Origin of the sequence: Actinomadura sp. NPDC023710 (assembly GCF_040639875.1) — a bacterium.
Classification (GTDB): Bacteria; Actinomycetota; Actinomycetes; order Streptosporangiales; family Streptosporangiaceae; genus Spirillospora; species Spirillospora citrea.
Map to the genome: position 1 here is coordinate 1 of NZ_JBFAGB010000039.1, position 57,296 is coordinate 57,296.

Genomic DNA, 57,296 nt, shown 5'->3' on the forward strand with positions numbered 1-57,296 from the left:
TGCCGTCCCAGGGGTGCCGGTAGACCCGGTAGGTGGTCCAGCCGTTGCCCGTGCGCCGCGCGGCGTGCCGACAGCACTGTCGCAAGTGGAGCCCGGGAGGTCTGAAGATGGCGGCGAGATCAGAGGCCTATCAATGGACGGGTGCAGCACTGCTGCGCGCGAGCACCGCGCCCGGCGGGCTGGACCTGCCCGTTGACCTGGACCCGGACGATCCAGGCTTTGTCGACCGTGCGGTCCGCTGGCTGTCAGAAGTGGCTCATCGACCCGAGATCCACGCCGCCGTGGCCGCCGCGAGCCCAGCGCTGCTGAAGGCCATCCATGCGCTCACCTCCAGCGAGCACCCCGAACCGCGGCAGGCGCGCCGCGTGCTGATCGCCACGGCGTCGTACCTGCTGAGGTGGGACCGCCGCCCCATTCCGTTCGGCCTGTTCGCAGGCGTGGCCGTGGCGCGGTTCGGACGCTCAGCTCGTGTTACCTGGAGGCAGAACCACCAAGCGATGATCCGTGCCGATTCGAGCTGGCTCGGCGACGTCCTCGCGACCCTGCACAAGGATCCGGAACTGCTGGACCGGTTACCGATCATTGCCAACAGCGCCGGGTATGTGCGTGGCGGACGGTTGGTCGTCCCTGGGCTAGCACCTGACGGCGCGGCCCAGGACCTGGCGCCCGTCGAGGTGTCGGTGCGATACAGCCGACCCGTACGCGTCGCTGTAGAAGCAGCCCGGCGCCCCGTGCCGATCGGCGAACTCACAGTCGAGCTCGCCGAAAAGTTCCCTTCCGCCAGGGGCGAACAGATCAAGGACTTGCTGATCGGTCTGCTGGAGCAGAACGTATTGATCAGCGGCCTTCGAGCTCCCATGACCTGTACTGACGCCCTCGGCCACGCCTGTGACGAACTCCGGGCCGCAGGGGCTCACAACGTCCCAGCGATCAGCGGCCTTGTGGACACCTTGTCCAGGGTGCATCGGGCGATCTCGGTGAACAGCCCGGCGGCCGGTCCTCCGTGGAGGAGCTTGACGGAGGAGATGAGAACCGTCAGCCAGGTGGCCTCCACGCCGCTGGCTGTCGACATGGCCTTGGACTGCGACGTGCAGCTTCCCGAACAGATGGCCCGCGAAGCCCGTGACGCCGTCGAAGTTCTCTACCGGCTGTCGCCATACCCGTTCGGCTATCCAGCCTGGCGCGACTACCACACCCGGTTCCTAACCCGGTACGGAACGGGCGCTGTGGTGCGGGTCCTGGACCTGGTCGCCGACAGCGGACTTGGGCTGCCAGCGGAGTATCTCGGCTCGCCGTGGGGGCGCGCAGTTCGGGCCGTGACCGAGCGCGAAGAGCACATGCTGACTTTGATCCAGGAAGCCACGATGGGCGGCGGCGACGAGATCGTCTTGACCGACGAGGCGATCGAGCGCCTCTCGGCCGGCGACGGCACGGGGGTGAGCCTGCCATCACGTGTCGAGATTGCGGTGGAGGTCTGCGCTGCTTCGTTGGAGGCGTTGAATCGTGGGCGGTTCGTGCTATGGGTGACCGGCACTCCTCGGCCAGGCAGCAGCATGATCGGCCGACATGCGCACCTGCTGCCGCCCGACAGCCGAGACCTCCTCGTGCGGAGCTTCGCTGTATCCGCACCGGACACAGTCGCTGCGCAGTTGACCTTCCCGCCGCGAAAGCGCCGCAACGAGAACATAGCCCGCACCCAGCAGCTCCTCCCCACCGTGATCGCCCTGGGAGACCATCGTCCCCACAGGGAGGATCAGATTCCCTTGGCCGATCTCGCGGTAACGGCAGACAAGGATCGGTTTCACCTCGTTCGGATATCCACCGGTCAGATTGTCGAGCCGCGTGTGGCGCACGCGCTGGAAGCCGGCATCCATACCCCTCCGCTCGCACGGTTCCTCGCCGAGATCTCCACCTCGCGATGCGCGGTATACAAGGCATTCCACTTCGGCGTCGCCGCCCAGATGCCCTTCCTGCCCCGCGTCCGCTTCAGACGCACCATCCTCGCCCCAGCCCGGTGGCTGCTCTCCGCAGATGAGCTACCAGGCCATGCTGCTCCGGCAGCAGAGTGGGAAAAGTCCCTCGACGCCTGGCGCAAGCGGTGGCGAGTGCCCGAACACGTCGCGATGGTCGAACATGATCGGCGGCAACCCGTGGACCTGGGCCATCGGCTTCACCGGCTGCTCTTGCGCACCCGCCTGAACAACGCCGGCCGTCTCGAGCTCCGCGAGACCTCCGCGCCCGACGAGCTGGCATGGATCGGCCGCGCTCATGAGATCGTCATCCCCTTCACCAGAGCCCTGGATCCCGTACGACCACCCGGCAACCGGCGCCCCCTTCTGCCCGAGATCGAAGCCTTACCCGGACGATCGGCCGTCCTGTACGTACAGATCCACGGCCACCCAGCGCGCTGCGATGAACTGCTGACCGAACACACGGCCAAGCTCATCAGCGCCTTCGGCCAGGACCCGCCGCACTGGTGGTTCCGGCGTCACCGTGAGATCCGGCGTCCCGAGGTCGATCCCTACCTGGCCCTCTACCTTCGCCTCTCATCGCCCGCGGCATATGGCGCCGCTGCCGAGAAAGTCAGTGACTGGGCAGCCGACCTGCGCCGCGAACGCCTCGTTTCTCACATCACCCTCGCCACCTACCAACCCCAGACCGGCCGTTACGGCCACGGTGCAGCAATGGACGCGGCCCTAAACGTCTTCGCCGCCGATTCCAGCGCGGCCACTACCCAGATCATCACCGCCACCAGGGCGGGACTACATCCACAGGCGCTCGCTGCGGCGAGCATGGTCGACCTGACGATCAGCTTCATCGGCGCCCCGAGCGAAGGCTTGCACTGGCTCCTCCAGGAGCTACCCCAACAGCACGGCCTCCTCGGCCCCGAAGTCCGTGACCAAGCCCTCGCCCTGGCCGACCCCGACCGCGAATGGTCGAACCTGCACGCCCTGCCCAGCGGGCCCGAGTTGACCGCGGCCTGGGAACGGCGCGCCGCGGCTCTCGCCGCCTACCGCAAGCAACTTGACGACGAACGCGACGCCCACCGTGTTCTGCACTCCCTGCTGCACCTCCACCACAACCGTGCGGTTGGTGTCGACACCGACCAAGAGCGGGTCGCCCACAGGCTCGTACGCACCTGCGCCCTCCGCCAAACGGCCTCCCAACGAGGGCCGATGACGTGAGCGCTCCAACCAAGATCCGCTCCGACCTGGCCGACGCCGCCGACCAGTACGCCGCGCTCCTGGCCCGTCCCGAACCTCCATCAGCCGACCGGCCCTGGCTCGCCCAAGCCCTCCACAAAGGAGCCGTTGGAACCGCCCTCCTCCACATCGAACGCGCCCGGTGCGGTCGGGGAAGCTGGCAGCAGGCGCATACCTGGATCACTCACGCCGTCGCTGGGGAGGTCAGCGCGGCCCACACTTCGGGCCTCTACCTCGGCGCCCCCGCTATCGCCTTCGTTCTCGACACCGCCGCTGGGTCAGAAAGCCGCTACCAGAACGGCCTCGCCGACGTCGACCGGTACGTGGCGGCACTCGCCCATCATCGCGTCGACTTGGCCGCCGCCCGAGTGAAGCGTGAAGACCTCCCCGAATTCCACGAGTACGACGTCTTCTTCGGCCTGACGGGTATCGGGGCCCTACTGCTACGGCGTGATCCCCGCGGAAGCGCGATGGAACGGGTGCTGACCTACTTGGTCGACCTCACCCGCCCCGTTCCCGGCCCGGACGGCCGCAGCGTCCCCGGATGGTGGGTTGGCCACGATCCGCACCGCCGAGAGTCCGCACAGTTCCGCGCCGGTCACGGCAATTTCGGGTTTGCCCACGGGATCACCGGTCCGTTGGCTCTACTCAGCCATGCCGCGCGAGGCGGCGTGATGGTCGATGGCCACGCCGACGCCATCCACCGCATCACCGCATGGCTGGACGCATGGCGGCAAGACTCCGACAAGGGCCCATGGTGGCCAGAGTGGATCACACTTGCGGAGCTGCGCGCCCAGCGCCCCAACCAGCTCGGACCCCACCGGCCGAGCTGGTGCTACGGAACTCCGGGGATCGCACGCGGCGGACAACTCGCTGGCCTGGCAAGCGGAAATCCCCATCTCCGACGCACCTATGAAGAAGCGCTCCTGCGCTGCCTCCAAGACCCGGCTCAGCAAGCCAAGATCACCGATGCCGGCATCTGCCACGGCCTCGCCGGGCTCTATCAGACGGCCTGGCGAGCCGCTCAGGACGCCGCATGCCCGGCGCTCGCGGCCTGCCTCCCGGATCTCGCCGACCGCCTTGGCCAATACGCGCACCCCAACGCGGCGAGGGGAAGCGGGTTCCTCGAAGGCAACGCCGGGACCGCCCTCGCTCTCACCTCCGCCGCCAGCGGCTCTGCACCGACCTCGGGATGGGACAGATGCTTGTTGATCAGCTAGTCGGGTCACCGACCGAACAAGCCGTGATCGCAGTACTGGTCGGCGCGCCCCTCGCCGAGACGGCCGTCGCGGCCGGCCTGGAGCCAACCGACCTGGCCGAAGCTGTCACGACCTACCGGCTGGGCGGGCGCCAGGCCCTGACCGAGCAGGAGGTGGCCAAATGGCGGCAGATCTACGTCCGCTTCCCCCACTGGGAGTTCAGCGAACAGACGGCCGTCACCCATCTGGCTCCGTTTCTGCGCCAAGCCGAGACCGACGGACTGATCAGCACATGGTGGTTCATGCGAAAGCACCCTTGCTGGAGGCTGCGCCTTATCCCCGGCCCCGCGGCCGATTCCCTCCAGGACCCGATCGGGACGGCGTTGGCCGACCTGGCTGAGAGCGAGGCGATCGACGGCTGGTGGCCCGGTGTGTATGAGGCCGAAACCGCCGCCTTCGGCGGCCAAGACGGCATGACCGCTGCGCACCAACTCTTCCACGACGACAGCCGCGCGATCCTGCGGCGCCTTGCCGGAACCAACATCGGCCTCGGACGCCGCGAACTGTCCCTCCTGCTGTGCGGCACACTGATGAACTCGGCAGGGCTGGAGTGGTACGAACAAGGCGACGTCTGGCACCGAGTCGCGCGCGAGCGACCGCTTCCTCCCGAAGTCCCCGCCCGCAAACTCGATGCGATGGCCGACAGTCTCCGGACCTTGATGCTCGCCGACACCTCCAGGGCAGGAGCGCTCTTCGACACCAGTGGGCCTCTCACCCACGCTGCCGACTGGGCAGAATCCTTCCGCCGTGCCGGTCAGATTCTCGGCGCCTGTGCCCGATCCGGAAGGCTTCAGCGAGGGCTCCGGGACGTCCTGAGCTACCACATCATCTTCCACTGGAACCGTCTCGGGCTCCCCGCCCGCCAGCAGAGCGTCCTGGCTTGGGCCGCCCGGGCGGCGATCTTTGGGCCGTCCTCGGAGACCGTGTCTGCTGCAAACCCTCGCCGTGCCGGATCTCGGACAAGTGCTCCTGCCGACCTCACCCACATTGCAGGTCGATTCCCGCTGATCATCCAGCCCAGGCCGCGCGGCACCAGCCTCAATGACCGCGTGCGCCAGGTGCGCGACTGTGCCTCCACCTGCGTTGAAACAACTCAGGCAGAAGAAAGGATCGACCTCACCTGCACAGCCTGGAATTTGGCCGCGCTCATTGCCGCAGACTGCGCGCTCACCGACCTGGCGATCGACCTGTGCGAACGGCAGTTCCAAATCTTCCAGTCAGCCTGGCCACTGTCCGGCCGTACGGCCATTGCCGCACTCCAGCCCATCGTGAATCTCGCCCGCCTCGACCTTCGTGCCCGCAACCCGGAACGGGCCTACCAGACACTCCTCCAACTCCATCGCGCGATCCATCACGGCGGTGATGTCGAGGTTCGCGGCACGCCAATCTGCTTCGATGGCTTCACCTCCTCCGCCGCTGCTCGCACCAACGTGGAACCATGGCTCAGAACCGTCCTCCGCGAGGACGGCACCCGAGCCCTTGCAGCTGCCGGGCAGTGGCAGCGAGCGGCCTGCAACGCTGCTGAACACGCGGTGCCTGGTGGGGGGATCGATGAAGCCGTCCAGATGACGATCGTCAGCCAGACGATGAACGGTCACTTCGATGCCGCTTACTCCACCTTCCCCACGGTCAACCTCAGCGCTCCATGGGATCAAGCGACCGTGCACTGCCTGCGCACTTTCGTCGACATCGCCTGCGGGCAGCCGGACCTCAGCGTTCTTCCCTCGTTGCTGGTCACCGCTCGCCACACCGTCCATCGGCCGGACCGCAGGAGAGTGACGACCCAGATCCGACTGGGCTTGGCCGCGGTCGACCTCTCCTTAGAGCTCGACCCGAATCAGGCGAAGCTTCTGTACGCCGAGGTAGCCGAAGCCGCTTCCAGATCCGGCGATGCCTTCGCCGCGCGGGAAGTACTGAAACACCCCCAGAAAGAAGGGCTCAGCTCGGCTCAGAATGCCGCGCTCACAGAGCTCGTCGAGCGGGCTGCCCTCGGACGGGGGAGTATTCAGCCGGACCTTCTGGCTGAACTAACAGATTCGGTCGAAACGGCCGGCCAGGTCCTTCGGGACGCTCTCTCCGGGTGACGGCTGCTTCTGGAGAAGCAGGCACCGCGCAGAAAGCACCGCGGCCGGGGCCCGTCGTCGTCCTGGCGATGTCCATGGAAGCTCGGTCGCGTTCGGAGCGCCGCGCGATCTCGGCGGGGGAGTGGGGCCCAGCACAGGGGGCAGATCTCCGTGGTATATGGCGCGGGCGGTTGTTGCAGGCGGACATCGGCGGCGTTCTGGTCGCCCGGGTGGAACGCGGAATGTCCGACCGCGGCGCACAGTAAGCCAGCCCACCGGTGGAGACGCACCCCTCGGCCAGACGACGCCTGGCCGAGGGGTGCGTAGCGGGAGCCTCTCCCGTTACTGGGCCTATGCGATCTGATCGAGCATCCGGGACACGCTCGGCTCGGACCGCCGACGCTGGGTCGCGACAGGGCTGGTCGCCCGGATCCAGGACACTCCGACCTTGCTCGTGAGGGCCTCGGCTCTGAGGGAACGACCGCGCGCGACTGGACTGATGACGACACCGTCCAGCGGGTCCCTGAGGCCGGCGATCAGGAAGCTGGCTTTGTTGCGGGTGGAGCTGGCCGTGTCCGCGCGGCCCGGTTCGCGAAGCCCGAACAGACTGCCGAGAGGACTGGGAGAGATCTCTGTTTCCCCGCTTGGGGCGGTGAGCGAGCCTCTGTGGAATCGCTGGCTACTCGTCCCGTAGAGGACGTGTGAGGTGCGTGCCAGAGCCTTCATGGAATCCTCCGATCGTTTTGCTGACGAGCCACAATGAAACCCTGAGAATTCAGGTTGTTAAATGAGGAGAACGTTCGCTGGGCACAACTGACCAGCAGCGCGATGCGGCTGCTGAGCGCTGAAGGCGCCGCAGAGAACCCTGGTCCAGGAGGTGTAGGCCTAAGTTGTCGCTACTGGCTACTTGTGCTGATTGGTAAGGAACACTCGCCGGCCGGTGGGTCCTGGTGAGGAGAAGCGTGGCCTTTGAACGCCCATCCAAAGACGGGCGGCAGGTGAACGCGGCGCCGCACGATGATCCCGGCTGGCCTCCCCGTCTCCGGAACGGATAAAGCCAGGTGGGGTAACCATGCTGGTCGCCGTCCTCAACTAGGAGGACGTTCGCCTGGTGTCTCTTGATCACCGAATCCACTGTTTGCCCAGCTGAGGGTTCGGAGTCTGGCGACTGCCTGATCTCGGGTGAGGAGATCCAGGTTGTGGCAGGGCGGGTGCTGGGGGCCGTCGGTGGTGACGAAGTGAGTGGGGCCGTACGGCCAGGGGCCGTTGAACAGCGCGATGAGGTCTGTCGAAGGTCGACCTTCGAGTGTTTGGTGGACAACGTCAGCGTCGTCTCCTGGTGTCGCCAGCCAGAGCACTGGCGGTTGCTCCACCATGCCCGCGGCAGTGGTCCCGGCAGCCCTTCTCTCGAGGTGTTCGATCGCGTCCTCCAGGGTGTCGGTGATGTGCACGACGGGCGCCAGGTGCAACGGGATTTGTAGGGAGGCGGCGCCGAGTAGGCGCTCCAGGTCGGGACGCGCGATGACGACATCGCATCCCTCTGCGCCACGGGCCAGGGCGTCGACCAGCACGGTCCGAAGCAGGCGCTGGGCGCCAGGGCCGATGACGCCGGCTCCCTGAGGGTGGCTGAAGGCTCGGGCCAGGAACGGGTCAGGGGCCGAACCATCGCACGCGCACTGGTTGAGTCCCGGTGTGGTGAGGCGGATGAGCCACTGGATCATGGGTGAGTGGGTGGCCTTGCGTAGACGGTTCATTCTCGCTCCGGTCGATCGGCGGCGGGGCACCCTGATCAAACCGGGTTCTGCCAGCTCACAGGCCTGATCGAAACGCCTCATGGTGGTAAGTGACCAGGGTTCGGCGGCCCGATTCAGGGGTGCTGGTCTCTAGGAGACCGCCTTTGGCGGCAGCTCTGGGGAGTCCCAGCTGTGGTGGCGGGGCTGTCGGTGGTCACTTTGCTCGTTGACGCCAAACGCTCATCGGCCAGCTTGTAACGCTATTCACTCGTGTCGATACTCTCTGTCATGGGAGGTGTGAGTGAGTACCGAGCTGGAACAGACGGCCACCAGGCTGTTGAAGGGCATCGTCGCCGATGATCTGCTCGTCCCTTACGCCCAGCTGCTCGGCTCAGACGGGTGTCTGCCCTCCGAAGCCGCCGAGGTGCTCGGCGGCCCGGAAGTCGTCGAGGCGTTGAAGGAGACCGGGCTGGCTTATGTCATGCCACTGGGGATGGCGGTTCCTGCACGGCTCGTCGCCACCGCGCCGGACCTGGCCCTCCAAGGGACGCTCGCCGCGCTTTCTCGCAAGCTGGTCGATGACCAGCAACGGCTGCTGGACGGTCAGCGGCGCATGGTCGACATGCACCCCTTCCCCGGCGTGATGGAAGGCCAAGCCGATCAATTGGTGCGGATCCTCACAGACCGCACCGAGATCACAGACACCTCACGCTCACTGCTGGGAACCGCAAGACGGCACTGGTTGACCTTGGAGAACTTCGCCATGGAACGGCCGCTGGAAGAACTGGCTGGGATGCCTCCCCTTCCCGCGTTCGAAGGCAACGTTTTGAGCCGGACCATCTATCAGGCGTCCTGTGCCGAACACCCTGTCGGCGCCAAGATCATCCGAATGCACGGTGAGGCCGGTGAAGAGGCCAGGATCCTGCCTGAGATCGGCATGAAGATGAAGCTGGCCGACGAGGCGGTGGCGCTGCTGCCGCTGACTCCGACCGGATTGCCCGGTGCCCTGCTGATCAAGTCGCCGGTGATCGTCGCCGCCTTGCGTGAGTACTTCGAACTGTTGTGGCAGCGCGCGGTTCCGCTGGGGGAGGCCGAGCCCCAGTTGCCGCTCAAGCCGATCCAGAGGTCGATCCTGCGGATGCTGGCGCAGGGGATGACCGACGACGGGATCTCGCGGCGGATCGGGCTGAAGACCAGCAGCGTGCGGCGCCACGTCAGTGCGATCAGCAAAGAGCTCGGCACCACCAGCCGTGTCGCTATGGGCGCCGCAGCCGCCCGCCGCGGCTGGATCAAATAACACGATGCGTCTGGAGCACATCAGCGATGCCCGACTACCTGGACTTCGTCCCCACCGAGCGCTTCCGCGGGCAAGTGGCCCTGTCCCCGGATGCCGAGACCGTGGCCTACTGCAGCAACGCCGGAGGGTCCTTCGACGTATGGACGATTCCGACCGTCGGCGGGGCGCCGCGCCGACTGACCCGGCTCGAAGGCCGGGCGGCGTGCCAGCTCGCATGGTGGCCGGATGACAAAGGCCTGGTGTTCACTGCCGACCGCAACGGCGATGAGCAGTACCGCATCTACCGCATCGGTACAGACGGTGAGGAGCTCACTGAGATCAGCACCGGTCCGGACTGTCAGCGAGTTTTGGCGGATGCCCCATTCGGTGCGGAAGGCCGGTATCTGCTCTACGCGGCCAACGACCGTGACCGCACTGTGCAGGACATCCTCGTGCGGGACCTGTCGGACGACACTGAACGCCGGATCATTCCTCCAGACGGAGTCAACTTCACCCCGGCCAGCATGTCGCCCGACGGCCGGTGGCTGCTGGCGGCCGGCCTTCGGTCCAACACTGACATCGCCATCTACCTCATCGACCTCACCGATCCCGACCTCGGAGCCGTATGCGTTACCGCTGAACATGGGAGCGGCTACTTCGGCCCGGGACCGTGGACACCGGACTCGACCGCCTTCTACCTGTCCACCGACGTGTGGGGCGAGTTCACCGCCATCGGCCGGTACACCCTGACCGACGCCTCGATGGAACGCATCAGCAACGACGACTGGGACGTCGAGCACATCGAAGCCGCCGGCGAGATGCTCGTCTGGTCCCTCAACCAAGGAGGACGTTCCGTGCTGCGTGCCACGCGGAACGGAAACGAACTCGCGCTCGCGGACCTCCCGCAGGGAGTCATCGACGTGATCGCACTCAGCCCGGACGGGCAACGGATCGTCCTGGAGATCGACACCGCGACGCGACCCAGCGAGCTCGGGGTCCTCGACCCGGCGGGTGGGTTCCGGTACCTCACCGACACGCGGCCACCCGCAGTTCAGGTGATCGATCCAGTCGAGCCCGACCTGAACACCTACTCGTCCTCCGGCGGACGCCACATACATGCTCTGCTCTACCGGCCCAGGACCCCAGGCCCGCATCCGGTCCTGCTCTCGGTCCACGGCGGTCCAGAAGCCCAGGAACGTCCCGAGTACGCCTATGCCGGCCTCTACCAGTACCTCCTTCATGAGGGCGTCGCGGTGCTGGCACCTAACATCGCCGGCTCCACGGGCTACGGCCTCACCCACCAAAAGCTCATCTACCGCGACTGGGGTGGGATCGATCTGGTCGACCTCGATCACGCGGTTCGCCACCTGACCACGCTTCCCGGCATTGACGCCGACCGCATCGCCGTCATGGGGGGCTCCTACGGAGGCTTCGCCGCCTTGTCCTGCCTGTCTCGGTTGCCATATCGATGGGCGGCCGGGGTGTCGTTCTGCGGCCCCTCCAACCTGGTCACTCTCGCTCGGGCCTGCCCACCCACCTGGCGGCCCACGGTCGACGCTGTTCTGGGCAACCCCGACACCGACGCCGAACACCTCACCCGCCGGTCGCCGATCACCTACGCCGACGCCATCACCGCACCACTGCTGGTCCTCCAGGGCGCTCATGATCCGCGCGTTCCGCAGGACGAGTCCGACCAGATCGTCACCAGGCTTCGAGCACGCGGCATCGACGTGCGCTACGACATCTATCCCGATGAGGGCCATGGATTCAGCAACCGCACCAACGAGATCAAGGCCTACGGAGACATCGCCCAGTTCCTCCTCACACACCTGATGAGAAAGTAGAAGGCTCAGTGTCGGGATTCCTATCGCCCCTCACCTTGTTCCGAGACCCGTCCGTGGCGCCCCTGTTCATCTCCCGCATCGTCTCCAGCGCGAGCGTCGGGTTCGGACAACTCGCCCTGGCCTGGGGCGTCATGGATCTGGGTTATGGCGCCCGAGGCCTGTCTCTGGTCATGGCCTGTAACGCGTTCCCGGCCCTGCTCATCATCTGCGGCGGAGTCGCGGGGGACCGCTTCCGCCGGCACTACGTCCTCATGGGAGCCGAGACGTTGGCCTGCCTTTCCTGGCTGGCGATCGGTGCCGCGCTTTTCACCGGTAGAGCGCCCCTGGCGCTGCTGTGTGCGCTGGCCGCCGTCGGCGGCGTCGCGACCGCACTGTTCCTGCCCACGCTCCGCGGCATCATCGCCGACCTCCTCGACTCACCGAACCGGCCGGCCGGCAATGCGCTGATCAACCAGACACAGTCGATAGGCCTGCTCATCGGGCTCGTCTCGTCCGGGGCCATGGTCACTGCGGTCGGCCCAGCATGGTCTGCCTCGATGCGCGGTGTCCTGTGCGGGCTCAGCGTCGTACTGCTCAGCCGCCTTGCGACTTCTCGTCCCAGCGAACCCGGCACCGGACCGCTCCGAGACCTGCGGAACGGATGGCGCGAGTTCGGAGCACGCCCATGGGTGTGGATTATGACCTTGCAGTACACGGCGATCACCACTGCGGTGGTCTGTTACACCAAGATCGCTGGTCCGCTCTACGCCATCGACGGGCATGGCGGCGCCTGGTCTTGGGGCATCATCAGTGCCTGCGAACCTCTCGGGGCCGTGATGGGTGCATTGGTCGGCGCCCGCTGGCGTCCCGGCTGGCCTATGTCGGCGGCCGCGCTGCTGCCCGTGTCGGTCGCGTTTCCCATGCTCCTAATGGGAAGCAGAGCCCCCTGGCCGTCGATCGCCGCAGCAGCCGTCGTGCCCGGAGTACTCCAAGCCGTCTACTACGTTCTGTGGGCTACTGCCCTGCAGGAGCGGATCGCGCTGGACGTACTAGTTCGTGTTAACAGCTGGAACATGGTCGCCAGCTATCTCCTCATGCCACTGATCATGCTGGTGTCCGGACGACTGGCGACCATCCTGGGGGCCGAGGCGCTCGCGTTCTGGTCGGGAACCACGGCGATCATCGCAACGCTTTCCGCGCTGATCGGACTCCGACTGGTCGCCGGGAGAGAGAATTCTTCGAAAATCGAAACAAAAGAGGCTATGGCGTAAGTCGATCAGGTCTGCTTTCAGCGAAGGAGCGGGCTCAGATCTCGACTCAAACACTCGACCTTAGGCTGCTGCATGCGCTCTCTCGAAGAGAAGACCGTTCGACTGCTTGGCGGAGTCGTTGAAGCGCAAACTCTTCGTCTATATCTCCGCCTCTTCGTCGCAGATGGCTGTCCGGCGGATGAGGCTGCAGACCTCCTCGGGGGCGTGGATGAGGTAGAGACCCTGATCCACACCGGAATGGCCCAGGTCCGTGAACCGGCAGCTGGCTTGCCGGCTCGCCTAATGCCCGTCCCGATGGACGTAGTCCTGCAGCACACGCTCGTCGGTCTCGCTCGGAAGGCGCTGGCCGATTATGAAAGACTTCTGGGCGGTTACCAGCGTATGTGTGCCCTCGCTTCCTCCACACGCGAAGAGCCAGACGCGTCGGTGGGGCAGTTGGCGCGGCTCATCACCGACGCCGACGAAGTCAGCAGACTGACCAGCACGCTCCTAGGCTCAGTTCAGCGCGAGTGGTTGACCCTGAGCAACCATGCGCCGACAGAACCAATGGATGGAGCCGGTATCACTGCGACTCCCTCTCCAGTTGGTCGCGGTGCTCGATGTAGAGCCATCTACGATGGCGATCTCTTGGCGGAGACAGTCGCGCGCGACAAGATGGAATCAATAGCTGAGACCGGCATCGAAGTTCGGATCCTTCCTCGTATTCGCATGAGTCTGGGGCTCGCCGACGAGGGAGTTGCACTCCTTCCCCTCACCTCCTCCGAAACGGCCGGCGTGCTGCTCGTTCAGTCCTCGGTGATCGTGGGTGCGCTCTGGGAGTACTTCGAACTACTTTGGGAGAGGGCCATTCCATATGGGGGAAGTGGGGGCAATAGGAAAGGTTTACCGGAGATCCAGGTGAAAATCTTGCGCCTCCTGGTCCAGGGGTTGCCAGACGACGCCATTGCTCAACAGGTGAATCTAAGCCTGACCACGGTCCGTCGCCACATCAAGGCACTTCGAGAGAATCTCGATATCAAAACACGTTTCCAGCTCGGCGTGATCGCCGTCCAGCACGGCCTGGTGGACTGACTGTCAAGTCGCCACGGGATGACCATCCGTATGCCCGGTGAGGTTGCCGGACTGACGGACCCGCACCCAAATGACCAAGATCGGCGTCCGAACTCGGAGGCTTCGGCGGCGGAGGCGGCGCTTAGCGGCATGTAAACCGATACCACTACCGGGCCGTCCCAGGAATGTCGGGTGCTCCCCTCGACGAGTTCAAGTCAGCGGCGAAGCGGGGGTCGTGACGTTAGATCGAGGCCCTCGTTTCGTCTGAGATGGCGCTGCGAGGAAGTGATGACACTGCAGGAGATCCCGCACCCGGACTACATCGGGGCCGAGGTAGAGCCAGGTGACGCTGAGCGGGCCATGCGCCTGTTGAGGTTTTTCCTCAAGGACGGCGAGAGAGTGCTGGCTCTCGCGACGACCGTCAAGGCGCTTCCGACGCTAACGCATATCGCCGTCACTGGACGTCGGGTCCTTGGATTCTGCCTTGCCGAACTCGCGCAAAAGGGACCACTCCAGGAGAGCGAGATCGGGGCGATCGCCTCCGTGGAAACACGGAAATCTTACAAGCAGCGGTGGTTCTTCGTGATCACGGATCGGGCGGGCGCCGAGGTTGATTTCGGCGACGTACACGATCAGGACGCGCCGCTACTCACCCAGGTCGTCCAAGATCTCGTCGGGGGACCGCCCCTGCAAGGGGCCGCCATCCCGGAACCGCGCATGCCCGCAGCCGACATGGGGACACCTAGCCCGCCGCCGGCCGCCCCCGTCCTGGGACCGCCCGCGCCCATGCCTGCTCCGACCATGCCTCACCCCACCGGATGGCAGTACAACCCGCCGCCGACCTGGCCCGCGCCGCCCCCAGGCTGGACGCCGCCACCCGGTTGGATGCCCGATGCCAGTTGGCCGCCCGCGCCGCCTAGCTGGCAGTTCTGGTCACCCGCGCCGGTGCAGACCTCACCGCCTGCAAGTATCCCGCCGCCAATGCCGAGCCAGGAGGTGGTCAGGCCACCTGCTCCCCAGCCTGCCGGATCTGCGCCACCTCCGCACGGGCCTTCCGGCGGATCCAGAGGGAGGGCGGGGTTCGGCACCCGCAAACAACGGATCGAAGAACTTGAGACCGAGAATGCCGAGTTGCGCGGATGGCTGGAGCGGCTCGGGGGCTTGGACGCACCCGCGGTGGCGGAGGAACTGGAGCGGATGCGCGGCGAGGTCGCCGATGCGAAGCGCAAGCGCACGGAGTTGCGTGCCGAGTTGCGGCGGATCCGCGGTTCGATCGTCGAGACCGAGGACCTGGCCCTGTTGCAGGAGGCGGGCGTCTACGAGTACCAGCATCCGCTGGCCGACGTCGTCGCCTACAAGGCCGAGCTGGCGAAGGTGAAGGACCGCATCAAGGCCATGGCCCGGGCGGGCAAGGCGGTCGTCGGAGCCACGAACTGGACGGTGAACGGTTCGGCAGCTCAGGGCGGCAAGATGGTGCGGGACTTCTCCAAGCTGATGCTGCGCGCCTACAACGCCGAGGCCGACAACCTCGTCCGGACGATGCGTCCCTACAAGCTGCAGTCGGCGATCGAGCGGCTCGACAAGAGCGCCCAGACGATCGAGCGGCTCGGCAAGACCATGGACATCCGGGTCAGCAGGGACTACCGCGCGATCCGCGTCAAGGAGTTGCGTCTGACCGCGGACCATCTGGCCAAGGCCGAGGAGGAGAAGGAGCGCGTCCGAGCCGAGCGTGAGCGGCAGCGTGAGGAGGAGAAGGCCCGCAAGGAGTTCGAGCGCGAGAAGGCCCGCTTGCTCAAGGAGCGCTCACACGTGGAATCGGCGCTCGCGCGCCTGGAGGCGAACGGGAACGCCGAGGGTGCCAGGTCAACCTCCGCAGGGAGTTCTTCTACGCGACGCCCGCCGAGGTCCGAGAGGTCCTCGAGCGCATCGCGGGCAACCATCTCCTGGAGTACAACGAGACACCCGAGGCTCTCGAGTACCGCGCCGGCAAACCTGCCTGAGGAGATGTGTAGAGCCCCGCTGGGGCAGTGAAGAAGGGCGTGCGTCGAGACGGCTGCAACAAGCCTCGGCGCACGCCCTCCCTGCTTCCGAAACCGGCAGCGAGTGCCCGTCTGCTGTCATCGAGGTCGCCAGGACGGACACACCGACGGGCTAGCTGGCCATCGGCGCCACCGCCAGGCAGTATGGAGCGCAAACAGTCTCATCTCACTTCAGTGAGCGTTGAGACTGTGGACTGTCCCCGACGAAAGGAGAGCCGCATGTTCGGATCCGCCTCGATGCTGGAGAGCACCACACATGGACGATCACGAGACCCGTACGAACGAGGACATCGAGCGACTCGCTGGCGAGTTGCATGAGCGTGTCCGGGACCTCAACCATCTGACCCAGGACTCACCGGGGCTCTCCGAGCCGGCAGCCGCGTACACGGTTCTGGGGAACCTGGCTCAGACCTCTTTCCGCCTGGCGCAGACGGCCGAGCAGATCGACGCGTTCCTGACGAGAGAACTGGACGCCGGACGGCTCGGGCATGACCAGAGCAAAGACCCGACCCCCGCCGTGACAGCGGCACACAACGCGCTGGGGCGGGCGGCTGAACAGGCTGCCGATCTCGGTGACACATTCCGGCATGCAGCGAGCGCGCTCGCTCCCATCCACGTCGTGGACGCCGGCGAGAAGCAGTCCCTTGCGCAGGGGGCTGAGGCAAGGACTGACGATCGTGAGGCGGCGCAGGTGGAACCCGCGAAGAAGGACTTCCCCAACCCGATCGGTGACGTCCTGTCGAATCCTTGTGGCACCGACGCGGTTCCGCCCGAGCTTCGTTCTCCGCCGCAGGTGCCGCACCCACGCCGGGAACGTTGACCCAGGGCGTCCTCTAGGGGGTCGCGGCGGCCGTTAGGCGTCGTCGCTGGCGCGGAACGATAGGCCGTGTTCCTGGAGGGCTTGGCGCAACGCCTTCATCGCGTTGGGGCCCATCCCGTGCAGTGCAGCAATGTCGTCTGCCCTGGCCTGGGCGAGTTGGGTGAGGCTGCTGTAGCCGGCGGCCGCCAATGCTCGCCGGGCCGGGGCGGCGAGCTTGGGCAGGCCCGCTGCTGGCTCAGTGCTCATCGGTCGTCTCCTGTGGCGCTGTCGAGCAAAAGAGTTGCTGCAGCACGGAGTCCAGCATGGGCCAACACGATGATCGCCGGAAGTGCCTTACCAAAGGGTTCCAGCGATTGCGGGGAGACGGAACCCAAGCAGCCGAGCTTCGGGTCGAGCGGCTGAGACCGGTCGTCTGAGGTAGCTCGGTTTGCCCGACGGTACCGGGGGTCCGCCAAGAGTGATGACGATTCTTCGTTCTCCACGCTCCGACTAGATCTGCCCTGGTGGGGTCGCCCTTGCAGGTCCTCACCCAGCGGTGCTGGACAGGTCCATGAGCCGTCCGCCGGAGGGCGGCGGGCGCGGGGCAAGAAATGGAAATCCTAAGGATTTGGTGTGTGGACCGGGCGCGGCCCACAGCGAGCGGACGGATCGAGCGCGATCCGGGGGAGGGTGATGACCGAGGACAGGGGCAGCGACTCGTCGCGGAGAAGTGAGACTCGCCGGAACCGGCGGACGCACCAAACGCCGCGGCGAGGGCGGGCGCTGTTCGTCGCGTTGTCCGAGGACGAGCACGCTCTACTGGTGACGGCAGCGCAGCGAGAACGGCTGGCGACGGGGGCGTGGGCGGCTCAGGTCCTGTTGGCCGTGGCAAGTCAGGCCGAGCGTGCCGACTATGTCGAGCTGCGAGAAGCTCTGGCGGCGGTGATGCACGCGGCGGGGCAGGCCCGGCGGATCGGAGTAAACCTCAACCAGGTCGTGGCAGCGCTGCACGCGGGGGATCCGCCGGCTCAGCTCCAGTGGTACGCCGAGGCTGCGGCGCGGACAGTGCGCAAGCTCGATGACCTGGCAGACGAGCTGCGGCGCAGCCTTCCTTGATGGGCGAGCAGTGATTGGGAAGGTCCTGCGGGGAAAACGGGTCCAGGGCTTGATTCGGTACCTGTACGGGCCCGGACGGCGCGGGGAGCACCGTGATCCGCACATCGTGGCGGGCTTCCGAACCCCAGCCGAGCTGGAGCCCGCGCTGCGGCCGGACGGCAGCCGGGACTTTCGTCACCTGGACGGCTTGCTGACTCAGCCGCTCGCGTTGCTGGGGGAGCGCAACTACCGCAAGCCGGTGTGGCATCTGTCCCTGAGGGCGGCACCGGAGGACCCGATTCTGAGCGACCGGCAATGGGAAGAGGTCGCCAAGGCGGCCATGGCTCGGACGGGGCTGGCAGCGGACGGCGACGAGGACGCCGTCCGCTGGATCGCAGTTCGCCATGCCGATGACCACATCCACCTCGTCGCCACCCTTGCCCGTCCGGACGGGACACGACCAGAGGTATGGAACGACGGGTATCGGATCCGGGATGTCTGCCGGGTGATGGAGCGGAAATTGGGGTTGCGGTCCACAGCCCCGGCGGACCGGACGGCGGCGCGGCGGCCCAAGCGTGCCGAGACCGAGAAGGCGGCGCGGGTCGGACGTGGTGAGTCTGCTCGCGCCGTACTTCGGCGGCGGGTCGCCACCGCGGCGGCGGGAGCATGGACCGAAGCGGAATTCTTCGCTGCCGTAGGCGCTGAGGGGGTCTTGGTGCGCCTGCGTCACAGCACGCAATTCACCGGGGAGGTCACCGGTTACGCCGTTGCTTTGCCAGACGATCTGGGATCGTCCGGGCAGCCTGTGTGGTTCGGCGGCGGGAAGCTGGCAAGCGACCTCACCCTGCCCAGACTCCGCCGCCGATGGGCCCCAGAGCAGGTCGATCGTCCGGGGGCTCGTCCGCCGTCCGGACGGCATCTGTCGACGCGGACGACGCGCGCCGTGTTGCGGACGACCGTCCGCCGCGCGGCGGACGAGGCGCGGACGCCCGCCGACTTCCTCGAGCTGTTGGAACGCCACGGTCTGCTCGTACGCCATCGTTACAGCCGGCTCGATCCCGAGCAGCTCACCGGCTACGCCGTAGCGCTTCCCGGTGGGGAGGAGCCCGACTGGTATTCCGGCGGCCAGCTCGCCGACGACCTCACCCTCCCGTGCATTAGGCAACGCTGGAGCCCATCAGGGCCGGGCGCCGAGGGTGGTGCTTCTCCGAGGGATGATCTGACGCCAGAGGAGCGCCAAGCCTTCTATGACGATGCGGCCCGTGCCGCCGCCTACGCCACCTCCCACATGCGCAGGTATCTGGCCACCAATCCCTACGCGGCCGAGGACGCTTGCTGGGCTGCATCCGACGTCTTGCACGTGGCCGCCAGAGCGACCGGCAACCGACATCTGGGTTGTGCCGCTGACTCCTACGAGCGTGCCGCCCGCTCGCCCTACGGCCGCATCCCTCATCCCACCTCAGCGGGCAACGCCCTGCGCTCTGCCGCTCGTCTGCTGGCGCTGACCGGAAACCAGAACCACACCACCGTCTCGATCCTCGTCTTGGCCAGTCGGCTTATCGCACTCCTCGAAACCATCACCCAGATCCGCTTCCTGCAGCAGCGCCAGGTGCAGGCGGACGCGGCACGTCGAGCAAGACAACACCTCGGCCACGTGACCGGCAGTTCAGCTCCGTGGCTCGAGCCCGCGGCCCAGCCAACCCCAGCTCGCCTTGCCATGGCCGCTTTCCCAACACCTTGGGCTCCTGCGACCGCCGACACACACGTCAGACGGACGTCCAGCACACCGCTGCGGCAGGAGGGGCGAAGCCACACCCTATGAGCCCGCGACATCACTCAAAGAAGGCACAACACGCCGCACGCCCCCTGTAGTTGACCGACGTCTATGAGTGATGCATCTTCATCCTCGAAGGCTTTAGTTGATGATGTGCTGGGCTGACATCACCGGGGGAGCGATGGGGACGCAGGCATCGACCATGCAGGTTGAGCTGGAGGAACGGCGCGCCCGTCTGCTCCGGCTGCGCTACGAGCTGAGACGGCTGGGGCTCAGAGTACGAGTCCGAAAGCCGCGCAATGGACGCTGGTGCCTGCGTATCCGGCACAACGGATGGTCCGAGACCGTCCTGTGCGCTGGAGCTGACGGCGTCTACGCCTACGTCACCGCTCACGGCCGTCTCTTGGGCACCACGGCTGAGCCTCGGTACGTCGCCCAGCTGGTGCTCTGGATGGTCGAAAGGCGGCGGCGGTGACCTGGCTGAAGCGACCCCGAGCCATGGTTACGGGCGACAGCCGAAACGACATCGTCCGGACGCACCCGGAGCCAGGCGTTGTCAGGTGGGCGGCAGCCGGGGTCGCCCCGCTGATAGCGGCGCTGGCGATCCTCGGAGGCCTTGGCTCCTTCACCACTATCCGGCAGATGGCCGAGCCGCACTTCAAGGGGCTCGCCTGGATCGTCCCCGTCGGGATGGACGTAGGCATCCTGATCCTGCTGGCCTGGGACTTGCTGATGGAGTACCTCGACCTGCCTTGGCCGGTCCTTCGCTTGGTCGCCTGGCTCTACATCGCCGGCACCGTCCTGGTGAACGTGTCCGCCGCACACGGAGAGTTCGCGGGCAGCCTCATGTACGCGGCCATGCCCGTCTTGTTCATCACGGTGATCGAAGGCGTGCGGCATCTGATCCGACGGTGGGTCGGGTTGGCATCGGACCGCCGAGTGGAGCGAGTGCCGATGGCTCGCTGGGTACTCGCGCCCGCTTCCAGCCTCCTGCTGTGGCGACGGATGGTCCTCTGGCACATCACCGAGTACCAACATGGCCTTGAACTGGAGCGCCAGCACCTGGAGGCCGTCTCGCGACTTCAGCAGGAGTACGGCAGGTGGTCGTGGCGGTGGCAGGCACCGTTGGCCGAACGGCTGGCTCTCAACCGGCCGCCTGCATCCACCACCTCACGCGCAGCCTGCAATGAGAGCGCACCAGAGGACAGGTACGACGAAGAGGTATTGGCCATCGCTCGTCAGCTTCACCGCCAAGTGGAACGTGAAGGAGGCTCGTTCAGTCGGGACCGACTTGGCCAGCGGCTGCGAGATCTGGGCTTCAGCATGGCCAACTACCGGTTGACAGAGTTGATCGCCCTCGTCCGGGAAGAGTCCTCTGGCCGGGAGACGTCATGACCGCGCCCTTGGGGAATGAGCGTCTCGCCCAGGAAGAGGAACAACATCGCCAACTCGGCGTCCTCCACGGCATCGCCGAACACTCGGTCGGCCGCCTCGTCGACGGAAGCCTGGCGTGGGATGCCTGGCTCCGCGACGCGAGCCGGCATGGGGGCTACGGATTCATCAACACCCTGCTCATCCCAGCCCAGCGTCGCTCGGCGACCGACGTCCGCTCCTACGACGCATGGCAGGAGCACGGGCGACAAGTGCGCCGTGGCGAGACCGGCATCCGGATCATTTCCATGCGCGGCAACCCCCGAGCGGTCTTCGATGTCGAGCAGACCGACGGCGAGCCGATCGCAAAGGAGTCGGTCTCCCCGGCTGAAGCCCTTCAGAGGCTCTCTCGGCTGGCTGCCGACCTCGGCTTCTACCTAGACCGTGGGCAGGATTGGACCTACCTCGGGCGCCCGGGGCGACGTATCCAACTCGCTCCAGAACTCGACGACGTCTCCGCAGCGACGCGGCTCGTGCACCAGCTCGCCCACGCCATTGGACCTGGCGGGCTCCTCGACGATGCCACCAGGAATGCTGCGCCGTGCCTGGGGGCTCGGCGCGTGTTCGCGGATTCGGTCGCTCACCTCGTCCTGGCCGACCTCGGACTGGACGTCTCACACCTTCGCTTCCCGCCGACGAAGCAATGGGCCGGGACGGACGCTCGGACGAACGCGTCTGCCGCGATCCGCGTCGTCGGCGACCAGGTTGTCAGAACGAGCACACGACTCCGACGACGCCTGCACGCGCTCGCCAGTCCGGTAACCAGCTCCGCCTCAACCTCAGCTGTCAGCCCTGCCGAGCGTTCTCAGACGACTGCAACACGAGACACTTCGGCGCTCCGAGCAGCGCTCATCGACGCGCATCACTTCTACCGGCGGGCCCTGCCAGGAAGCTGGGGCGCCCGCTACCTTGCGGACCGCGGCTTCAACGCTGTGGTCCAGGAGCGATGGGAGCTCGGCCTCGCACCAGGCCCCCGTCGTGCGCTGCTCCATCATCTGCGGGGTCTTGGACATCAAGACCAGACGATCATCGACGCCGGCCTGGCGAAAGAAAGAGACGGCGCCGAACTTCTAGACGTGTTCCGGGACCGGATCCTGTTCCCGCTTCGAGACCGAACCGGAGAGATCATCGGCTTCATCGGTCGCCGACGTGACGAAGCCCCAGGACCGAAGTACCTCAACACACCCGGCACGGCTCTCTTCCACAAGCGCGAAGTGCTGTTCGGCCTGCACGAAAGCCGTGCCCAGCTCGCGACCACCTGTCGTCCTCTCCTTGTCGAGGGACCGCTCGATGCGATCGCGGTCAATGTCGCCCTACCGGCCGTCTACGCCGCGGTCGCTCCCTGCGGCACAGCTATCACCATCGCGCAAGTCGAGGCGATCGCGGCGCACGCTGACGGACCCACATCCGGGCTGGTGATCGCGCTTGACGGTGACGATGCTGGACGAGCCGGAGCAGTCCGAGCCTGGCGCACCCTCCCCACGATCGAAGGGCCCATCGAAGCGGCTCTCCTTCCACCAGGCCACGACCCGGGCGACCTCCTGTCCCCAGCGAGCCAGTTCGCCGTCCGCGAGGCGCTACTTTCCGTAATCCCCCTCGCTGACCTGGTCATAGATGAGAAAATCCAGCGGTTCGGGGGAGCGCTGGAGTTCGTTGAGTCCCGGTTGGCCGCCGCCCAAGGCGCCGCAGCGCAGATCGCTCAACTGCCACCCGACCAGATCGCCCGCCAGGTCGACCGCGTCGCGGCACGCACGGGGATGGACCCGGCAGACGTCACCGCACTGGTCGCCGGAGCGATCAGCCCGGACCTCGACCCGGGTGCCTCATCACCGCGGCCTCCACCCCCCGCCCAGCAGAACCGCGGTGCGCAACGCTCCTCGCCCACGGCCTCGCCGAAACCCCACCATCGGAGGATGACGTGAACCAGCAACACCCTGACCCGATCAACGAAGGCCTCCAGCACGGCGGACAGCGCCTCGTCCAGGTCGTCTCCGCAGCCGTCGGAGTTCAACAAGCGCTCGCCCATCGCCGGCATCAATTAAAGGTCGTCCAGCAGGCTCAGGACCAACAGGCTCAGCGTGAAGAGGCCAGAGCTCAAAGGGCAGCGATGTCCGAGGCCCGATCGCGCTGGGGGCGGGCCCACGACAGCGAATGGCTCCGCCAGGTGAACTTGCTCAAGGTAGCCGAGGCATGGGGAGCCGCCGTCCCGTACGCCTCGGGGAACGTCTCGGCGGCCCTCGCCGTGCGCAAATGCGAGGAACGGCTCCGCCGCCTTCATCCGCATGGAATGAGCCACTACGACCGCTTCCGCAGTGAAGGCATGGACCCGCTCGACGCCATGGCCCAAGCCGCACCCTTCTTCACGCGGGATCCAAACGTTCGCCCTGGCGACCCTGGGCCCCAACATCGAGAACTGCACGAAGGCACAGGTGCCGAATGGGCTGCACGAGCCCACGGCCCCGACCGGGGCGAGTGGGAGGAAGCCCGGCAAGAACTGCGCGCAAGCCAGATCGCGGACAAGCTGAGGACCAGCCTCAACCTTCAGGGACGTGAGCCTCAGCCTGAAGAGTTGCGCACGATCCTGGAGCTCACGACCAACCTGCCCGAACACATCATCCTCAAGGCCGTCCCGGCGACCCCTGGGCCGGACCCCAGTCGGGGCTCGGAAGTGGAGCGGGCCGCTGAGGACTTCCCTCTCTCCATCGACGAGGCACTGGAGATGAGCTCGAACCAACCCTTCGACGCCCCAGCCGCTCGCCGGACCCAGCCACAGATCCCCGAGCGCAACCGCCGGCGGAACCTCTAACCGAAGGGAAGATGATGATCGCCATCCAGAGCAGCGCGTTCTTCTGGCTCGGACTGATCGGGCTTCTGGCGTTCCTCGCTGTCCTGCCGACGCTCATCGCTCTCATACGAGGTGCCGACGACATCGGCTACATCATCCTGATCAACCTGATCTGCTGCGCGACCGTCCTCGCCTGGCCCATCGCAGTCTTCGCAGCCATGAGATGGCCGATCAGCCACCCACGTTCGCCTGGCTCATCACGGAAGCCTGGATATAGACCACCACTCGGCGGCTCCCGCAACAACCTCCGCGGCCGAGGCCCGAATGCGTGACGCCGCAGCCGCCAGCGATCCGCTCCAGCGAGGCCGAGACAATCGAGATCGCGGGCGCCGAACACAAGCCCGAAGGCGCGAGGCAGCGAGCCTATGGGGCGCATTCTTCGTTAGCTCCGCCGCCCTCCTCTGCACTGCCGCACTGCGTGCTCCGCACCAGAGCAGCGCCCCGATCGCCGTCCGGCATGTGGCGACATGCGCTCCGATCGGTCCAATCGCCAGCAGGTACGTCGACAAGAAGAAGGCCTGCCGCCGTGCTCGCGAGGAAGTCTTGCGAAGCCTCAAAACCGGCCGCGACCCCGACTGGGGCGACGTCTTCCGCGACTCCATACCCAAGGCGTCCAAGCGGCCCCGCCACCACCAGCCCTCGAAGCCTCGTCGCCAACCTTCTAAGAAGCACGAGTCGACCCCGACGCCGCCTGGGAGGGCATTCGCGACCAGCGGTAGCGGACGCAGTTGGCCTTCGGACCGAACTCAGGGGCAGTTGCCACCAAGACCACAGGCACCCACCGCCAAGAATCAGCTGAACACACCCCAGCCTGAACCGGCGCTCACCGCACGCCGACCCACCCACACGCCTATCCCAACAGCACACACAGAACCAGACGACCACAAGCCGTGGGCGACTAGTTGGGCGGGAGCCTGTGCACTACTCATTCTCCTCGGCGCGGCTGCCTTCCTGAGTAGATATCGACGAACCAGCGCCTCCGCGGCAAAGTCGGCACTCAGCCAGGTGAAGCAACGCCCCCGGCCCGAACCCAAACCAACGCCACCGCACCCGGCTGCCAGCCCATCACCCAGCCTGCCCGAAGGCCTCCCGCTCACCACGAAGGGCCACGAACTTGAAGGCCCAGCAGCCGAGGAGGCCGCCCGCCGTCTGGCCATGGATGTCCTGAGCAGTCGGGCCGGAACCGCGAGCGAGCTGGTCCTCAGCCGTCCGGACGCATGGCGACTACTCGGGATTGATATCGGCACTTTGCAAGAAGACCGGATTCCCGGCTTGGTGCTGACCGAAGACTTGGAGCAGACACGCGCCGTCCTGAAACGTCAGACCGTCGCCCGACGCGTATTGATCACCTACGACAGCGATGCCGAGGACGTCCGCATATCTCTCAGCCGTCAACAGAGCCAGATCGCCGTCATCTCATTGTTGACCCAGACGGAGACAACGATGGGGGTCACACACGACAGCGAGGTCTCAGTAAACGCAGTGGGGCTGCCTGGCCCTGCCCGTTTAGCGACACTGTCGAAGGATGATGCCTTCGTTCAGCTCATGTCCATGCCGACGGTCGCTCAGCGACCAACCCGCCTGTAAAAACCGCTCAACCCGCCATCGTCCAACACGCCGCGGTGCTTGCACCAACCCGACGCGCACCCGGACGGACCGATCCAGCCGATCTCATCCGCCTGTGGGAACCTTGAGCCATGGCAGCTGCGATGGATGACGAGTCTCTCGCAGAGTTTCTGGAGACGGTGGAGGTAGGGGACATCGTCGCGGGAGTGGTCACGGAGGTCACGAGATCAGCGGCGGTCGTCCTCCTCGATGGCTTCTCCTCACACCCCATCGGTTTCATCGGCGCGCTCGATCTGTCCTGGCGGTCGTTCCGCCGGTCACCTACTGCGGCGCTCGAAGTCGGTGCCCGAGTGAGGGCCGAGGTGCTCGCCGTCGATCTGCCGGGGCAGCGGGTTCAGCTCTCCTTGTCCGCCACCGAGAACCCGCGCTTGTGGGAGTTCCTCAAGGCCCTGCGTCCGGGGCAGCGGCTGTCTGGCACGGTCGCGGCGGTCAAGCAGTTTGGCGTGTTCGTTGATCTAGATGACGGACCGGACCATCCCGTCTTCCCCGGCGTCGGCTTCATCACCATCCCCGAACTGTCCTGGCTCCGGATCGAGGATCCCCACGATGTCGTCTCCGTGGGGCAGCACATCACCTGCGAGTTCATGGGCTTCGATATCCCCAACGGCGAGGCTCGGCTGTCACTGTGCGCCATCCAACCCGACCCGTTCCAGCAGTTCATCAGCCGCGTCGACGTAGGACAGGTTCTTCACGGCTTGGTCACAAAGCTCGTTCCCTTCGGCGCCTTCGTGCGTGTCGAAGACGGCATCGAGGGCCTGGTCCATCTCAGTGAACTCGCAGATTCACCCGTCGACAGGCCCGAGCAAGCAGTCGATGTCGGCGACTCTGTCGTGGTGGTCATCACCGAAATCGACCCCCAGCGGCGTCGGCTCGCACTATCGCAGCGCGCGGTGCGGCAATAGGCCCGCTGACACGTCGATATGCGGAGGACGCGGCCTCCGCCACCACGCTCTGCAACAGATCAGCGCTCAGACCTCGTCCAGCCAGTGGGCCAATAGGTCGGCTGCACGCCAGACCGCACTACGTATGCGCTGGTGTTAGAGGTCGAGCTCTCCGTGGCTAGCCCTCTCGGCCAGTTGGCGCCATCCATCGCGGTTCAGAAGAAATACCGGGCCGTCGGGGTCCTTGGAGTCGCGGACAGCGACGCACCCGGGGAGCGGAGCGAGTTCGACGCAGCCCTGGCTGCCCTGGCTGGCGGTCGCCTTGCGCCAGGCGAGAGGGGAGGGGGGCTGGTTAGTCATTGAATCTCCTTTTCGACGCTGCGCAGGAAGGATGCCGTCTCACGGGGGTCGAGTGCCGATGCCACCAGCAGGTTGAACTTGATGCTCATGCGATTCACTTGATGCGGTTGCTCTAGGTAGGCGTTGCCGGCCTGACTCTCGACGTACACGACGTCCGGGTCGGTGGATTCGGGAAAGCCGAGTAGCGAGAACGGCCCGTCGAGTCCGACGTGCGCACCCTTAGCGAAGGGTAGGACCTGCAGAGTGATGTTGGGAGTCTTGATCGCTTCGAGGAGCCGGTGTATCTGCTCGCGCATCACCGGAGGTTCCCCGATCTGCCTACGCAGTACGTTCTCGTCCAAGACCACCCATAGGGAGAACTGCGGGGAGGTGCGGTCGAGGAGCTGTTGCCGGGCGAGGCGGAGCTCTAGGAGCCGGTCGATGGTCTTGGGTGCCTCACCAGGCAGTGTCGTCCGCATCACCTCACGCGCGTACTCGGGAGTTTGCAGTAGGCCGTGGACGAGTTGGTTGTCGAAATGCCGCAGCTCAGTGGCTTCGCTCTCCAAGCCGATGTAGGAGCCGAAGTGCGGCGGAAAAACGTCTTGGAACTCGCTGTACCACCCCGGTTGTGCCGCTTCCCGGGCAAGTTGAAGGAGGGCGTCCTGGATCCGGGCGTCGGACGTGCCGAGCAACTCCAGCAAGTCGCGGAGCTCACGCTGTTTGGGCGGCTGTGCCTTGCCGGTCTCGATCCGGCTCACCCGTGAGGGTGAGCACTCAAGGTGTTCGGCGACCTGCTCGATCGTGTAGCCGGCGCTCTCCCTCAACTTGCGAAGCTCGGTGCCGAGTCGGCGCATCCGTACTGTCGTGACTCGCGGTTGCGGCATGGAGTTCTCCTTTCATGCCTGGCACAAGTTATACGGCGCAAGTCTCCTCCGGCCTCTGAAGCTCCAACCTTCCACAGGCTTGCGGTGACGTCTCCGACAAATGAGACAAGCTGCCCTTACCTTATCGGCACACTTGTGCGGCACAGATTCCAGGTGCATGCTGTGCTGTGTTCAGTCGACCACGCAGAGCAACTGAACGGAATCTGAAGAAGCCGATCACGCTGATCTTTGCCTGGCGAATCCAGCTGAGCCCACAGCGGGAGCGATGCGACCTCGGACGCGGTGCGGCATCACCCGCCGCGGCCTTGATCGAATAGTGGAGGTCCTCCGACCCATGCATGATCGAACGAATAGACCACCCGGCCCGATGATCGCTCACACGACAAAACACGGGCTTGCCGACGGGCGGCGCCATGGCCATACGTCTGATGGACCCACGGCGTCCGTGCCATACAGGGCGGCTGATCAAGGCCCGGACCAGGCCGTCGCCGAGCTCGGCTATCGGTACCCTCACACCGCGATCTGGTTCGGTGCTTACACGGGCAATTACTGGGCCTTGGTCCGAACCGAGAACGGCGAGCCTCAGCTGATCGAGCAACGCACGCCGGAGGACCTCAGCCGATATCTCGCGACCCTGGCAGCCCTTACGCCGGAGCATCACCGGCCACGGCCGCCCTCGCGTCACGCCTCCCACCACAGCTCAACCCCGCCCGTGGCTCGCGCAGCTTCTGCCACTCAACCGGCTCCCTGACGCGAGGGGACCGGAGCCATCGACTGGGGCCGAGACAGTCACTCCAATCCATGGTCTGAGGGCGGGAGGGACAGGTGCTGACCGGCGAACCGACCGGCATCGCGGCTGGCGGAGCCTGCGCCTTCCCCCTACCCAGCGACGCGAGTACCGCCTCCCAGGCACGCTCTCTCCTCGCTGCGACGATGCACCCGCTGGGCTTCGCCTCAGACCAGATCGAAGACGGTGAACTCGCGGTGTCCGAGCTGGCGACCAACGCCTACACGTACGCGTCCTCGGCGGGGCGTCTCACCGCGGCGGGGCAGGAACTCTGGGTCTGGGCGCGCACCTGTCCCACCCCGGAACTGGTCGTCTCGGTCTTCGACGCACAGCGCGAGACCTGGCCGATCATCCGCGACGCCGAGCTGCTCGACGAGCACGGCAAGGGCTCTCCATCGTCGCGGCTGTTTCCGCCAGCACCGGCACCCACTTCACCCGGTCACGCCTGACCGCGGCGCCCGGCAAATGCGTCTGGTTCACCCTCCCATTACCAACCTCCTGGCAGATGGTCGAGCAAGCTCTTACGCCGACGCTCGCGGCGTGCCAGCTCTCCGAGGCACTCAAAAGCCCGCGGCATCTCGACCAACTACCGCAGGGAAGACAGCGGAGCCACCGTTCTCAGCACCCGAACCCTGAGCATCTGGATCGGGTCCAAGACGTTCACCTGGCACGACGGCCACCGCTACACCCGCCAATCACTGATGGACCTCCAAGAGACCGCCGAGCGCATCACCAGTCACTACGAAACTCACCCCTCGGCATCGCCGGCCTGATAGCTCGAACAGCTCGACCGCCCGGGGATCCCAACGCCGGGGATGCGGCCCCACCCTCGGTTCGCCGCGTCTCCGGCCCACAACAGCGGCCCAGGACCAGTACCTATGCCTACCGAAGCTGACCGCCTTGCTCACCTGCGGCGAAGCGCCGAGAAGATCCGGATGCTCGCCGAGCGAGCCGACCGCACCGCCATCGATCGCCTCCTCGCTCGCCCGGATGCCACCGATCAACTCGACGCCCCCACCCTCGACTTCCTTCGCCAGGCCCATGACCTGGTTTGCTCCACCACACAAGCGCTGACAACAGCGCTAGAAAACGCGAAGCCAACCTGCAACGATGCTGGCCAGCCGACGGGAGTCCCTAGTGCTGACCTCTACCTCGCCCCGCTGTGCGCGGACTCTCGAACGCCAGCCGGCTCACAGCCCCTGGACACCGCCGACGCTTGGCACCGCGCGCACCTCCGCTTGCCCCACCGCCACGACGCCCCGATCCTCATCCACATTCGAGAGTTTGAGGACGGCTACCAGGCCATCCCCATCTCGGTTCCCATCCCCGATCCACCCCCGATCCCGACGGTCGAGACTGCCACCACCCTGGTCATCGACAAGTCCACCGGCACCGTAACCCGCTGGCCCCTACTCCCACTCGACACCCTGGCCCGGCTGTATCGCCGCTACCAACAGCGAGAACCCATGACCTTTGGTGATCAGCCGCAGCAGCACTGACAATGCGGGCGAGGCACGTGTCAATGGCTCAGAACTACGCCCGCGCCCGAGCACACCGGGAGGCCCGGCCGTCGGCGCCGCGCGTCGACTTGCCATCTCGCGTGCGCGGGAGCACGGGAGTAGACAAGCGGCAACAGGTGGTGACACGGGACCATCCCTGCGTGCGCGGGAGCGCAAAAAGGCCCAGTGGTCGCGGGCCGACCTAGGACAATTCGGCCACCCTTGATGGCACGAGTTGACACCCTGACCATGGGCTACTGCGTACCATGAAGATCACCGTGCTGTCCCGTCAGCTCCGCCGGAACGGAGGTGACTATGCCAGCCATTGGACGTGTGAGCGCTGGCCCGATGCAGTCGGGTAGGCGACTCCACTGACGTCACGCAACTCAGGGAAAGTCCTGTATGTCCGTTTGTGCAGAAGTGCTCGAAACCAGGCCCGCGCCACGCTAAGAGCCCAGGTCGCGGAGTGTGCTCCCCGCGCACGCGGGGATGGTCCCAGGGAGGCGCCCATCACGCACCCCCGGCCTGGGTGCTCCCCGCGCACGCGGGGATGGTCCCCCGCGTGATCTGCTCGCACGGGGCCAAGTCCTGTGCTCCCCGCGCACGCGGGGATGGTCCCCGGCCCCGCGTGATCGAGTTCCGACGCATGACGTGCTCCCCGCGCACGCGGGGATGGTCCCCCGTGCTCGATCACCAGCTCTCGCAGCGTCCGGTGCTCCCCGCGCACGCGGGGATGGTCCCTGCTCCCGTGCTCGCCAAGGGCCCGGTAGCGAGTGCTCCCCGCGCACGCGGGGATGGTCCCTGGCTCGACGTCTACCTGGACCACGGCGCCATGTGCTCCCCGCGCACGCGGGGATGGTCCCTCCAGTGACCACCGGGCAGACACCAACTCCGCGGTGCTCCCCGCGCACGCGGGGATGGTCCCCAGCGGGCCGCGCGCCCGGACCGGGCGATGTTGTGCTCCCCGCGCACGCGGGGATGGTCCCGGATGGCACGTCGGCCCCTCCGACGAGTGGCCGTGCTCCCCGCGCACGCGGGGATGGTACAAGGCATCCGCGCTGGTAGGTGGAGTGCTAACCGCGCACGCGGGCGAAGGTCCTTACCTCGCCAGGAGCAAGTCGGTCCGCTGCCTACTGCTCACCGCAGACGTGGGGATGCTGACAAGTTGCACAGCGCGTTGGGTGCGGTCAGACCCTTACTGGCGGACCTCCATGACCGTGGCTACCTTCGTAGTGACCGGCGGGAACGGGGGTAGCGGTGCGTGGTTGCCCAATCGGTGTCCGGTGATTTGGTGCTGTGGTACGGCCTGTCTTGTCCATTTCGGCGAATCGTTTCCTGCGGCCAATTAAAGTATCTCCACAGCTTCGAGTTGGCGGAGTGCTGGTAGATCTATGTCATCACGGGTGCCGATAGCTTCGCTCAACTCGTGAAGTGGAGTGGTTGGTTGAAGCGTTTATGCAGTTGTTTGAGCTCGTGAGAGCCTTGGTGGGTGGGACTGGGAAGTCGACTGCGGCCAGCTTGGGCTGATTTTGCTCGTGGAAATTGGTCGCTCGACGGATGATTAGGCCCACTTCCTGTGGGGCGGGGTGTGGGGAGGTGAGGTCTTGGATTGCTTGGCCTAGTGTTGTGATTGCCTGGCTGCCTTTAGTTTTGGCGGCGTCGTAGCGGGTTGATAGTTCGCGTACTGATCCTGGCGCGCGTGGTAGATGGGTGGGGTACTTCTTGTGCCGGTTCACTGCGCCTATTGCGGCTGCGTCGATGATGGCGGCGTGGTGGTGTGCGGCGAGGTTGTTGCAGGCTTCGATGGTTTTGAGAGTGGTTACGGCGAGGGTGGCTGCGTGGTGGAGGTCGGGGGCGAGTTCGTGGGGTGGTTTTAGTCGGCCGGATGAATGAGGGCTTGGCGTCCACGCCGGGTCGGCGTGTATGAGACGGCCCAGGCGGATGATGAGGTCGCTGGCGTCGGTGGCCGGACCGTTGGCGGGGTGGCCGTAGTGGCCGATGTGCTCGTCCCAGCGCCGGATGACGGTTCTCCAAGTGCGACCAGTGCGTTGGACGTCTGTTGCGGCCTGCTTGAGCGCAGGTAAACGGTCATATTCGTGCAGTTCGTTGATTCGGTGGATCAGTTGGTGGACGGTTTTCGAGTCGAGGTCGCAGATGATGGCGGCTGCTCGCGCGAGGTAGCGCCAGGTGGTTACCGAGGTACTGGTTTGCGGGTTGCTTAGCCGCTGGATGCTGGCTTCAATGCCGGCGATAGCTTGCGTGACGTCTTCGCCGACCGCAGGGGGGATGCGGCCCGGCGTGTGCAGGGGCTGTACGGCGGTGATGGGCGGTGAGGTCTGGTTCTCGCTGTAGATGTGGGAGAGGAGCGCGGCCTTCAAGAGCAGAACGCCAGCCTCGTTGGTGGGCGTAGGAGTGCGCCTGGCTAGGTGCCCGACGGTGGAAGTGTGAACGCTGAGCTGTTGCAGGAGCGAGCGGGCGCTGTCAGCAGACGCGATCACGCCTGCGGTCGCCGAGGTCGCCCGGTCATGGCTTGCGGAGAAGTGCGTGGACAGCAAGTCCAGACCGCAGCCCAGAGCGATCGAGGTGGCGCGGAGTTTTTGAGCCAGGGCCGACCGTGGGGTTTCGGTGTCTGTGTGTGGGCCGAGAAGGTGTTCGGCTTGCTGGATGAGGTTGCTGGCGCGGCGGGCGCCGACCCGTACGCCGGCACCGGTTGGGTCAGGGACGCCGAAGCCGTCAGCGATCTCGTTGTGGTAGCGGGCGAGGACGTGGGCGAGGCGTGCCAGTTCGGGCAGCGCGCTGCGACTGCGGATGTCTCTTTCGAGGCGCGCCAGGTGGAGCTGGTTTCGGAGGTCGGTGAGGTGTTCGTTGGCGAGTGCGGTCATCTCCCCGAACGTGGCCATGGGCGGCTACCGGAGTGCGTCGCGTAGGCGTCCGGCGTGCAGGGCGGCTTGGAGGCACGCCATTTTGTCGTCGGGGTCGCTGGCCAGTTCGGCGGCCCGGACGAGGCTCTGGGAGGTCTTGCGGGCGAGGTCGAACAGGGCGTCGGCGGTCGCGTTCTGGCCGGTGTGGTCGTCGGGAAGCTTTGCGCGCAGGGATGGGGCTTGGCGAAGTGCCTGGTGGGCTTGGACGGCTTCGCCCTCAGCCATGCCCCAGGCGATGAAGCCGTCAGGTGATTGGGCGGCGTAGGCGGTGATGACGCGTTCGGCGTGGGCGAGGTCATTCAGGGCGCTGTTGAGGAGTTCGGTGAACCAGCTTTGGCGGATGTCCTGGTGCTGGCGTTCGTGCGTCATTGCGGTGTCCTCCGTGTGGACGGCTGGGTTGGCCCGTGTGCCGGCCGGGTGGCGGCGGCACGGTTTTGGTTGCAGCGGCGATGCGATGGGTTATTCGGGGCCTGGGGTGCTCCAGCCGGGTGGTTATGCGGTGGGAGTTGAGCCATGGGCCGAGGGAGGCGGCTGCTTGTGGTCGGGTGCGTCCGGTGGTGCTGCGGTGAGTCTGTGGTTGATGCCGGTGGGGAAGTCCGCGACGGCTGCACGGGTGTCGGGCTGTTGGAATCTGGCCGCGGTCGGGCGCGGGGCGAGTTCGTTGTGGATGCGGGACCCGGAGATTCCGCTCCAGGAGCTCATTGCGGCCAGCAGTCGCTGGCGGTCGTTTTCTAGCTTGAGGCGGGTTGCCTCAGGAGCGTTCGGAAGCTGCTTGGCGATATTGAAGTACAGCTGTTCGGCTTGGTCGGGATAGCGCACGGTGCCGAGGATTGTCTCGGTCGGTGGGAACGCAGGCGCGGGTTCAAGGTGCGTGGCCGCCTCGGCATAGATGTAGGGAATGCCGGGGACCGTGACGAGGTAGGCGGTCGCGTCGATGGAGCCTGTGGTCTGCCAGCCGATGACGGTTCCGCAGTAGTTGTACTGGCGAGTGAGGCGTACCTGGTCGCCGGGCTTGTAGGGGGCGTCCTCGGAGACCTCTTCGGCGTTGAGGGCGCGGCCGGTGCTGACGACGCCGGAGAAGCTGATGCCGTGGTGGTTGGCGTAGTGCTCCAGATCGCAGACCAGCGCTGCCAGCAAGGCTTCGGTATAGAAGGGGTCGCGTTGCAGAAGCGAAGGCTTGCCTGGGAAGGCCTCCAGTTCGTAGGCGGTCAGAGCGTGGGTCGCGCGGTCGATGCGCTTGGTGTAGTTAGGCACGGGTCCTACTTCATTGCCGCGTGAACGTTGCCGGCGTGGTGGGCGGCTCTCAGACAGGCCACTCGATCGGCTGGGTCGGTGGTTTTGGAGGCGACGTTGAGGATGGCTTCGGCCACGACCATCACCAAGGCGGCGATGGATTCGGCGAGTTCCGATACGTCGGTGTCTGACATTGAGCGGTCTGGCCAGGTGAGGGTGGGAGCGTCGACCAGGGCCCACCAGGCGTCGCTCGCCTCGGCGAGTGCGGTTTGGTAGGCGTCCTCGGGTGCGGTCTGGGCCAGGACCGTGGTGGCGCGCTCGATCAGCTCCATGCCCATGAAGGCGGCGGCGAGGAGCGCGGGAACTGAGTCGGCCGTCTTGATCTGGCGGGCGGCGTAGTCGAAGAAGTACTTCAGCGGGACCTCCGAGTTGTTGACGCCCACGTCCAAGGCGTGTGTCTAAAAGCACTGAGAAAAATCATCGTTGCTCATGATCAATAGGCCAACGATGGAAGCGCGTGTCACGATGAGTTTCCGCAGGTGGCAGTGGCCCTATCGGTGGCGGTCGGTGCGTCTGCTGGCGGAGGCGGTGGGGTGAGGAGTCGTGTGGGTGCCAGGGCGGTGCTCTGCGAGTCCTTGCTCCAGCGGTATCGGGAAGTCCTGTGCTGCGAGTCGGCCGGGGCTGAGCGCTGTGTCCGCGACTGGGATCTCGGCCTGGGACGTGGTGAGTCGTTGTTCCACCTGAGCCAGGAGCAGGTCGGTGACGTCACGAGTGTCCATGCCGTTCCAGGCCACGAGGGCATCCAGCAGGGCATGGCGATCGTTGAGGTCGTCCTGGTTGGGTGGGATGCCGTGGAGGTCGGCCCGCCCGATCCGGGTCATCACCTCGACGAGGGCGTCTTCAGCCAAGAAGGGGTCACTGATAATGCCCTTTGTGGTGGATGTGTCCGGGAAGGTCGACGCTTCTGCCAGTTCGGTGGCGAGGATGCTCTTGCTGCCGGGCTCGCCCAGGAAACGAACGTAGTACTCGGTAGGACCGTCATGAGGGACGTAAATTCCGGTGACGCCGCCCCTGGTCGGTCGACCGAGCAGAGCTGCCTCGTCGGCGGCCGGCCCTTCGAGCTGGACGACCGAACCGATGGCGTAGACGTCGGAGCTGTTGCGTTCGCTGAGGTAGTGACCGTTGGCTTGAGCGAGGACGTCGTTGAACTCCAGACCCCGGCGCTGGGCGTAGTGCATCAGGTCGATCAGCAGGTCGCCGAGGAGCTCTCGGGCGTGGACGTCGTTGCTGCGATGGTCGAAATGCTCGGTCTCCTCGAAGAGGGCCTGGAAGGAGTCCAAGGCTGCGGCTCCGAACTCGGCGAACTCTTCGGCGCCGGCTTCGGCCATTTGGCCTCCAAGGGTTCGAGTTAGGTGGCATGGGAGGCGCCGGTGAGGTTCTAGGGGTGGTGCTTGCGTGGGTTGTGCCGGTTGTCTGGGCTGGGCCTTGTGCTAGGCGGTCGGTCGGGTGACGGCGAGGAAGTTGGACCTTGGGGGAACTCGCTTGCGGACAGCTGCGCTGCAGGTCGTCCTCGCCCTGGCGGAGGCAGCTTCTGAACGGCGGCCAGTATGCGGTCGTGGAGGTGGCGCATGATTGCGTCGGGCTGGCCGCCGGACCAGGTCCCCAGTCTCATGGTCAGCTGTGCGAGGTCGGTGAGCGCCTGCTCGTCGGCGACGAGGCCGCTGGCAGCGGCGCGCTTGAGCCGGACGCCAATGTCGATGATCGTCGACTCGGCTCCCCGGGCACTTACGACGACACCAGCCGTGCGGGTGGAGAGTGGCGGAAACGGATCGGCCGGTTCCAACTCGGGTGCGGTGACGTGTAGACCTTGGTGGATGCCCGGCACTCGGACCGTGCACTGTGCGCCACCGTTTGGTGAGGCTGTCAGTGCGGTGATGAAGCCGCGCCATAGCGGAAACCGCGGCTTCGCCCCTGTAGCGGTGGGCTCTTGCCGGAACTGGACCTCGCTCGCGAGCCGGAAGCGTTCGACCGGGTCGTGGGCGCGCCCGCCGCGGTCGAGTCGTTCCTGATGAAGCAGAGCCAAGGTGTCGTTCACTTTCAGGTCCCGGCGCTCGGCGTAGCGGACGAGCTGATCGAGGAGCGACTTGCTGAGCAACTCGGCCAGCAACGGGTCGGCCCGGTGGCTGGGAAGTTTGTCGGGCAGGACTTGCCGCTGGTAGGTGTCGAGCGCGTTGGCGACTGCCTCTTCATGCTCGCGCATCTAGTACCTCCAAATAACTGAGCGGGTAGGGCCGATCACGTAAGGCGGAGAGGCGGGTTTGGGCCTGGCGGCTCGGGCCGGTGGGCTGCTGACGTGGTCGGCTGCTCGCCGGCCAGGCTGGCTGCGATGCCGTTCGGGAATGCTGCTGCGGCGCGGCGAGCGACTGGTGAGCGGTGATCCGACGACGGCGGAGAGAGTCCCGCCTGGTAGCGGAGGTGGTGCAGGACCCCTTGGGGTGTCGTGCCGGACCAGGTAGCCAGGGCGGTGGCCAGCTCGTCCAGATCCGCGACCACCTCCGGAGCAGGAGCGGTGTCCGGCTTGCTCGCCTGGCCATCGAGGATCTCGATGATGGTGTCTTCGGCCTCCAGTGCGGAGAAGACGATTCCGCAGGTACGAGTCCGCACAGGGACCAGCCGGATAGCCGGTTGGAGCTGCGAGGTGATGGTGTGCTGCGGGTCGATGAGCCCCGGGACGCGCAGGACGCATTCGGCGTCCTGTCTGGAGCCGGGTGACTTCAGTTCGGTGATGAAGCTGCGGTGCTCGTCGGCGCTTCGGTCGCGGAACTGGACTTCGGTGTTGAGGCGGAAGCTGTAGCGAGGGTTGATGAGGGCCCCGCCGCGGTCGATGCGGGCTTGGAGGGCGTCCAGGAGGTCGACGACGCCCAGGTGGTTGCTCTCGCCGTAGGTGATGAGGTCGACGACCAGCGCGTGCACCAGCCCTTCGGCTTCTGCGTGGTCGTTGCGGTGCCCATGGGCGAGCTCCCCGAACAGGTGCTGTTCGTAGGCGTCCAGCGCCAGGGCAGCGGCGGCCATGCGTCCAGTCACACGGGCCTCCAGCCAGCGGTTCGCAGCGTGCGAGACGAGTTCATGCGTCCGCCGCGGCGAGGTCGTCTTGGTCGACGCCCAGCCACCAGGCGGGGACCGGGATGATGCGTGCCTGGTGCGGGGCCAGATGCTCGTTCTCAGTGCACTGGTAGAAGGGGCCGCGCGGTCCCAGCAGGACGGGGATCTGGTGGTCGAGATGGTCGCGGTACCACAGGGCCATGCCGGTGGCGCCCTGGAGCCGCATCGCCTCCCAGGAGAACCACAGGGCGGTGAGGCGTGAGATGGCTTCGCCGTGCCGCCACCATTCGGCGCACCAGCGGAATTCACCACCGAGGGTGCGCCGGTACATCGGGACGAAGTGCTGGGTCACCCAGGCGGTGACATCCGGATACAGCGGCTTGAGACGCTGGTCGTCCGTGCGCGGCGCGTCGGGGTCGGACTGGGGGTGGGACATGGAGCCTCCAGAGCCTTCGAGGTGTGCATGCAAGGGCCTTTCTTGGCGAGGGATCAGTCGATGCCGCGGTGGTAATGGCGGCGGGCGGCATCGGCGATGGCGATGTCGGCGGTCTTGATGGCCGAGTTGATGGCTCGGGCGTGCGGTCCGGCGTACCAGGGGCGCAGGCGGATGAGGGCGGGTTTGGTGCCCGTTGCGAGCAGTAGCGCGGTGCCGGTGGGCAGGGCGCGGATGTCGGCGGCTTCGAGGATGTCCTGGCGGCGCAGCGAAATCTGTTCGCTGGCGCGTCCGTCGCTGTAGGTGATGGACCGGACGGGCACGTCGTGCTGCCCGATAAGGGTCGCCAGGTCGCGGACGAGGCGGGGCGAGTCGATGCCGGCGCCGATGAGCTTGCGGGTTGCGGCGCCCCACAGTGCGGCCATGCCGGGCTCGCCCCAGACGGTGACGCCCTGCTCGTAGCTCTGCAGGATGGTGACCGGGATGATGCCGCGCGAGCCGAGGTGGGAGTAGAGCTGCGGGAGGTCGGCGATGCGGCAGATGTTGGCGGCCTCGTCCAGCGCGACGATGAGCGGCGGGTCCAGGCGTCCGCCGGCTTGTTCGGCGCGGCGCTCGGCGGCGCGCATGGTGGTGTCGGTGAGCGCGGCGATCAGCGGAGCCGCCGCGGAGAGCGACTTGGACAGCAGATACAGCGTGTCGCGTGAGGTCGCGAACGCGTCCGGGTCGAAGACCGGCAGGTCGCGGGCGGGGGTGACCCAGGCGAGGATTTCCTGGTCGCGCAGTGCCTTGGCCGCCGTCCGAGCGGTCTGATAGATGCCGTCCCGCGTCTCGACCGCCCCGTTCTGCGTACCCTTGAGCGAGGAGGCCATGAGCTGGAAGCCGGCTTTCTGGAGCAGCTCGATCGGCGTGGGGACGGCGGGCTCGTCCAGCCACTGCGCCACGTGATGGAGCGAGCGGTCGGAAGTCGCGGCGGCCAGGAACAAGGCGCACAGCAGGTCTTGTGCTGCCGGCCCCCACAGATCCTTCTTCTGCCCGTCATCGACGGTGAGGACGAAGTGCCCGGCGAGCCTGTGGGCGTCCTCGACGGTGGAGAGGCCGGCGAGCGGGTTCCACCACCAGTCTTGCGGCTGGTAGGTGATGTGCTGCGGATCGAACAGCCAGATCTTCCCACCGGTGCGTTTGGCGCGGACGGTCGCGATCGCCGACCACAGATCGGCCTTGTTACTGGTCGCGATGACCGGGCCTGGCGCCGAGAGGGCGTGCGGGATCGACTGGGTGGTCGTCTTGCCCGAGCGCGGTGCCATGAACGCGACCACGGTGTCCTCGAACGAGGCGAACAACGTCGGGCCAGAACGTTCGCCGGGGAGAAGGACGTCGCCCAGGACGAGGCCAATGTCGTCCCGGTCCAGCTCTTCTGGGGCGAACTTGGCGAGCGAACGTCTCAGCGCGATGGCCTTGCGCGCGGTCACGTCGGGTTGGAGTGCGCTCAGGCCCGGGTTGTCGGCGAGAGCGGCGACAGCATCTCCAGGCTGGGGCAGGCGCGCAGCTATGCGCGAGCAGACCACCCAGGCGCCGCTCATCAGCGCGGTAACTAGGAGCGCGAGGATGAGAAGGACCAGCGGTGTCGGTGTTCCCGGCCACGTGGTGTTGGTCTTGCCCTTGGCGAGGGCGATCGCGAAATCGGAGCCGAAGGGCATGACTGTCCCGCCCGTGGCGGCGGCGCACAGCTCGGCGGAGAACCACACAATCCATAGCACGACGATGGGTGTCCAGCAGGCGGCCAGCACCAGCCATCCGCCACCGGCGTTGGAATTCCACAGCGATGCCCGCGGCCCCAGCGCTCGTGTCATCCAGCACCTCGGATGGCCTGGTCGGTGTCGTAGAGGTCGGTTTCGGGGCCGACGAGGGAGAGTTCGACGGGTATGCCGAGGCGTTCGCCGGTCTTGATGAGGTACTTGCCGCGTCCGGGGTGGCGGGCGCCGGGTTGCCAGGAGTCGGGGGCCGACCAGGAGGTGACCAGGCGCTGTTCGGGGCCGGTGAGCGGAGTGATCTCGTGGACGCGGGCCAGTTCGCGTGGCGGGAGTCCGGTCAGGACGGTGATGGCGGAGCGGTCGGCGAAGCCTTTGGCCTTGGCGCGGTCTTCCTCGGTGGCCAGGGCGTCCAGGTCGGCGAGTGAGTGGGTGATCATGATTGAGGCCATGCCTTTGGCGCGGTTGAGGCGGGTCAGGGCGTCGGCGTGCTCGACCAGGCCGGGGGCGCCGCGCAGGGCCCGCCAGAGTTCGTCCATGACGCCGAGGTAGGAGCGGCGTGGGGCGGTGCCGAGGTCGGCGAGGGCGGTGGCGGCGTCGACCATGCCGAAGGCGTAGGCCCAGGTGCACAGCATCGCGGCGGTGAGGAGCTTGTCGCCGGCGGCTCGCACGCGGGAGATGTCGACGCTGATCGCTGGTGCGTCCAGGTTCAGTGGGCGGGTGGTGGGGGAGTCGAAGACGCCGGCGAGGGATCCGGAGATGAGGAGGTCGAGGGTGAAGATCAGGTCGCGGGTCTGGGCCCGGTAGGAGTCGGCGGAGTCGGTGCGGGTTGCTGAGCGCAGCTCGTCTGGTCCTTGCTCCAGGATGCGCAGGACGTCCATGACGGTGGGGTCGTGGGCCAGGCGTTCGTCGAGGAGGTCGATGGCGCGGCCGAGGACGACTTCCTCGGCGTTGGTGATGCGGGCTTCGCGGACGAGCGTCGCCAGCGCCAGCAGCAGGGAGAGCCGTCGGGAGCGCACTTCCCACCGCAGGGTTTCGGCGTCGGCTCCGGTGAGGCGTTGCCGTGCTTGGTCCAGGGGGCCGGCGTCGAGGGGGTTGATGCGGTCGACGCCGCGGCCGACGCGGATGACTTGGCCGCCGAGGTATTCGACCAGCAGTGTGTAGTCGGGTTTGGTGTCGCCGAGGATGATTGGTGTGGTGCCGGTGGCGACGGCGCCGGTGACCAGGCGTTTGACGAGGGTGGATTTGCCGGTGCCGGGTTGGCCGAGGACGAACATGCCTGGGTTGGTGACCAGGCCTTCGCGGAGCCAGGCCAGTGGGTCGAGGCAGACGACCTCGCCCCAGAGCTGGTGGCGTCCGATGGGAGTGCCGGCGGTGGGTGTTCCTGAGCCGGCGGTGTAGGGGTACAGGCCGCAGACTTGGCTGGTGGTGGCCTGGAACTCCGGGGCGGCTTCGACGTGCGCGGCGCGTCCGGTGCCTGGGCCGCGCCAGCCCCATGGCGGGGCGAGTGGCTCGGACATCGCTGCGGTTTCGGCGTTGGGCAAGCTCGGTTCCTCCGGTTCAGTGCAAGAGGCGGCGAGACAGCTCGGGTGGGCAGATGCCGCACGGCAGGGTGGTGGCGAATCCGGCGGCCTGGCTGCCCCACAGGCGGCGGAGCCGGATCTTGGCCGAGTCGGCGGACGATTCCACGTGGGCTACGGCGCGTTGGAGCTGGGCGGGGTCGGTGACGGTGACGGTCGCGTACATCGAGACCAGGCAGACCCCGGCGCCCATGGCCTCCTCGGCGGCGGCCTGGCGGGCGCGGGCGGCGTCCCAGCTGTCGCGGGCGGTCTCGTCGCGGCCGGTGCGGCGCCGGAACTGGGCGCGGAACGCCGCCGCATTGACTTCCTGTTGCAGGACGCGGCTCGCCGCCGCGGCGGGCAATGCTCGGTATTGCAGGGTGACGCGCTTGGGGAACGGGCCGGGCGCGACCAGCCTGGCCAGGACGTCGGAGCGCACGTTCTGTCGGGGTGGCTCGTGCCAGGCCCAGCTCACTGAGTGTCCGCCGTCGTGCTCGTAGTGGGTGGTGTGCTCGGTCGCTGCGACTGGTCCGGCATCAGCCCACGAGAGGATCTCTTCTGAGTTCGGGCGGGCGAGCAGCCGGTTGACCTCGCCGCGCGCGTCGGGGTCGAAGGCGATCCGTACCGCCCCGGCGATCTCGGCTGCGGTGGCGCGTCCCAGGACGGACACGCCGCAGCCGCCGAGACGTGACGCGAGCCCGTCCAGCGTGCGGCCCAGTTCGGCGACCGCCTCGAACAGGTCCTTCGGGCCGGACGCGGACACTTTGGGATCGAAGGTGATCGAGAGGCGGGTGTCGACATCGGCGGCTGCGGCGGGAGCTGTGCGAACGAGTTCGCTCATGATGGTGCGGGCCGGTTCCGGCGCGGTGGCCACGACGCTGCGGTCAACGGCGTCGGCGAGTGTCGAGCCGGGCTCGGGCGCGGTGTCGACCGTCACCGTCACCCACCGCACGGAGGGCATGTGCCCGAGCGCGGCGAGCCAGCCGCCCCAGGAGGCGACCCAGGTGTCTGCGTCGCTGCGGTCGGCCAGCCAGGTCGAGGCGGGGACGACGCGCAGGGTGGCGGTCAGCAGGCCGGCGCGGCGGTCCCACACGATCCCGTACCGGCCGCCGTAACCGTCCTCGGCACTGAGCAGCGTCAGCGGCGCGAGCACGCCCGGGAGTTGGAACGCGCGCGGGTGGTCGATGACGACGCCGGCCCGGTAGCGGGTGTGGCCGCGCCACACGCCCCAACGCCAGCGGCACCGCGCCAGAACGAGCCGCGCCAGCGGCACGCCACCGACCCGGATCAAGCTGAGCGCGCCACTGATCAGGGCGGGCGGGAGCAGGTAGACCAGCAGCCCGGGTGCGGTGGCTGCGGTTAGCACGAGCAGCATTGCGGAGCCGAGCGCGATGAAGGTCGAGGTGGTGTCCAGGCCGAGCAGGCCGATGCTCTGTCGGCGTCGCCAGCCGCCGTAGGTGCGGATGTCATGCTCCACCGCCGCCACCACCTTCCCCGGCGGCGCCGGTCGGTCCGTCCAGGCCGCCGTTGCCAACCCAGCGGATGGCGTCCTCACCGCGGCGGCGTTCTCGGTCGGCGGCGCGGATGCCGGTGGGGCCGACCGGTTCGCCGTGGCCGCCGTCGGGCGGCGCCCACCCCTGACTGTTGTGCGTAGGCGGGCCTGCCTCGGGAGAGTTGGTTCCTTCGGGGGCGCCGGGATCAGAAGAGTGATGGCCGGGGCCGCCGGCCGGTGCTGATGTGTCATGGGGGTGACCGGGCGGGGGAGGAGGCTGGTCGGCTGGGTCTTGGTCGGTCGGCGGCTGCGCTGGGGGGCTTTGGTCGCCGAGCTGCTGGTCGAGGTAGTCGGCGTGCTCGCCTGCCGAGTCCGACCGTCCGCCCGATGCGCCCAGGGCGCCGTAGGCGCGCAACGCGCCCAGCGCGGTCGCGCTGCCCATCAGCGCGCCGAGGATCCCGCCGCCGGTGCTCGATTCGGTGCCGCCGGTCGTCCAGGTGAAGAACTTCAGCAGGACCGGGAAGGCGATCAGGCTGATCAGCATCATCGTGAACCCCATCAGGATCACGCGCAGGTCCTTGCCCTTGCCGACGAGCGTGAACGCCGTCGCGTACACCGCTGCCGCTGCGGGCTTGTAGAAGATCAGCGCGAGCATCCAGCCGGCCACACGGGTGAACCACGACCGGGTTGAGGTGGTGATCATGCCTGCGGCAGCCAGCGGTAGCAGCCCGGCCAAAATGACCAGCGCTGCTCCGCGGAAGAGCAGCAGGATCGCCTGGATGATGCCGATGATCAGCGCGATGAGGCAGAGGAGAAGTACCAGTGCGGCGGGCGTCCCGCTCGGCACCATCACGATCTGAGTCATCCGCTTGGCGAAGTCTCCCTGCGAGGACGCGTTCAGCACCCAGCCGGACCACTGGTCGCCCCACTGCAGCAGCAGGTTCGGAAGGACGGTGCCGATCACGGTGACCGTCGCGAGCACGACCAGGCCGCGTCCGGCGTTGATCAGCGGAATCGCCTTGCGTGACAGCGCCATGCGCGCGGCGACCGCCAGCAACGCCAGTGCCGCGACCGCGATCGTCAGGGGCTGGACCAGGAGTTGCAGGTATCTGATCGCTGGCTCTCCCTCCAGGTCGGGGGAGGGGGTCTTGACCCACCAAGCGGCGGTGTTGGAGATCAGCCAGCCGACCGCCGACTGAAACGACTTGGCGGCCTCGTCCAGCATGTGCCCGCCGACCATGGCCGAGATATCCGGTACCCCGGGCAGAGATGGGCCCCCTCCGCCGTGGCCGTCGTTATCGACCGGCTGGACGCAGGCCGGATCCATGACCGGTGAGCACGGATCAAACGGAAACATCAGGCGCCCCCACTCGGGAAGCGGACATAGCCGTCCGGCGAATCGATAGGGGACGCTGCCCCAACCCACGTCCCACCCGGGGGAGCCAGGAGACGCCAGTCACCGTCCTGCCACTGCAACTGGAACCGAGCCACGGCACGGACCGTCACATCGCTGTCGCCCGGCCCCGCCGACACCAGATCCAGGCTCGCCGCCTCGGGCGAGTAGCCCTGCCAACGGAACGCCTCCAGCACGACATATCCGCGGCTGAGCATGGCGCCATCGGGCCGGTCGCCCCTCAAACGCTCGTAGGCCCTGCGTGTCGCATCAAGCAGGATGCTCGCATCGGGGCCGGTGACCTGCCGCTCGATGGTCGGTCCGAACACGTCGCTGCCCCACTGCACGTTGGCCCGCACCGCAATATGGATCGCGGCCAGCAAGGCCCCGCGCGGCGTCCTGGCGAACTCCGAAGCCAGATCGCTGGCGGTGTCGTGTGGCCCGTCCCCAGCGGAGTAGGGCAGGAGAACGCCGTGGTAGTCACGCCACGACACGCCAGCGAAGGACACTTGCGGCGCGCTGACCATCTGCCCAGATCGCGCCGTCGTTCGCACGATCACCGGAGTCGTCGTGGGAGGCGTCCTGAAGACCGGAGGCGCCAGAAGCCCGACAAGCACTCCGCCGCCGATCATCGACCCCGCGATGACCGGGCCCCGGCGCCACCACACGACGCCGTCCGACCGCTTCGTCTCGTCCTTCGCCCGGGTCATTTGAAGAACACCTCGACGATCGGGGCCGCCGTCGCCGCCAAGCTCAGCCCGCCCAGCACCCACGGGATGCCGGTCGCTCCGTCGGCCGCGAACGTGGACCGGTTCTTGCGGCCGATGGCCATCTGACCAGCGCAGATGAACAAGCCGGCGACGCCGCAGATCAGCACACCCCACTTGCCCCACGACAGCAGCCTGCTCATTTTGCTATCCAGCCCAGGCGGGGGAGCCGGGGGCGGATCGGGCACATCGACATCTACGCCTACGAGCGGGACCGCGGTGAGTAGGGACGAGATCAGAGTCATCGCTGCTCCTCACGGAGGAGGCGCCGGATCTCAGCGAGGGCCTGGTGCGCCTTGCCCTGCAGGGCGACCGTCGATGGGTCCTCGACGAGCCGCAGCGTCCGCACATGCGGGACACGTACCAGGCCGCCGACCCGCGCCGTTAGCAGCCCGTACCGGGCCGTCGCGTCGCGCGACTCCGGGCGGCCGTCACTGACGATCGCCAGCACGGCCACACGCTCGCCCCACTCGTGGAGCGCACTAATCGCGGCGGTGGCGTGCGTGGCCGCGACCGCGGTGTTGCGCGCGGCCAGCACCAGCGGACGGCCCTTGGCCTGCAGCGGTGCCCGGTCGAGATCCAGCAGTTGGCCGATCGAGCCCATGTCCCACGCCGCGGGCAGCAGCGCGGCCAGCGTGGAGGTCCCGGCGCCGCCGTGCGCGCCGGCCACGACCACGTCAAGGACCTCTGCCGCCTGCCCGTCCCGGCTCGGTCCGGTTTGTCGAAGACTCACCCGCGTACCCCCGAATAAATGCACTGGGTTGTTGGTCGCTCACAGTACGTGGCAAGATTATGGAGCGCAAGCAACGTCAAACAGTTTCTTCGAGAACCATCCGACCTCAAGAACGTGCTTCCGCAGCGCCCGTCCACCACACTGGATGCGACAACCGTGACCGCCGAACCAGGAGCCCCCGCGATGACCGAGACACCCGGCCGCGACCCCGACGTCCTCACCACCGCCGAACTCGCGACCAAACTCGGCCTCTCGCCCCAGACCGTCCGCCGGATGGCCAACGCCGGGCAGATTCCCGCCCTCAAGACCGGCAAGGACTTCCGCTACTCCTGGCAAGCGGTCCGCGAGGTGCTGCGGCAGCCCCACCAACCGGGGGAGACCGCACATGAGCCACCCGAACCCAAGAAGGGCGCCGGATACCGCGCCCAACGCCGCGCCCGAACCGGCGCCCAGAACCAGACCACCCAGGAGCAGGTCAGCCAGGAGTAGAACACCCTGGCGGCCGGAGCGGTGAAAGCCGCCGCCACCGCATGCGCCGCCGCTCTTGCTGTCCCGCTGGCTTTGGTGATCCTGCTCGCCGGTCACAACTCCGCCGCAGGAACCGGCTCAGAACTGGCTGGCGCGCCCACCGCCGAAGCCGAACGCGACATCCCACCGGCCTACCTGCGCTGGTACCTCGACGCCGCCTCCACCTGCCCAGGCCTGCCCTGGAACGTCCTGGCCGCCATCGGCAAAATCGAAGGCGATCACGGCCGCTCCACCGCACCCGGCGTCCACTCCGGCCAGAACACCGCCGGAGCCGGAGGCCCCATGCAGTTCCTCGCCGCGACCTGGGCCGCCTACGGCATCGACGGCGACCACGACGGCCGCAAAGACCGCTACAACCTCGCCGACGCCATCCACGGCGCCGCCCACTACCTGTGCGCCAACGACGCCGGGAAAGGCGGCAAGCACCTCTACCGGGCCATCTGGCAGTACAACCACGCCCACTGGTACGTCCGCAAAGTCCTCGCCCAAGCCGCCCACTACGCCGCCCCCACCACCACCGGACGCGGCGCCACCGCCGTCCGCGCAGCCCTGCGCTGGCTCGGCACCCCCTACTCCTGGGGCGGCGGCGGACCCTCCGGCCCCACCTACGGCACCGCCCAAGGAGCTGGCACCAAGGGCTTCGACTGCTCAGGTCTCACCCAGTACGCCTGGGCCCAAGCCAGCGTCCGCCTACCCCGAGTCGCCGCCGACCAGTACAACGCCGGAATTCACGTCTCCAGGCCTCAACTCCAGCCCGGCGACCTGCTCTTCTTCGCGACCAATCCCCGCAATCCCGCCACGATCCACCACGTCGGGATCTATTACGGCCACGGCCGCATGATCCACGCCCCCCACACCGGCGATATCGTTCGCATCTCCCGATTCACCGGCAACCCTTATCGCGAACGCCAATATATCGGCGCCACCCGCCCCGCATCCCGTGCCGCCGAAGCCTGACCGAAGGCCCGCGCATGCATTACCACCACGCCGAACGACCCGCCCACGCCCTCAGGGCCGCTCCAGACCGGACGCCTGCGCATTATCAGGACGGCCGGTGCGCGGGTCACTAATCGACAACTCGGCGACTTCATTACTTTAGCCAACGCGGGGCTACGACATTGAGCAGAAGCTGCTACTCGCTGAAAGATTTCTCTGGTGTCTGACAGGAAGCCCTGAAATTCGCTTCTTACGCTGCATGCCTTGACGGCAGGCCTCATCCACAGCAACGGTGGACCCTGCCGCGCGATGTGAATAAATGGTGCGGTCCGGTGCGGTGCTGACCAGCTGAGCGGAGGAGGCCCCCGCCCTCCCCAGCAGCCTGGTCGCGGCTGCATGAGAGCGACAAGAAGGCGCGCACCGGGCTGCGCCCGCAACGCGGTGCGGACAGGGCAGGAAACGGCTGCCGCCGGATGAGGTGGGCGACCCGTGCACGGTCTGGATGCACCACGCCGTCGCATCATCTGCTGCGCGGCGTCCAGCCGTGCGGCGGTCTCGGCTCGGGCCCGCTCGGCGTGGGTGGCCTGCTGGTGCTCGACCTGTAGCAGTTGTCGTTCCGCGGCGGTCTCGTCCTGGGCAGCCCGCTGGGCGCGCGCTCTGCCTGCCCCTGCTGCCGCCACGCCAGCTCGGTGTCGGCGCGCGTCGGCGACCTGCTCGCGCACGTCACGGCGGGCGGCAGCGACCTTCTCATCCCGATCGGCGCGGGGCTTCTTCACTGCGGCGTCGGGCTCCTTGGCGTGTGCCTCGGCGAGCTTGGGGCGCGTCTCGACCTCGTCGGCGCGGCGGCGCGCTTGCTCGACCTCCTGGACCGCGTCGGTGACGCGTCATTCAGGAGCGCGGTCAGCGTGCCGTCGTGCTCGCCGAACTGGGTTACCAGCGGGGGCAGGAACGCGGCCCCGGCGTGCGGCGTGCGCACGGGCCCGAGCTTGGCGGTCCCTAGTAGCGCACCTGCCTGCCGTTGATGCTTCTATGTCAAGCCGCGAGTTGGTGACGTGTGATCTGGTGATCCCAGGTTGCTTGGTCGGTGGTCATCTTGGTCGGTGGTCATCGCTCGATGGATGACGTGGACGAGATGGCGTTGCAGGATGCGTCGGGCACCGCGTTTGCTCTTGGCGGGTTCGTGGCGGGCCAGAAGTTGCTGCGCGGCGGGGTGGAAGCGTTTCTGCACGATGGCGGCGGTGTAGAGGACGCCGTTGAGTCTGCGGTTGCCGCCTCGGTGCAGGCGGTGGCGCTCATGGTCGGCGGAGTAGACCGGGATGGGTGCGCAGCCGGTGTAGCGGGCGAGCTTGGCCGAGTTGCAGAAGCGGGTGATGTCGCCGGTCTCGGCGATCAGGACCGCGGCGGAGTTGTGGCTGATCCCGGTGATCTGCAGCAGTGCCGGTGCGAGCGGGCTGACCAGATCCTTGATCGTGGTGTCCAGGTCGCTGACGCGCCGGTTGAGGTCAGCGATTTCGGTGGCCATGTTAGTGAGTGCCTGGTGGACGTGCGCGCCCAGTCGTGCGCCGTCCAGGACGGTGATCAGCGCGGCCATGTGTTTGGGGCGGGCCAGGTCGCCGGGGGGTGTGGTCGAGCCAGAGGTGCAACTGTGCCTTGAGCTGGTTGATCGCCATGGTGCGGCGCTTGACCAGGACGGTGCGGTAGTCGACCAGGACGCGTAGTTCGCGGACGTGTTCGTCGATGCGGTGCCGGTCCAGCCCCGGGGTGGCGATGGAGGCGTGGGCGACCGCTGCAGTGTCGACGGTGTCGGACTTGGCGCCGGTAGCGGCGTGGAGCCTGCGGTGGGCAGCTGTGAGCCGGGTGGGGACCCAGACGACATGGTGGCCGGTCAGCAACAGGCCGTCGGCCAGACGGCGGGCGAACCCGCGGCCGTCCTCGATCGCCCAGGTCACCGGCGCCCGGTCGGCGATCGGATGGATCCACTTGAGCAGGGCGGGGATCAGCGACGCGTCGTTCTTGATGGTCGCCGGCCTGCCGACGGTCTTGCCGTCGGCGCCGACGGCTAACGCGACGTGAACGTGCTTGTGCGGGTCGATCCCCACTGCCACCATCGAGGAGTCCTGTTCTGCTGTGATGGACGAGACAGCAGCAAGAGCCCTGGCCAGAGGACAGACCTATTGCGAGTTGACGGCTCAGCAGGCTTCTATCAACTCGCTCCCGGTCAGGGCTCTCGCCCTGCGGACGGCTGTGGACAGATAAACGGAAAGCCTTCCGGCACGTGTTTTCTGAGTCACCCCGCCACCCAACGCCGAGCCTCTCCCGTCGAAGAAGCCCCGCGCACCCCACCCTCCCCAATAGGTGTTTTTGCTTGGTGCTACAGAACCAGGCCTCTCGGCGGTGCCGCACGAGCGGGCGGCCGCAGTGCTCGCACGGGCCGCGGCCACCGGCCCGGTGCGGACAATGAGCTAGGCGGCCGTTACGACGGACAGGTCGTCGCCGTCGACCGGCCCGAGTAGAGCGGCTCGTTGGGGACGCCGGTGAGCACATCGACCGGATCAGACGGATCGAGGCCGCCGGTTCCGGCTCGCTTCTCGCGGTGGGCATGATCGTTCATCACCATTCCAGCCCAGCAGACGCTCCGCTCCGGTCCATATCCGATGCGATTTGGATCGGATCGGATCAAGCGGAATCTTCAAGGCATCGCACAATGCGGATTGTGCGAATTGATCGCCCCGTGGGACCATCTCCGGTAGACGCCGCCGATTGTCCCGGCGCAGTCGACCTGATGCCGGCTCGGCGAAGGTGATTGTGACTTGCCACGAAGTTGTCCTGGGGGTTTGCCTGAAGTTGCCCCGGTTTCGTAGACACCTCGGGGCTTGCGGCTACGCGGCAGCGTAGTCCGGTGGTTGAGGCTGTCTCCTCTCATACTCGGTGGGGCTGAGCTGCCCAGGGTCGAATGACGGCGGCGGGGGTTGGTGAAGCCTTCGATTAAGTCGAAGCAGGCGGCCTTGGCCTGGGCTCGGGTGGTGAAGTGGTGCCGGTCGAGCAGTTCGGTCTCCAACGTGGCGAAGAAGCTTTCGGTGACGGCGTTGTCGAAGCAGTCCGCGACGCTGCCGGTCGAGGTGCGGATACCCGCTGACCTGCACCGCCGGCTGAACGACAGCGACGTATATTGGGCGGATTCAATTGGTCGTCGCAACACCTGATGCGGAGGAGGGTGTTGTGGCGCAGGGAAGAGCGCGTGCGGCGCTCAAGGCGGGTCGTCCGCCGCTGCGGTCACCGGGACGGCCCTGCACGGAGCCCAGGCTGCCCAACGCCGCGCCGACGCCCGTTGAACGCGACTCGTTCCTAGAACCTGATGGCGCGCATGGGCCACGACAACGAGCGGGCGGCGCTGCGCTACCAACACCGGTCGGCCAAGGGCGACCGCATCATCGCTGACGGCCTCGATGCCCTCGTTCGGGAAGAGCGCGGCCAGGACGAGGGCCAGGACGACGACGAGGACGGCGGAGCGGGCGGGGCGCTGGTGCCGGTGGCCTAATGGCCCGCTAATGGCCCGGCAGTGAGGACGACCAAAAACGATCAAGGCCCAGGTTCGGGGATCATGTCCCTGGCCTGGGCCTTCGCGTGGGAGCGGGTGACGGGAATCGAACCCGCGCTGTCAGCTTGGGAAGCTGTCGTCGGGGAACTGCGCGCCCGCCGCCGCCCTGGCTCGCCAGCACCTTCAGCGCCACATCGGCAAACAACCCCTCCGGCAGCCCAATCGCCCTGGTCGCGGTCAGCCTTGCTGATCTCACTCAGCATCGACTCCGGCTGATGTTGCCCGGCATCGCCTTGATCAGCGCTAGCACCGATTCCTGCTCGGCCTGCTTCTCAACACCGTCGGCGGCAGAATGGGACGGGCTGGCCGAGCGGCGCAGTGGCCCCCGCGCGTGTCCGTTTGCGATCACGGCCCCAGACCGGGGAGAAGGTGCTTACCGCCCGCCGCGAGCTGCGCGCAAGCCCCGACCACATCGCGGCGCCACCGGAGTGCCGGCTCGCACTGTCACCCGGATCCTGCGCCGCCACGGCGTTCCCGTGCTGGTGGCTGTGACCTGGCTGCTGGCACGAACGTCACCGCCGCCGTCCCGCCGGTCGCCGTCTTTGGCTGCGCATCACCCGCTGCTGGACCCGGTACTCCTCTCGCGTCAGCACTGGCCAAGGGGCTCGACGGAGGCGGCCGGACCAGTTCCCCTCGCCACTGGAGTCGGGCGGGTGGCGGCGGCCCGCGGTCGCGGACCCCATCAAGGTGCGGGTCGCCATAACATCCGCCGAACATCGGGCGGATACGACCGTTCAGCTGGCCGGGGCCGTACAGGCAGCGGACGGCTGTGGCGTGCCCTCGTGGAGGGTCGGGAGAGCGCGCTGGCTAGCACTTATCGGCTGGGCTGACCGAGAGGATCTCCGTCGGGGGCAAGGTGAGTTCCTTCTTGTCGTTTGTGAGGGTCAGTTGTCCCGTGCGGGTGCGGAGGAGGGTGCCGCACAGGTCGGCCGTTGTCGTCTTCACGCGGAGGGCCGGCTTTGTCTTCTCCGGGCCGTACCAGGTCACGGCGACCGCCGTCGTCAGGACGAGTACGAAGACCGCCGTTAGGGTGATGCCGCGTCTCAGGCGGCGGGCCGACAGGAGGGCCTCGGCGTGGTCGGCGGCGGTTTGGGACGGCAGGTCCGCCGTACGGCCTGCGGCGGGGAGGCCGTGGGCTGCGGTCATCAGGGACCCGGCTGCGACGGCTCCCACGATTAACGCCACGGCCAGCAGTAGGCCCACCGTGGTGGCCCAGCCCGGGGACAGGGCTCCTACGTCCGAGCGGCCCTTGAGGAGACCGAATCCGACTAGTCCGGCGAGCAGTGCAGCCATGCCGTTTCGCCAGGCGAGGGCCGCGGTCCGGACGCGGTCCAGTTCGGTGCGCCAGAGGCGTTCGCGGTCGCGGGCCCTTCGCAGGTCGCCGATCGTCGCGTTCGGGTCCGGGGTGAACGGGCCAGTCACGTCGGTTGGCCGTTCATCGTGATCCGCCAGTACGCGCCGCATCCCTCGATTCCCTCTGGGCGGCCGGGGTGGTCGAGGAGGCACGTGCAGTAGACGGGGATGGGGTGCGGGCCCTGCACGAAGGAACCGCCTTCCGCTCCCTTCCGGACCACGACATTTTCGAAAGCGTTCGCCTCGACCGTGGCGCGGCAGCGTGGGCACCTGCCGCGGAGCACCACGCCGTCGTCGACGATCTCGTAAGCGAAGTCCTCGGCGAGGAAGGCTGCCGCGTACGCCGGTGTGGTCGTCTCCGCGAACGCGAGGGGGTCGTGCTCCAGCGGGTCGGTCATGGATAGCGCCTTTCCAGAGGTTAGGGGCCGGTGTGGGTGAATGGGACCCAGCTGAGTCGCTGTCGTTCGCGCAGTTCCAGGGCTGCCGCGCGGACCGCGTACGCCGACCGTTCCGGTGCAAATCGGCCGCCCGTGACGAGGTGACGGTACAGCGAGGCGCTGAACTCCGCCGCCGCTCCGCTCCGTACGGACCACAGAGTGCCCACGACGTGCCGGTAGCCGGTGTAGTGGAACGCCGAGGACAGCGTCACCGCCTCGTCGGCGAGGTCGAGGCCGCCCCTGGCGGTGTCACAGGCCAGCAGGGCGAGGAACTCGCCGCGATGGTGGCCGGCGCGCACGTCCTCTACGGTGAGCATCCCGTCGTGCAGCACCAGTCCGCCCTGGAACGGGTCCTCCAGCGACTGGAGACCGTGACAGCTCACGTGCGCCCACGAGTGCGTCCGCAGGCCTTCGCGCACGGCTGCGCGGGTGGCGTTCGCACCCTCCAGCACGGCCGTGCGGTCTGGACCGATCGTCTCCTGGATCCGCTGACGCTCCTCCTCGACCTCAGGCAGGGGGAGCTGCCCTTCGGACGCGGCAAGGCTCACGATGAGGAGACGGTCGCCGTTACTCGGCCCGGCCTTCTGGGACTCGGCGAGGGCTCGTACGGTCGGGGTGTAGGAGCCGACGGTCAGGTCGAGCAGGGACTGCCCAGAGTCGTGGCCGGCGGCGTGCAGGGGCAGCAGGGCCAGCAGGCCAGTGGGACACCACCACAGCCGGAGCGGCTCCGCGCCCGGCGGGCCGAGCGCGGTCAGCACGGGTCCGGCGACAACGTCCCACAGCCACGCCAGCGTACGGTCCAAAACGTCGACCGCGACTCTCTCGGCGGTCCGGAGAGCCGCCCAGGCCTGATGCGCCCGGCGCGTGCCGCTGAAGCCCTGGTCGCCCTGTTCGTATCGGGCCTGCGCGTCGAATGCCCGCCGCCGGGCCGCCTCGACGTCCCGCTCGGTTTCGAGGTTGTGCGTCACATGGTCCCGTACGAGATCGGGTGTGAGGCCGGGCAGGTCCTGGGCGCGTACGCGGTCCGGCTCCACAATCAGCGCGTCGGAGCGGTGGGCGCTAACGTTGACGACGACCACGGGACCGTTGATCGCTGCGGCCTTGAGCTCGGCCGCTCGGGGTCGGGTAACGATGTTCGCGTCGCGGTCGGCCGCCGCCTGAACCTGAAGCCGCCGCCATTCGTCCATCAGCGTCATGCGTTCGTCGCGTGTACGAACGCCGGTGTCGAGGGCTGCGGCGATCTCGGCCAGTCGGCGGGCCGTCGGTGAGGTGTCCGCGTGCTGGCTCCGGAGCTGCAGAAGCTGGGCCCAGAGCACGCCGCGCCCGTGTTCCACTGCTTCGAGGGCGCCCTCCTCGTCGCCGAGAGCGATCATGCAGGCAGCCGCGTCGGAGCCTAGCTGCTCGACCCGCGCCAGTTGGCCCGCAACCGCTTGCCGGTCCCCGCCCTGCCAGGCGAGGAAGGAGTACTGGTTGAGCGCCGACCGGAACGATCGCGCCGCCGCCACCAGGTCGCCGCGCTCCACGGCGAACAGGGCGGACAGGGCGGACAGCACGACCCGCTGGCTCGGGGGCGCCGCCTCGCTCGCGCTCCCATCGTCCGCGAGGGCGCCCGCCCGGGCCAGGTCGGACGCGGAGGTGCTCGCCAGAGAGCGGCGGTAGCACCCGGCGGCGAGGTTCGCCGTGTTCTGCGCGTACACCGGATGGTCGACCGGGATGAGGGTGCGGGCCTTTTCCATTACCTCGATGGCCCGGTCGAGCGCTGGCGGGTCGCCAGTGCCCTCGCGGCTCAGCAGCACGCCGAGGTTGCTAAGCATCAGTCCCCGTTGCAGGGGCGGTGCGGGGACGAGTGCGGCCTGCTCGTACGTCGCGATCGCCCGCTCGATCGCGCCCGGCTCACCGGCCCGGTGGCTTACCCACCAGGCGTTTGCGCGCAGGGTGAGGAAGTTCGCGGTGGCCTCGTGACCCTCGGGGATCAGCTCCAGCACCCGATCAGCGGCTGCGATCGCGGCTAGGGCGTCGGCGCGTGCCTGCTCCGGAGCGCCCGCGACGTGCGCCGCTGCCCTGACCGTCAGGGTCTGCGTGAGCATGATGAGGGCGGCGCGCTCATCGCGTCCCGGCGCGGTTTCAGCTGCCTCAATCGCCAACTCGATCGCCTCGTCCAGGTCGCCCATCGAGCCGAGCCGCTCGCCCCGTAACCGGAGCAACTCCGCGAGATTTGCCAGGTGGATCGCGCGCTCGGGAAAGCCAGTCGACAGGCCCTGGACGAGCCGCCGTTGCATGGTCAGCGCCTCGGTCAGGTGATCAACGGACCCGGTGCGTTCGAACTCCAGGCGAAGCGTCGCGGAGAGAACGCCGAGCACCGTGGGGTCCAGCGGCGCCAGCTCGTACGCACGGTGGGCGACCTTCATGGCCTCGGCGAGGTCCTCGGCCCGATGCCGCACAGCGAACCGGTAGTAGAGGCTGCTGGCCAGGCCCGCCAGCACCATGGGCTGGGAGTACCTCCACGCCTCGGCTGCGCTCCGGCCGCGTACGACCGCCTCGTCTAGGACGGCGGCCTCGCCCGTGAGCTCCGCGTACACCCGCAGGCAGTTCGCGAGGTTGGCAGACCAGTTGGGCAGCCGCGGATCGTCCGGAGCGGCTCCGTCGATGCCGTCGCGCGCGGTCTCGATAGCCGATGCAAGGTACTCGACGTCTCCACCGGACTGGAAGAGCCCCAGGAACACTGTGGTGGCCACGCCCATCATGGGCGGCCGCTCGGCGTGGTCGCGGGGCAGCGCGGCCGACCGCAGGAGTTCGTCCGCCTCCTGAAGCAGCCCGAGCCTGGCATCGGTCGAATGAGCGACGGACAGGGCCCATGCGAGCCGGTAGGCGGCGCGTCCTTCCTGCACCGGGCCCCGGGCGTTCTCCAGCGCCTGTCGGGCGGCGTCGGTCCAGCGCGCGAGGTCTTTGGGGTCTCGTTCGGCGAAGTAGCGGTCGCCGTGTCGGTCCACTGCGCGCAGGCGCGCCTCGAAGACGTCACATCGCTCTTGCCCGCCCGGCGCGTCAGGTGCCACGCCAAGGAAGACGCCCCTCCCTCCTATGGCGTTGTCCGGGGCGGGCGAAGACTGTTCCCTTCTGGTCGTACTCCGAAGCGTCCCAGAGCCCCCGACGGGACGTCCCGGCGGTACGGGCGCGTGGCGCATGGGGACGACGCCGGACTCTCGAAGTTCTGCACGCGGTTGGACGCTTCTTTGATCAGTCCGCCAGGGCGGCCACATCCCGCCGCTACCGCCTTCGCCCCAGCGGTGGCCCGCTTACCAGGGCCGCTCACCGCAGCGCCTGGTCACCGGCCAAGCCCGCGGTCTCCGGCTGCACACACGCCAACGGACCGCCAGCCCGAGAGGGCAGCCCATCATCGGTCGCCGGCGCAGCGCGCGCGGCCTGTTCGGCGGCGTGCTCGGCGGGCTGGGCACGCCGCTCGGCGGCGGCCGCGCGTTCGCGTTGCGTGTGGGCCCTTGCTGCGCGCCTCCTCCAGCTGGCGCCGCACCTCGCTCATCGCCGCCTCGGCGGCCGCGCGGGCGGCCTGCACCTCGGTGCGTGCCTGCGCGGCGACCTCGCGAGCGGCATCGGCCGCGGCGGCGTGCTCCTTGGCCGCGCGGTCGCTGCGCGCGGCGGTCTCCTGCGCGGCCCGCTTCTGCTGCTGAGCGTCGGCGAGCTGGTCGCGGGTCTCGGTGAGGGCCGTCTCGGCGGCGTCGGCGCGGTCGGTGGCGGCCGCGCAGCGCGCCTGCTGTTCGGCGAGCTGGGCGCGTGCGGCTTGCAGTTCGTCCAGCAGGCTCGCGGTCTCCTGCTGCGCGGCGTCCAGTCGCGCGGCGGTCTCGGCGCGCTCGCGCGCGGCGTCGGCGGCCTGCTGCTGGGCGACCTCACGCAGGTGCCGTTCGGCGGCGGCCTCCTGCTCGGCGGTCTGCTGGGCGCGCTGGCCCTGCCCCGCCTGCCGCCACGCCCGCTCGGCGTCGGCGCGGGCGTCGGCGACCTGTTCGCGCGCGTCCCTGCGCGCGGCGGCGACCTTCTCGTCCCGGTCGGTGCGCGCCGCCTTCGCCGCGGCGTCGGCCTGCTCGGCGCGGTCCTCGGCGGGCTCGGCCGGGCGGCGGCTGGGTTTCGGTCAGCAGCCACGCCCAGGTGGTCAGCGAGATCCGGTAGACGCGACGAGAGGAGGTACCGATGCTAGCGGCGGTCAGGTACGGCTCGATCGCCCAGTGAAAGCGATCGAGCGCGCTCCCGGCAAATCTGAACGCAGGGGCAGCACCTCAGCCATCGCCGTCATCCTTCACCGGGAGCGGCTGGGCCGGGACGCCGAGACCGTCGTCCTCGCTGTACAGCCCCTCCGCCCAAGGCAGGGAGACCCCGGCGTTCGCGCTTGGTTTCGAGGCACTCTTCTCGCCGAAGCAGTGGTACAGCAGGTTCAATCGCTCCGGGAAGAGGACCAGCCCAGCGCCGTTCACGTCTTTCATTCGGTGCCGGTGCATCAGCTTGGCTAGCAAGAGCCCGAGCTTCAATGCGGGGCGGTGACCGGCGATAGCGCCCGTTGTCGCCGCGGCGACCAGGTCAGCCAGTTGCAGGTGAGGGACGTGATGGGAGTTGGCAGTAAGCACGGGCAGCACGACGCGGCCAGGTTCGACGTACTCGGTGCCATCATTGGTCAGCTGCAGAGTGTCCTGCAGGAACTGCTTCTCCTCCCTGGGGCCGCCACCGGGCTTGTCCGCAATCATGATCCCGATGTCGTCGTGGTCACGCAGGTGCATCGACACCCGTTCATACAGCCATCTCAGCAGTTCCGTGCCGACTTCTTCCTCGCTCCAGTTGGTGTAGGCGATCCCGTGGTCGATGATCACGGTGGTGGTGCGGACGTCGCGCGCGATCGCCGCTTCGAGCATCCGTCGACGCAGGTCCGAGACGAGTTCTCCGCCAGCGGAACTCAGAAAGCTCCCCTTGGGAGGCTTCCATTTGATCTCCTCGGACGCCGGGATGCCGAGTTCAGTGCGGATGGCCGCCAAGTCTTCGGCGAAGCCGACCAGGCTGCCTTCCGGGAAGATCACTGCGGCGAAGGCGAGCAGGTGACGCACGTGCTGTCGCTTCGGGTTGGTCTGTTCGCTGTCGCCCAGGAAGGCCACCCGCATCGCTCACCCGTTCTACCGCAGTAAATGCGGGCACCTCATTGCCAAGGAGACGACAGCGGCCCGTAGGTCAAGGCAGTGAGCCTATCGGTCTTGCCGCAGTAAATCCGGTAATTACTGCGGCAACACGCAAGCTACGTTCAAGCCGAGGCGCCTGCATCCGGATGGGTGAGAGCCGCGATGACCGCCTGCCAGCGACGGTCGATCTCGTCGCCATTGAGGCCACCTTCAAAGCC

49 protein-coding genes, 1 pseudogene and 1 CRISPR repeat array (1 of these 51 running past the window's edge) are annotated in these 57,296 nt (G+C 67.4%); of the genes and pseudogenes, 23 read left to right on the forward strand and 27 right to left on the reverse strand.

Annotation, left to right across the window (positions count from 1 at the left end):
- The first annotated feature begins 107 nt into the window (after window positions 1-107).
- From AB0H37_RS34690 to AB0H37_RS34700, 3 genes are read left to right on the forward strand one after another with little or no spacing between them, the layout of a single operon-like run.
- On the forward strand, window positions 108-3,185 hold the full coding sequence (locus tag AB0H37_RS34690; protein WP_360616946.1) for a lantibiotic dehydratase: 3,078 nt from the start codon (window positions 108-110) through the stop codon (window positions 3,183-3,185).
- A complete protein-coding gene (locus AB0H37_RS34695) occupies window positions 3,182-4,423 on the forward strand; it encodes a lanthionine synthetase C family protein (RefSeq protein WP_360616947.1) in 1,242 nt (413 codons plus the stop codon). Before AB0H37_RS34690 ends, AB0H37_RS34695 begins: the two co-directional genes overlap by 4 nt.
- Before the next feature lie 23 nt (window positions 4,424-4,446).
- Complete coding sequence (locus AB0H37_RS34700; protein ID WP_360616948.1) at window positions 4,447-6,546, forward strand: thiopeptide-type bacteriocin biosynthesis protein; 2,100 nt, start codon at window positions 4,447-4,449, stop codon at window positions 6,544-6,546.
- 1,067 nt (window positions 6,547-7,613) lie between these two features.
- Here AB0H37_RS34700 and AB0H37_RS34705 read toward each other — a convergent pair.
- Window positions 7,614-8,246 (reverse strand): hypothetical protein, encoded by a 633-nt coding sequence (locus tag AB0H37_RS34705; protein ID WP_360616949.1) that lies wholly within the window; start codon window positions 8,244-8,246, stop codon window positions 7,614-7,616.
- A gap of 313 nt (window positions 8,247-8,559) precedes the next feature.
- On the opposite strand from AB0H37_RS34705, the gene AB0H37_RS34710 reads away from it, so the two are divergent.
- The 6 genes from AB0H37_RS34710 to AB0H37_RS34735 all read left to right on the forward strand — a co-directional run bounded on the left by AB0H37_RS34710 (window position 8,560) and on the right by AB0H37_RS34735 (window position 16,537).
- Window positions 8,560-9,555: a helix-turn-helix transcriptional regulator gene (locus tag AB0H37_RS34710; protein WP_360616950.1), complete on the forward strand. Its 996-nt coding sequence runs from the start codon at window positions 8,560-8,562 to the stop codon at window positions 9,553-9,555.
- 26 nt (window positions 9,556-9,581) lie between these two features.
- Window positions 9,582-11,378, forward strand: coding sequence for a S9 family peptidase (locus AB0H37_RS34715; RefSeq protein ID WP_360616951.1), 1,797 nt, complete (start codon window positions 9,582-9,584; stop codon window positions 11,376-11,378).
- A gap of 53 nt (window positions 11,379-11,431) precedes the next feature.
- Complete coding sequence (locus tag AB0H37_RS34720) at window positions 11,432-12,628, forward strand: MFS transporter (RefSeq protein ID WP_360616952.1); 1,197 nt, start codon at window positions 11,432-11,434, stop codon at window positions 12,626-12,628.
- Window positions 12,629-12,922: 294 nt separating this feature from the next.
- Window positions 12,923-13,699, forward strand: a complete 777-nt coding sequence (locus AB0H37_RS34725) for a helix-turn-helix transcriptional regulator (RefSeq protein WP_360616953.1) — start codon at window positions 12,923-12,925, stop codon at window positions 13,697-13,699.
- A 267-nt stretch (window positions 13,700-13,966) separates the two neighbouring features.
- A complete protein-coding gene (locus tag AB0H37_RS34730) occupies window positions 13,967-15,709 on the forward strand; it encodes a DUF4041 domain-containing protein (protein ID WP_360616954.1) in 1,743 nt (580 codons plus the stop codon).
- A 264-nt stretch (window positions 15,710-15,973) separates the two neighbouring features.
- The gene (locus AB0H37_RS34735) at window positions 15,974-16,537 is read left to right on the forward strand and encodes a hypothetical protein (protein ID WP_360616955.1); all 564 of its coding nucleotides are present in this window, start codon (window positions 15,974-15,976) and stop codon (window positions 16,535-16,537) included.
- 33 nt (window positions 16,538-16,570) lie between these two features.
- Here AB0H37_RS34735 and AB0H37_RS34740 read toward each other — a convergent pair whose 3' ends face one another.
- Complete coding sequence (locus AB0H37_RS34740; protein ID WP_173394537.1) at window positions 16,571-16,783, reverse strand: DNA-binding protein; 213 nt, start codon at window positions 16,781-16,783, stop codon at window positions 16,571-16,573.
- A 426-nt stretch (window positions 16,784-17,209) separates the two neighbouring features.
- On the opposite strand from AB0H37_RS34740, the gene AB0H37_RS34745 reads away from it, so the two are divergent.
- The 8 genes from AB0H37_RS34745 to AB0H37_RS34780 all read left to right on the forward strand — a co-directional run bounded on the left by AB0H37_RS34745 (window position 17,210) and on the right by AB0H37_RS34780 (window position 26,189).
- Complete coding sequence (locus AB0H37_RS34745; RefSeq protein ID WP_360616956.1) at window positions 17,210-17,632, forward strand: hypothetical protein; 423 nt, start codon at window positions 17,210-17,212, stop codon at window positions 17,630-17,632.
- The gene (locus AB0H37_RS34750; RefSeq protein ID WP_360616957.1) at window positions 17,595-19,433 is read left to right on the forward strand and encodes a hypothetical protein; all 1,839 of its coding nucleotides are present in this window, start codon (window positions 17,595-17,597) and stop codon (window positions 19,431-19,433) included. Before AB0H37_RS34745 ends, AB0H37_RS34750 begins: the two co-directional genes overlap by 38 nt.
- Before the next feature lie 423 nt (window positions 19,434-19,856).
- Window positions 19,857-20,780, forward strand: a complete 924-nt coding sequence (locus AB0H37_RS34755) for a DUF2637 domain-containing protein (protein WP_360616958.1) — start codon at window positions 19,857-19,859, stop codon at window positions 20,778-20,780.
- Window positions 20,777-22,738, forward strand: a complete 1,962-nt coding sequence (locus AB0H37_RS34760) for a toprim domain-containing protein (RefSeq protein WP_360616959.1) — start codon at window positions 20,777-20,779, stop codon at window positions 22,736-22,738. Before AB0H37_RS34755 ends, AB0H37_RS34760 begins: the two co-directional genes overlap by 4 nt.
- Window positions 22,735-23,622: a hypothetical protein gene (locus tag AB0H37_RS34765; RefSeq protein WP_360616960.1), complete on the forward strand. Its 888-nt coding sequence runs from the start codon at window positions 22,735-22,737 to the stop codon at window positions 23,620-23,622. Before AB0H37_RS34760 ends, AB0H37_RS34765 begins: the two co-directional genes overlap by 4 nt.
- 11 nt (window positions 23,623-23,633) lie before the next feature.
- Complete coding sequence (locus AB0H37_RS34770) at window positions 23,634-23,933, forward strand: hypothetical protein (protein ID WP_360616961.1); 300 nt, start codon at window positions 23,634-23,636, stop codon at window positions 23,931-23,933.
- A 733-nt stretch (window positions 23,934-24,666) separates the two neighbouring features.
- A complete protein-coding gene (locus AB0H37_RS34775) occupies window positions 24,667-25,248 on the forward strand; it encodes a hypothetical protein (RefSeq protein WP_360616962.1) in 582 nt (193 codons plus the stop codon).
- Between the two features lie 110 nt (window positions 25,249-25,358).
- Window positions 25,359-26,189, forward strand: coding sequence for a S1 RNA-binding domain-containing protein (locus AB0H37_RS34780; protein ID WP_360616963.1), 831 nt, complete (start codon window positions 25,359-25,361; stop codon window positions 26,187-26,189).
- 135 nt (window positions 26,190-26,324) lie between these two features.
- Here the strand turns inward: AB0H37_RS34780 and AB0H37_RS34785 are convergent, their stop codons facing one another.
- Both AB0H37_RS34785 and AB0H37_RS34790 read right to left on the reverse strand, forming a co-directional pair.
- On the reverse strand, window positions 26,325-26,528 hold the full coding sequence (locus AB0H37_RS34785) for a DUF397 domain-containing protein (protein ID WP_360616964.1): 204 nt from the start codon (window positions 26,526-26,528) through the stop codon (window positions 26,325-26,327).
- A complete protein-coding gene (locus AB0H37_RS34790; RefSeq protein WP_360616965.1) occupies window positions 26,525-27,391 on the reverse strand; it encodes a helix-turn-helix transcriptional regulator in 867 nt (288 codons plus the stop codon). The genes AB0H37_RS34785 and AB0H37_RS34790 overlap by 4 nt, the downstream gene beginning before the upstream one ends.
- 825 nt (window positions 27,392-28,216) lie before the next feature.
- Between AB0H37_RS34790 and AB0H37_RS34795 the strand changes: the two genes are divergently transcribed.
- Together AB0H37_RS34795 and AB0H37_RS34800 are read left to right on the forward strand one after the other, a co-directional pair.
- The gene (locus AB0H37_RS34795) at window positions 28,217-28,627 is read left to right on the forward strand and encodes a hypothetical protein (RefSeq protein WP_360616966.1); all 411 of its coding nucleotides are present in this window, start codon (window positions 28,217-28,219) and stop codon (window positions 28,625-28,627) included.
- A gap of 429 nt (window positions 28,628-29,056) precedes the next feature.
- A complete protein-coding gene (locus tag AB0H37_RS34800; RefSeq protein WP_360616967.1) occupies window positions 29,057-29,677 on the forward strand; it encodes a hypothetical protein in 621 nt (206 codons plus the stop codon).
- Between the two features lie 468 nt (window positions 29,678-30,145).
- Window positions 30,146-30,776: a CRISPR direct-repeat array (repeat unit 29 nt; unit sequence GTGCTCCCCGCGCACGCGGGGATGGTCCC).
- A gap of 298 nt (window positions 30,777-31,074) precedes the next feature.
- On the opposite strand, the gene AB0H37_RS34805 is transcribed toward AB0H37_RS34800, so the two are convergent.
- The 15 genes from AB0H37_RS34805 to AB0H37_RS34875 form a co-directional block, all read right to left on the reverse strand.
- Window positions 31,075-32,559: a hypothetical protein gene (locus AB0H37_RS34805; RefSeq protein WP_360616968.1), complete on the reverse strand. Its 1,485-nt coding sequence runs from the start codon at window positions 32,557-32,559 to the stop codon at window positions 31,075-31,077.
- A 24-nt stretch (window positions 32,560-32,583) separates the two neighbouring features.
- Complete coding sequence (locus tag AB0H37_RS34810; RefSeq protein ID WP_360616969.1) at window positions 32,584-32,967, reverse strand: hypothetical protein; 384 nt, start codon at window positions 32,965-32,967, stop codon at window positions 32,584-32,586.
- A 123-nt stretch (window positions 32,968-33,090) separates the two neighbouring features.
- The gene (locus AB0H37_RS34815) at window positions 33,091-33,852 is read right to left on the reverse strand and encodes a hypothetical protein (RefSeq protein WP_360616970.1); all 762 of its coding nucleotides are present in this window, start codon (window positions 33,850-33,852) and stop codon (window positions 33,091-33,093) included.
- A gap of 5 nt (window positions 33,853-33,857) precedes the next feature.
- Window positions 33,858-34,280, reverse strand: a complete 423-nt coding sequence (locus tag AB0H37_RS34820; protein ID WP_360616971.1) for a hypothetical protein — start codon at window positions 34,278-34,280, stop codon at window positions 33,858-33,860.
- Window positions 34,281-34,382: 102 nt separating this feature from the next.
- Window positions 34,383-35,219 carry a hypothetical protein gene (locus tag AB0H37_RS34825; RefSeq protein ID WP_360616972.1) on the reverse strand — a complete coding sequence of 279 codons (837 nt, stop codon included), beginning with the start codon at window positions 35,217-35,219 and terminating at the stop codon, window positions 34,383-34,385.
- 50 nt (window positions 35,220-35,269) lie between these two features.
- Window positions 35,270-36,091, reverse strand: coding sequence for a hypothetical protein (locus AB0H37_RS34830; RefSeq protein ID WP_360616973.1), 822 nt, complete (start codon window positions 36,089-36,091; stop codon window positions 35,270-35,272).
- A 35-nt stretch (window positions 36,092-36,126) separates the two neighbouring features.
- Window positions 36,127-36,903, reverse strand: coding sequence for a hypothetical protein (locus AB0H37_RS34835; RefSeq protein WP_360616974.1), 777 nt, complete (start codon window positions 36,901-36,903; stop codon window positions 36,127-36,129).
- A 52-nt stretch (window positions 36,904-36,955) separates the two neighbouring features.
- Window positions 36,956-37,369, reverse strand: a complete 414-nt coding sequence (locus AB0H37_RS34840) for a DUF4913 domain-containing protein (protein ID WP_360616975.1) — start codon at window positions 37,367-37,369, stop codon at window positions 36,956-36,958.
- A 53-nt stretch (window positions 37,370-37,422) separates the two neighbouring features.
- Window positions 37,423-39,216 (reverse strand): TraM recognition domain-containing protein, encoded by a 1,794-nt coding sequence (locus AB0H37_RS34845; protein WP_360616976.1) that lies wholly within the window; start codon window positions 39,214-39,216, stop codon window positions 37,423-37,425.
- Window positions 39,213-40,634, reverse strand: coding sequence for a hypothetical protein (locus tag AB0H37_RS34850; RefSeq protein ID WP_360616977.1), 1,422 nt, complete (start codon window positions 40,632-40,634; stop codon window positions 39,213-39,215). Before AB0H37_RS34850 ends, AB0H37_RS34845 begins: the two co-directional genes overlap by 4 nt.
- Before the next feature lie 40 nt (window positions 40,635-40,674).
- Window positions 40,675-42,150 (reverse strand): SCO6880 family protein, encoded by a 1,476-nt coding sequence (locus tag AB0H37_RS34855; RefSeq protein WP_360616978.1) that lies wholly within the window; start codon window positions 42,148-42,150, stop codon window positions 40,675-40,677.
- The gene (locus AB0H37_RS34860; RefSeq protein WP_360616979.1) at window positions 42,140-43,591 is read right to left on the reverse strand and encodes a hypothetical protein; all 1,452 of its coding nucleotides are present in this window, start codon (window positions 43,589-43,591) and stop codon (window positions 42,140-42,142) included. Before AB0H37_RS34860 ends, AB0H37_RS34855 begins: the two co-directional genes overlap by 11 nt.
- On the reverse strand, window positions 43,522-44,268 hold the full coding sequence (locus AB0H37_RS34865; protein ID WP_360616980.1) for a hypothetical protein: 747 nt from the start codon (window positions 44,266-44,268) through the stop codon (window positions 43,522-43,524). The genes AB0H37_RS34860 and AB0H37_RS34865 overlap by 70 nt, the downstream gene beginning before the upstream one ends.
- A complete protein-coding gene (locus AB0H37_RS34870; protein WP_360616981.1) occupies window positions 44,265-44,468 on the reverse strand; it encodes a hypothetical protein in 204 nt (67 codons plus the stop codon). Before AB0H37_RS34870 ends, AB0H37_RS34865 begins: the two co-directional genes overlap by 4 nt.
- 98 nt (window positions 44,469-44,566) lie before the next feature.
- Window positions 44,567-45,058 (reverse strand): hypothetical protein, encoded by a 492-nt coding sequence (locus AB0H37_RS34875; RefSeq protein WP_360616982.1) that lies wholly within the window; start codon window positions 45,056-45,058, stop codon window positions 44,567-44,569.
- Between the two features lie 183 nt (window positions 45,059-45,241).
- On the opposite strand from AB0H37_RS34875, the gene AB0H37_RS34880 reads away from it, so the two are divergent.
- Both AB0H37_RS34880 and AB0H37_RS34885 read left to right on the forward strand, forming a co-directional pair.
- The gene (locus AB0H37_RS34880) at window positions 45,242-45,547 is read left to right on the forward strand and encodes a helix-turn-helix domain-containing protein (protein WP_173392821.1); all 306 of its coding nucleotides are present in this window, start codon (window positions 45,242-45,244) and stop codon (window positions 45,545-45,547) included.
- 21 nt (window positions 45,548-45,568) lie between these two features.
- Window positions 45,569-46,543: a bifunctional lytic transglycosylase/C40 family peptidase gene (locus tag AB0H37_RS34885; protein ID WP_360616983.1), complete on the forward strand. Its 975-nt coding sequence runs from the start codon at window positions 45,569-45,571 to the stop codon at window positions 46,541-46,543.
- 1,006 nt (window positions 46,544-47,549) lie between these two features.
- On the opposite strand, the gene AB0H37_RS34890 is transcribed toward AB0H37_RS34885, so the two are convergent.
- The 3 genes and pseudogenes from AB0H37_RS34890 to AB0H37_RS34900 all read right to left on the reverse strand — a co-directional run.
- The gene (locus AB0H37_RS34890) at window positions 47,550-48,113 is read right to left on the reverse strand and encodes an IS110 family transposase (RefSeq protein WP_360616984.1); all 564 of its coding nucleotides are present in this window, start codon (window positions 48,111-48,113) and stop codon (window positions 47,550-47,552) included.
- Entirely contained in the window at window positions 48,046-48,630 is a 585-nt protein-coding gene (locus tag AB0H37_RS34895) for a transposase (protein WP_360616985.1), read from the reverse strand. The genes AB0H37_RS34890 and AB0H37_RS34895 overlap by 68 nt, the downstream gene beginning before the upstream one ends.
- 836 nt (window positions 48,631-49,466) lie before the next feature.
- A pseudogene (locus AB0H37_RS34900) lies at window positions 49,467-49,694 on the reverse strand (integrase core domain-containing protein); the annotation flags it as partial.
- Window positions 49,695-49,886: 192 nt separating this feature from the next.
- Between AB0H37_RS34900 and AB0H37_RS34905 the strand changes: the two are divergent.
- On the forward strand, window positions 49,887-50,060 hold the full coding sequence (locus tag AB0H37_RS34905) for a hypothetical protein (RefSeq protein ID WP_360616986.1): 174 nt from the start codon (window positions 49,887-49,889) through the stop codon (window positions 50,058-50,060).
- An 867-nt stretch (window positions 50,061-50,927) separates the two neighbouring features.
- Here the strand turns inward: AB0H37_RS34905 and AB0H37_RS34910 are convergent.
- From AB0H37_RS34910 to AB0H37_RS34920, 3 genes are read right to left on the reverse strand one after another with little or no spacing between them, the layout of a single operon-like run.
- Window positions 50,928-51,584, reverse strand: a complete 657-nt coding sequence (locus AB0H37_RS34910; RefSeq protein ID WP_360616987.1) for a hypothetical protein — start codon at window positions 51,582-51,584, stop codon at window positions 50,928-50,930.
- The gene (locus AB0H37_RS34915) at window positions 51,539-51,871 is read right to left on the reverse strand and encodes a hypothetical protein (protein ID WP_360616988.1); all 333 of its coding nucleotides are present in this window, start codon (window positions 51,869-51,871) and stop codon (window positions 51,539-51,541) included. The genes AB0H37_RS34910 and AB0H37_RS34915 overlap by 46 nt, the downstream gene beginning before the upstream one ends.
- A 20-nt stretch (window positions 51,872-51,891) precedes the next feature.
- Window positions 51,892-54,963, reverse strand: coding sequence for a CHAT domain-containing protein (locus AB0H37_RS34920; RefSeq protein WP_360616989.1), 3,072 nt, complete (start codon window positions 54,961-54,963; stop codon window positions 51,892-51,894).
- 431 nt (window positions 54,964-55,394) lie between these two features.
- On the opposite strand from AB0H37_RS34920, the gene AB0H37_RS34925 reads away from it, so the two are divergent.
- Window positions 55,395-56,114 (forward strand): hypothetical protein, encoded by a 720-nt coding sequence (locus AB0H37_RS34925; RefSeq protein ID WP_360616990.1) that lies wholly within the window; start codon window positions 55,395-55,397, stop codon window positions 56,112-56,114.
- Between the two features lie 79 nt (window positions 56,115-56,193).
- On the opposite strand, the gene AB0H37_RS34930 is transcribed toward AB0H37_RS34925, so the two are convergent.
- Together AB0H37_RS34930 and AB0H37_RS34935 are read right to left on the reverse strand one after the other, a co-directional pair.
- Complete coding sequence (locus tag AB0H37_RS34930; RefSeq protein WP_360616991.1) at window positions 56,194-57,063, reverse strand: DUF3800 domain-containing protein; 870 nt, start codon at window positions 57,061-57,063, stop codon at window positions 56,194-56,196.
- 137 nt (window positions 57,064-57,200) lie between these two features.
- Window positions 57,201-57,296 carry the 3' portion of a hypothetical protein gene (locus AB0H37_RS34935; RefSeq protein WP_360616992.1) on the reverse strand. It continues 2,481 nt past the right edge of the window, so 96 of the gene's 2,577 nt are visible here — the last part of the coding sequence; its start codon lies off the right edge, out of view; its stop codon occupies window positions 57,201-57,203.

What these genes read in the sequence shown, in the direction of transcription:
- AB0H37_RS34690 (WP_360616946.1), top strand. Translation starts at nt 108, where the DNA reads ATGGCGGCGAGATCAGAGGCCTATCAATGGACGGGTGCAGCACTGCTG.
- AB0H37_RS34705 (WP_360616949.1), bottom strand. Translation starts at nt 8,246, where the DNA reads ATGATCCAGTGGCTCATCCGCCTCACCACACCGGGACTCAACCAGTGC.
- AB0H37_RS34715 (WP_360616951.1), top strand. Translation starts at nt 9,582, where the DNA reads ATGCCCGACTACCTGGACTTCGTCCCCACCGAGCGCTTCCGCGGGCAA.
- AB0H37_RS34725 (WP_360616953.1), top strand. Translation starts at nt 12,923, where the DNA reads ATGGACGTAGTCCTGCAGCACACGCTCGTCGGTCTCGCTCGGAAGGCG.
- AB0H37_RS34730 (WP_360616954.1), top strand. Translation starts at nt 13,967, where the DNA reads ATGACACTGCAGGAGATCCCGCACCCGGACTACATCGGGGCCGAGGTA.
- AB0H37_RS34735 (WP_360616955.1), top strand. Translation starts at nt 15,974, where the DNA reads ATGGACGATCACGAGACCCGTACGAACGAGGACATCGAGCGACTCGCT.
- AB0H37_RS34740 (WP_173394537.1), bottom strand. Translation starts at nt 16,783, where the DNA reads ATGAGCACTGAGCCAGCAGCGGGCCTGCCCAAGCTCGCCGCCCCGGCC.
- AB0H37_RS34745 (WP_360616956.1), top strand. Translation starts at nt 17,210, where the DNA reads ATGACCGAGGACAGGGGCAGCGACTCGTCGCGGAGAAGTGAGACTCGC.
- AB0H37_RS34750 (WP_360616957.1), top strand. Translation starts at nt 17,595, where the DNA reads ATGACCTGGCAGACGAGCTGCGGCGCAGCCTTCCTTGATGGGCGAGCA.
- AB0H37_RS34760 (WP_360616959.1), top strand. Translation starts at nt 20,777, where the DNA reads ATGACCGCGCCCTTGGGGAATGAGCGTCTCGCCCAGGAAGAGGAACAA.
- AB0H37_RS34770 (WP_360616961.1), top strand. Translation starts at nt 23,634, where the DNA reads ATGATGATCGCCATCCAGAGCAGCGCGTTCTTCTGGCTCGGACTGATC.
- AB0H37_RS34780 (WP_360616963.1), top strand. Translation starts at nt 25,359, where the DNA reads ATGGCAGCTGCGATGGATGACGAGTCTCTCGCAGAGTTTCTGGAGACG.
- AB0H37_RS34785 (WP_360616964.1), bottom strand. Translation starts at nt 26,528, where the DNA reads ATGACTAACCAGCCCCCCTCCCCTCTCGCCTGGCGCAAGGCGACCGCC.
- AB0H37_RS34790 (WP_360616965.1), bottom strand. Translation starts at nt 27,391, where the DNA reads ATGCCGCAACCGCGAGTCACGACAGTACGGATGCGCCGACTCGGCACC.
- AB0H37_RS34800 (WP_360616967.1), top strand. Translation starts at nt 29,057, where the DNA reads ATGCCTACCGAAGCTGACCGCCTTGCTCACCTGCGGCGAAGCGCCGAG.
- AB0H37_RS34805 (WP_360616968.1), bottom strand. Translation starts at nt 32,559, where the DNA reads ATGACCGCACTCGCCAACGAACACCTCACCGACCTCCGAAACCAGCTC.
- AB0H37_RS34810 (WP_360616969.1), bottom strand. Translation starts at nt 32,967, where the DNA reads ATGACGCACGAACGCCAGCACCAGGACATCCGCCAAAGCTGGTTCACC.
- AB0H37_RS34825 (WP_360616972.1), bottom strand. Translation starts at nt 35,219, where the DNA reads ATGGCCGAAGCCGGCGCCGAAGAGTTCGCCGAGTTCGGAGCCGCAGCC.
- AB0H37_RS34830 (WP_360616973.1), bottom strand. Translation starts at nt 36,091, where the DNA reads ATGCGCGAGCATGAAGAGGCAGTCGCCAACGCGCTCGACACCTACCAG.
- AB0H37_RS34835 (WP_360616974.1), bottom strand. Translation starts at nt 36,903, where the DNA reads ATGGCCGCCGCTGCCCTGGCGCTGGACGCCTACGAACAGCACCTGTTC.
- AB0H37_RS34840 (WP_360616975.1), bottom strand. Translation starts at nt 37,369, where the DNA reads ATGTCCCACCCCCAGTCCGACCCCGACGCGCCGCGCACGGACGACCAG.
- AB0H37_RS34845 (WP_360616976.1), bottom strand. Translation starts at nt 39,216, where the DNA reads ATGACACGAGCGCTGGGGCCGCGGGCATCGCTGTGGAATTCCAACGCC.
- AB0H37_RS34850 (WP_360616977.1), bottom strand. Translation starts at nt 40,634, where the DNA reads ATGTCCGAGCCACTCGCCCCGCCATGGGGCTGGCGCGGCCCAGGCACC.
- AB0H37_RS34865 (WP_360616980.1), bottom strand. Translation starts at nt 44,268, where the DNA reads ATGACCCGGGCGAAGGACGAGACGAAGCGGTCGGACGGCGTCGTGTGG.
- AB0H37_RS34870 (WP_360616981.1), bottom strand. Translation starts at nt 44,468, where the DNA reads ATGAGCAGGCTGCTGTCGTGGGGCAAGTGGGGTGTGCTGATCTGCGGC.
- AB0H37_RS34880 (WP_173392821.1), top strand. Translation starts at nt 45,242, where the DNA reads ATGACCGAGACACCCGGCCGCGACCCCGACGTCCTCACCACCGCCGAA.
- AB0H37_RS34890 (WP_360616984.1), bottom strand. Translation starts at nt 48,113, where the DNA reads ATGGCCGCGCTGATCACCGTCCTGGACGGCGCACGACTGGGCGCGCAC.
- AB0H37_RS34895 (WP_360616985.1), bottom strand. Translation starts at nt 48,630, where the DNA reads ATGGTGGCAGTGGGGATCGACCCGCACAAGCACGTTCACGTCGCGTTA.
- AB0H37_RS34905 (WP_360616986.1), top strand. Translation starts at nt 49,887, where the DNA reads ATGGGCCACGACAACGAGCGGGCGGCGCTGCGCTACCAACACCGGTCG.
- AB0H37_RS34910 (WP_360616987.1), bottom strand. Translation starts at nt 51,584, where the DNA reads ATGCGGCGCGTACTGGCGGATCACGATGAACGGCCAACCGACGTGACT.
- AB0H37_RS34915 (WP_360616988.1), bottom strand. Translation starts at nt 51,871, where the DNA reads ATGACCGACCCGCTGGAGCACGACCCCCTCGCGTTCGCGGAGACGACC.
- AB0H37_RS34930 (WP_360616991.1), bottom strand. Translation starts at nt 57,063, where the DNA reads ATGCGGGTGGCCTTCCTGGGCGACAGCGAACAGACCAACCCGAAGCGA.